Annotated in this window: 48 protein-coding genes and 2 tRNA genes (2 of these 50 cut by a window edge); 30 read left to right on the top strand and 20 right to left on the bottom strand. The window is 36.8% G+C overall.

Translation table 11 applies throughout. The features are described from left to right. The 7 genes from M2265_RS25150 to M2265_RS25120 all read left to right on the top strand — a co-directional run. Window positions 1-165: the 3' end of a DUF983 domain-containing protein gene (locus M2265_RS25150; protein ID WP_132773024.1), read on the top strand. The gene continues 270 nt to the left of window position 1, outside the view; only the last 165 of its 435 coding nucleotides appear in the window; its start codon lies beyond the left edge, outside the window; the stop codon is at window positions 163-165. 25 nt (window positions 166-190) lie between these two features. Further along, complete coding sequence (locus M2265_RS25145) at window positions 191-1,375, top strand: cysteine desulfurase family protein (protein WP_132773026.1); 1,185 nt, start codon at window positions 191-193, stop codon at window positions 1,373-1,375. Window positions 1,376-1,465: 90 nt separating this feature from the next. Further along, on the top strand, window positions 1,466-1,792 hold the full coding sequence (locus tag M2265_RS25140; RefSeq protein WP_021189141.1) for a HesB/IscA family protein: 327 nt from the start codon (window positions 1,466-1,468) through the stop codon (window positions 1,790-1,792). Window positions 1,793-2,076: 284 nt separating this feature from the next. Next, window positions 2,077-3,084 carry an aspartate--ammonia ligase gene (asnA, locus tag M2265_RS25135; RefSeq protein WP_132773028.1) on the top strand — a complete coding sequence of 336 codons (1,008 nt, stop codon included), beginning with the start codon at window positions 2,077-2,079 and terminating at the stop codon, window positions 3,082-3,084. Between the two features lie 76 nt (window positions 3,085-3,160). Further along, window positions 3,161-4,465, top strand: a complete 1,305-nt coding sequence (locus tag M2265_RS25130) for a DEAD/DEAH box helicase (RefSeq protein ID WP_132773029.1) — start codon at window positions 3,161-3,163, stop codon at window positions 4,463-4,465. A gap of 141 nt (window positions 4,466-4,606) precedes the next feature. Next, window positions 4,607-6,466 (top strand): CocE/NonD family hydrolase, encoded by a 1,860-nt coding sequence (locus M2265_RS25125; protein WP_132773031.1) that lies wholly within the window; start codon window positions 4,607-4,609, stop codon window positions 6,464-6,466. A gap of 7 nt (window positions 6,467-6,473) precedes the next feature. Further along, a complete protein-coding gene (locus M2265_RS25120) occupies window positions 6,474-6,941 on the top strand; it encodes a hypothetical protein (RefSeq protein WP_132773033.1) in 468 nt (155 codons plus the stop codon). Window positions 6,942-6,947: 6 nt separating this feature from the next. On the opposite strand, the gene M2265_RS25115 is transcribed toward M2265_RS25120, so the two are convergent. The 3 genes from M2265_RS25115 to M2265_RS25105 are packed head-to-tail and all read right to left on the bottom strand — an operon-like array spanning window position 6,948 to window position 9,729. Continuing rightward, window positions 6,948-7,733 (bottom strand): enoyl-CoA hydratase/isomerase family protein, encoded by a 786-nt coding sequence (locus tag M2265_RS25115; RefSeq protein WP_132773034.1) that lies wholly within the window; start codon window positions 7,731-7,733, stop codon window positions 6,948-6,950. Between the two features lie 12 nt (window positions 7,734-7,745). Further along, window positions 7,746-8,591, bottom strand: a complete 846-nt coding sequence (locus M2265_RS25110; RefSeq protein ID WP_132773035.1) for a hydroxymethylglutaryl-CoA lyase — start codon at window positions 8,589-8,591, stop codon at window positions 7,746-7,748. After that, window positions 8,584-9,729, bottom strand: coding sequence for an acyl-CoA dehydrogenase family protein (locus tag M2265_RS25105; RefSeq protein WP_021189893.1), 1,146 nt, complete (start codon window positions 9,727-9,729; stop codon window positions 8,584-8,586). The genes M2265_RS25110 and M2265_RS25105 overlap by 8 nt, the downstream gene beginning before the upstream one ends. A gap of 151 nt (window positions 9,730-9,880) precedes the next feature. On the opposite strand from M2265_RS25105, the gene M2265_RS25100 reads away from it, so the two are divergent. After that, window positions 9,881-11,488 carry an acyl-CoA carboxylase subunit beta gene (locus tag M2265_RS25100; protein WP_132773037.1) on the top strand — a complete coding sequence of 536 codons (1,608 nt, stop codon included), beginning with the start codon at window positions 9,881-9,883 and terminating at the stop codon, window positions 11,486-11,488. A gap of 103 nt (window positions 11,489-11,591) precedes the next feature. On the opposite strand, the gene M2265_RS25095 is transcribed toward M2265_RS25100, so the two are convergent. From M2265_RS25095 to M2265_RS25065, 7 genes are all read right to left on the bottom strand, one after another. Further along, entirely contained in the window at window positions 11,592-13,511 is a 1,920-nt protein-coding gene (locus M2265_RS25095) for an acetoacetate--CoA ligase (RefSeq protein ID WP_132773039.1), read from the bottom strand. Window positions 13,512-14,048: 537 nt separating this feature from the next. After that, window positions 14,049-15,095 (bottom strand): ferredoxin--NADP reductase, encoded by a 1,047-nt coding sequence (locus tag M2265_RS25090; RefSeq protein WP_132773041.1) that lies wholly within the window; start codon window positions 15,093-15,095, stop codon window positions 14,049-14,051. 95 nt (window positions 15,096-15,190) lie between these two features. After that, window positions 15,191-16,708 carry an NAD(P)/FAD-dependent oxidoreductase gene (locus M2265_RS25085; RefSeq protein WP_165905979.1) on the bottom strand — a complete coding sequence of 506 codons (1,518 nt, stop codon included), beginning with the start codon at window positions 16,706-16,708 and terminating at the stop codon, window positions 15,191-15,193. 79 nt (window positions 16,709-16,787) lie between these two features. Further along, window positions 16,788-18,302: a polyamine aminopropyltransferase gene (locus M2265_RS25080; RefSeq protein WP_132773045.1), complete on the bottom strand. Its 1,515-nt coding sequence runs from the start codon at window positions 18,300-18,302 to the stop codon at window positions 16,788-16,790. Next, the gene (locus M2265_RS25075; RefSeq protein ID WP_108160091.1) at window positions 18,295-18,513 is read right to left on the bottom strand and encodes a DUF350 domain-containing protein; all 219 of its coding nucleotides are present in this window, start codon (window positions 18,511-18,513) and stop codon (window positions 18,295-18,297) included. Before M2265_RS25075 ends, M2265_RS25080 begins: the two co-directional genes overlap by 8 nt. A gap of 14 nt (window positions 18,514-18,527) precedes the next feature. Beyond that, a complete protein-coding gene (locus M2265_RS25070; protein WP_132773047.1) occupies window positions 18,528-19,934 on the bottom strand; it encodes a hypothetical protein in 1,407 nt (468 codons plus the stop codon). A 3-nt stretch (window positions 19,935-19,937) separates the two neighbouring features. Further along, window positions 19,938-20,297 carry an S-adenosylmethionine decarboxylase family protein gene (locus M2265_RS25065; protein ID WP_132773049.1) on the bottom strand — a complete coding sequence of 120 codons (360 nt, stop codon included), beginning with the start codon at window positions 20,295-20,297 and terminating at the stop codon, window positions 19,938-19,940. Window positions 20,298-20,560: 263 nt separating this feature from the next. On the opposite strand from M2265_RS25065, the gene M2265_RS25060 reads away from it, so the two are divergent. Continuing rightward, a complete protein-coding gene (locus M2265_RS25060; RefSeq protein WP_021189896.1) occupies window positions 20,561-21,520 on the top strand; it encodes a helix-turn-helix transcriptional regulator in 960 nt (319 codons plus the stop codon). A 7-nt stretch (window positions 21,521-21,527) separates the two neighbouring features. Here M2265_RS25060 and M2265_RS25055 read toward each other — a convergent pair whose 3' ends face one another. The 3 genes from M2265_RS25055 to M2265_RS25045 are packed head-to-tail and all read right to left on the bottom strand — an operon-like array spanning window position 21,528 to window position 25,255. Then, the gene (locus M2265_RS25055; protein ID WP_132773051.1) at window positions 21,528-23,357 is read right to left on the bottom strand and encodes a heme ABC transporter ATP-binding protein; all 1,830 of its coding nucleotides are present in this window, start codon (window positions 23,355-23,357) and stop codon (window positions 21,528-21,530) included. A gap of 3 nt (window positions 23,358-23,360) precedes the next feature. Continuing rightward, entirely contained in the window at window positions 23,361-24,395 is a 1,035-nt protein-coding gene (locus M2265_RS25050) for a FecCD family ABC transporter permease (RefSeq protein WP_132773052.1), read from the bottom strand. An 8-nt stretch (window positions 24,396-24,403) separates the two neighbouring features. Beyond that, on the bottom strand, window positions 24,404-25,255 hold the full coding sequence (locus M2265_RS25045) for a heme/hemin ABC transporter substrate-binding protein (protein ID WP_132773054.1): 852 nt from the start codon (window positions 25,253-25,255) through the stop codon (window positions 24,404-24,406). A gap of 290 nt (window positions 25,256-25,545) precedes the next feature. On the opposite strand from M2265_RS25045, the gene M2265_RS25040 reads away from it, so the two are divergent. From M2265_RS25040 to M2265_RS25015, 6 genes are all read left to right on the top strand, one after another. Then, a complete protein-coding gene (locus M2265_RS25040) occupies window positions 25,546-27,915 on the top strand; it encodes a TonB-dependent receptor (RefSeq protein WP_243655503.1) in 2,370 nt (789 codons plus the stop codon). Between the two features lie 4 nt (window positions 27,916-27,919). After that, on the top strand, window positions 27,920-28,639 hold the full coding sequence (locus M2265_RS25035) for an HmuY family protein (RefSeq protein WP_132773056.1): 720 nt from the start codon (window positions 27,920-27,922) through the stop codon (window positions 28,637-28,639). An 18-nt stretch (window positions 28,640-28,657) separates the two neighbouring features. Continuing rightward, entirely contained in the window at window positions 28,658-29,218 is a 561-nt protein-coding gene (locus M2265_RS25030; RefSeq protein WP_132773058.1) for a biliverdin-producing heme oxygenase, read from the top strand. A gap of 18 nt (window positions 29,219-29,236) precedes the next feature. Next, window positions 29,237-30,328: a hypothetical protein gene (locus tag M2265_RS25025; protein WP_132773059.1), complete on the top strand. Its 1,092-nt coding sequence runs from the start codon at window positions 29,237-29,239 to the stop codon at window positions 30,326-30,328. A gap of 423 nt (window positions 30,329-30,751) precedes the next feature. Next, window positions 30,752-32,044: a branched-chain amino acid transport system II carrier protein gene (gene brnQ, locus M2265_RS25020; RefSeq protein ID WP_132773061.1), complete on the top strand. Its 1,293-nt coding sequence runs from the start codon at window positions 30,752-30,754 to the stop codon at window positions 32,042-32,044. Between the two features lie 448 nt (window positions 32,045-32,492). Continuing rightward, window positions 32,493-33,209, top strand: a complete 717-nt coding sequence (locus M2265_RS25015) for a superoxide dismutase (RefSeq protein ID WP_132773063.1) — start codon at window positions 32,493-32,495, stop codon at window positions 33,207-33,209. Window positions 33,210-33,288: 79 nt separating this feature from the next. Here the strand turns inward: M2265_RS25015 and M2265_RS25010 are convergent, their stop codons facing one another. Next, window positions 33,289-33,687, bottom strand: a complete 399-nt coding sequence (locus tag M2265_RS25010) for an SRPBCC family protein (protein ID WP_132773065.1) — start codon at window positions 33,685-33,687, stop codon at window positions 33,289-33,291. A gap of 19 nt (window positions 33,688-33,706) precedes the next feature. After that, window positions 33,707-34,354 carry an orotate phosphoribosyltransferase gene (pyrE, locus tag M2265_RS25005; RefSeq protein WP_021190349.1) on the bottom strand — a complete coding sequence of 216 codons (648 nt, stop codon included), beginning with the start codon at window positions 34,352-34,354 and terminating at the stop codon, window positions 33,707-33,709. 22 nt (window positions 34,355-34,376) lie between these two features. Here pyrE and M2265_RS25000 point away from each other — a divergent pair, with 22 nt between their 5' ends. The 7 genes from M2265_RS25000 (at window position 34,377) to gap (ending at window position 40,265) form a co-directional block, all read left to right on the top strand. Further along, the gene (locus M2265_RS25000; RefSeq protein WP_243655504.1) at window positions 34,377-34,964 is read left to right on the top strand and encodes an NUDIX domain-containing protein; all 588 of its coding nucleotides are present in this window, start codon (window positions 34,377-34,379) and stop codon (window positions 34,962-34,964) included. A gap of 51 nt (window positions 34,965-35,015) precedes the next feature. Next, window positions 35,016-35,732, top strand: coding sequence for a 3-ketoacyl-ACP reductase (locus tag M2265_RS24995; protein ID WP_132773069.1), 717 nt, complete (start codon window positions 35,016-35,018; stop codon window positions 35,730-35,732). 53 nt (window positions 35,733-35,785) lie between these two features. Then, window positions 35,786-36,850 carry an NADH:flavin oxidoreductase/NADH oxidase gene (locus M2265_RS24990; protein WP_132773071.1) on the top strand — a complete coding sequence of 355 codons (1,065 nt, stop codon included), beginning with the start codon at window positions 35,786-35,788 and terminating at the stop codon, window positions 36,848-36,850. A gap of 6 nt (window positions 36,851-36,856) precedes the next feature. Then, window positions 36,857-37,249 (top strand): VOC family protein, encoded by a 393-nt coding sequence (locus M2265_RS24985; protein WP_132773073.1) that lies wholly within the window; start codon window positions 36,857-36,859, stop codon window positions 37,247-37,249. A gap of 215 nt (window positions 37,250-37,464) precedes the next feature. Then, window positions 37,465-38,550, top strand: coding sequence for an AI-2E family transporter (locus M2265_RS24980; protein ID WP_132773075.1), 1,086 nt, complete (start codon window positions 37,465-37,467; stop codon window positions 38,548-38,550). Window positions 38,551-38,648: 98 nt separating this feature from the next. Beyond that, complete coding sequence (locus M2265_RS24975; RefSeq protein WP_132773077.1) at window positions 38,649-39,257, top strand: TlpA family protein disulfide reductase; 609 nt, start codon at window positions 38,649-38,651, stop codon at window positions 39,255-39,257. Between the two features lie 9 nt (window positions 39,258-39,266). Beyond that, window positions 39,267-40,265, top strand: a complete 999-nt coding sequence (gene gap, locus M2265_RS24970; RefSeq protein ID WP_021190354.1) for a type I glyceraldehyde-3-phosphate dehydrogenase — start codon at window positions 39,267-39,269, stop codon at window positions 40,263-40,265. Window positions 40,266-40,347: 82 nt separating this feature from the next. On the opposite strand, the gene M2265_RS24965 is transcribed toward gap, so the two are convergent. Next, a complete protein-coding gene (locus tag M2265_RS24965) occupies window positions 40,348-42,876 on the bottom strand; it encodes a TonB-dependent receptor (RefSeq protein ID WP_132773079.1) in 2,529 nt (842 codons plus the stop codon). 328 nt (window positions 42,877-43,204) lie between these two features. Between M2265_RS24965 and M2265_RS24960 the strand changes: the two genes are divergently transcribed. Both M2265_RS24960 and M2265_RS24955 read left to right on the top strand, forming a co-directional pair. Further along, entirely contained in the window at window positions 43,205-44,347 is a 1,143-nt protein-coding gene (locus M2265_RS24960; protein ID WP_132773081.1) for a serine hydrolase domain-containing protein, read from the top strand. A gap of 82 nt (window positions 44,348-44,429) precedes the next feature. Further along, window positions 44,430-45,266, top strand: a complete 837-nt coding sequence (locus M2265_RS24955) for an MBL fold metallo-hydrolase (protein WP_132773083.1) — start codon at window positions 44,430-44,432, stop codon at window positions 45,264-45,266. A gap of 42 nt (window positions 45,267-45,308) precedes the next feature. Here M2265_RS24955 and M2265_RS24950 read toward each other — a convergent pair whose 3' ends face one another. From M2265_RS24950 to rpe, 4 genes are all read right to left on the bottom strand, one after another. Further along, window positions 45,309-46,199: a hypothetical protein gene (locus M2265_RS24950; protein WP_132773085.1), complete on the bottom strand. Its 891-nt coding sequence runs from the start codon at window positions 46,197-46,199 to the stop codon at window positions 45,309-45,311. A 61-nt stretch (window positions 46,200-46,260) separates the two neighbouring features. Then, the gene (locus tag M2265_RS24945) at window positions 46,261-48,528 is read right to left on the bottom strand and encodes an aconitate hydratase (protein WP_132773087.1); all 2,268 of its coding nucleotides are present in this window, start codon (window positions 48,526-48,528) and stop codon (window positions 46,261-46,263) included. Between the two features lie 59 nt (window positions 48,529-48,587). Continuing rightward, on the bottom strand, window positions 48,588-51,350 hold the full coding sequence (locus tag M2265_RS24940; RefSeq protein WP_132773089.1) for a bifunctional aconitate hydratase 2/2-methylisocitrate dehydratase: 2,763 nt from the start codon (window positions 51,348-51,350) through the stop codon (window positions 48,588-48,590). A 454-nt stretch (window positions 51,351-51,804) separates the two neighbouring features. Beyond that, a complete protein-coding gene (gene rpe / locus M2265_RS24935; protein WP_132773091.1) occupies window positions 51,805-52,485 on the bottom strand; it encodes a ribulose-phosphate 3-epimerase in 681 nt (226 codons plus the stop codon). Between the two features lie 170 nt (window positions 52,486-52,655). On the opposite strand from rpe, the gene M2265_RS24930 reads away from it, so the two are divergent. The 6 genes from M2265_RS24930 to M2265_RS24905 all read left to right on the top strand — a co-directional run. Further along, the gene (locus M2265_RS24930) at window positions 52,656-54,770 is read left to right on the top strand and encodes an HD family phosphohydrolase (RefSeq protein WP_132773093.1); all 2,115 of its coding nucleotides are present in this window, start codon (window positions 52,656-52,658) and stop codon (window positions 54,768-54,770) included. A gap of 132 nt (window positions 54,771-54,902) precedes the next feature. Continuing rightward, window positions 54,903-54,989 (top strand) — tRNA-Ser (locus M2265_RS24925). Between the two features lie 484 nt (window positions 54,990-55,473). Then, a tRNA-Ser gene (locus tag M2265_RS24920) sits at window positions 55,474-55,563 on the top strand. A 643-nt stretch (window positions 55,564-56,206) separates the two neighbouring features. Continuing rightward, the gene (locus M2265_RS24915) at window positions 56,207-56,737 is read left to right on the top strand and encodes a hypothetical protein (protein ID WP_132773095.1); all 531 of its coding nucleotides are present in this window, start codon (window positions 56,207-56,209) and stop codon (window positions 56,735-56,737) included. Then, a complete protein-coding gene (locus M2265_RS24910; RefSeq protein ID WP_132773097.1) occupies window positions 56,727-57,179 on the top strand; it encodes an SMI1/KNR4 family protein in 453 nt (150 codons plus the stop codon). Before M2265_RS24915 ends, M2265_RS24910 begins: the two co-directional genes overlap by 11 nt. A 184-nt stretch (window positions 57,180-57,363) precedes the next feature. Further along, on the top strand, window positions 57,364-57,671 hold the start of the coding sequence (locus M2265_RS24905; RefSeq protein WP_132773099.1) for a hypothetical protein. It continues 514 nt past the right edge of the window; the window shows 308 of its 822 coding nt (coding positions 1-308); the start codon lies at window positions 57,364-57,366; its stop codon lies beyond the right edge, outside the window.

Raw genomic sequence — 57,671 nt, 5'->3', positions numbered from 1 at the left:
TCGTTTTGGCTTTACTCAATTGTAGCATTAGTGACAGTTTTTATATTAAGTCCTTTCAATTACCGTTACTCCAGAGTTGTATTGATGTATTGGTTGAGTCCTGGACTAAATTACAATCCTAATATCAAACAAAAAGAAATCAACCCTACATCAAGAACTTTATAAACAAGATAATATCTACCTTTATAAAATGAAGGAGTTAATTTATCTCGACAATAATGCAACAACTAAAATCATGGATGAAGTATGGGATACTATGCTACCCTATTTCATCCATAATTATGCAAATGCCTCCAGTGTGTATCACAGTATGGGGCGTGAGGCTAATGGAGCAATAGAAAAAGCCCGTCTACAGGTTTCCCGATCTCTTAACTGTCAACCTAAAGAGATCTTTTTCAATTCAGGCGCAACCGAATCCATTAACACAGTACTAAAAGGAATTTATAAAAATTATAAATCCAAAGGCAATCACATCATTACAGTCAAAACAGAGCACAAAGCGGTTTTAGAAACCCTGCTACAATTAGAAAAAGAGGGGGCTTTAGTTACCTACCTTGATGTTGATGACACTGGAAAAATAGATTTAAGTGCCCTTGAAGAACATATTACGGCACAGACCATATTAGTCTGTATTATGGCCGCAAATAATGAAACCGGATATATCCACCCCATTCAGGAAATTGCAACCTTATGCAAAGATAAAGACTGTTTATATTTTTGTGATGCCACGCAGTTCATTGGTAAAATCCCGCTTGATCTTGGGCAGATCCCTATTGACATATTGTGTTTAAGTGCTCACAAAATGCATGGCCCCAAAGGCATTGGCGCATTATTCATCCGTCGCAAGTCCAAACCCATCCAAATCACTGCACTGATTACAGGTGGAGGACAAGAAAATGGTTTTCGGGCAGGTACATACAATGTCCCCAATATTGTTGGCCTAGGATCAGCAATAACCCACATGCAGCTTCATGAAAGAGATTTTGAGCATACGATTCAATTGAGAGAATATTTAGAAAATGCATTAAGTGAAATCCCTGCAACTTATATTCATGCAAAGACAGCTTCACGTTTACCTAATACCACGTCGATCTGTTTCAAGCATTTACTTGCGAGCGAGCTCATGACCCATTGTCCACAATTAGCATTATCATCCGGTTCTGCATGTGTTAGTGGCACCAGAGATCCGTCTCACGTACTACTTGCTATGGGGATTTCAAAAGAAGATGCGTTAGCAACAGTACGATTCAGTATAAGCAGATTGACAACAAAAGAAGAAGTAGACACCACCACTAGGCTGATCAAAGAAGCAGTGACAAAAATTAGACAAAACTCTCCTATCTGGCAACTCTTTCAGGCCGGTCTTATTACTTAATTATTACATTTAGTGTCAGATTTATATTGGAAATAAAAAAGAAGTTAGCGTAATTTGTACTATTCAATATTAATATAATTATTCAGCGATATGGTAACCGTTACAGACAAAGCAAAATCTCGAATTGAAGAGATAATGAGTACTGAAAAATATGACAGCAGTTATTTTGTGCGTGTTGCTGTTGAAAGCGGAGGTTGTTCAGGCCTAAGCTATAAATTGCACTTCGATAACGAAGAAAAAAAAGGTGATCAGTTTTGCGAAGATAAAGGTGTTAAAGTATGTTTAGATATTAAGTCATTCTTATATCTAGCTGGAACAGAGCTTGACTATTCTGATGGATTAGATGGTAAAGGATTTGAATTCCATAATCCGAACGCCACAAGAACTTGTGCTTGCGGTGAAAGTTTCTCCGTTTAAAAAAACAAACATATAAAAATATAGGAGGTCGCCATGTCAACATGGCGGCCTCCTTATTTTTTTAAGATCTCATCAATTCAGGCAATTTCTTGCGATCGCATCAAAAATATATCATTATGGAAATAAATTTACCAACAATACCTTGTTATATCTGAAATATTGTTATTTTTGAGGAAAATTGAGGGAAACAGAATTTGTCTTGAGCATTACTCGATACAGATTCTTAACAGATACAAATAAAAAATAGATAACCAAGAGGCTATTTTTTGATATATATACATTTCATGGATAAAAGAAAGTTATTAAAAACTGAAGTTGCTATTAGTTTTGTAAAGGATACTTTTGCACAACAACTTAGAAATAATTTAGGATTGATTCCTATCTCATCACCTTTGGTTATACTTGATGGTACGGGTATAAATGATGATTTAAATGGCATCGAAAGACCAGTAGCCTTCCCTATCAAAGCGCTACAGGAACGTAAGGCTGTTGTTGTTCACTCACTAGCAAAATGGAAGCGCTTAAGATTAAAAGAGCTTGAACTTGAGGTTGGAGAGGGCATATTGACTGATATGCGTGCACTACGTCCTGATGAGGACTATACGCCGATTCACTCTATCTATGTAGATCAATGGGATTGGGAAAAAACAATCTCCGCAGAACAGAGAACATTTTCTTTTCTACAAGATACCGTTCTAAAAATATATGATGCTTTACGCTTCACTGAAAAGCAAGTAGAACGTCAATACCCAGATATTAAATCTGTTTTACCTGAAGAGATTACCTTTATTTCTTCAGAAGAATTGTTGCAAAAATATCCAACATTCACACCTAAAGAGCGTGAAAATGCCATTGCAAAAGAGCATGGCGCTGTATTTATCTATGGTATAGGTGGAATTTTATCGAATGGCGAAGCTCATGATGGACGAGCAGCAGATTACGATGACTGGAGTACTGAAAATGGAAGTGGAACAAATGGATTAAATGGGGATATCTTAGTTTGGAATCCTATTTTAAACACGGCATTTGAACTATCTTCTATGGGCGTACGTGTAGACAAAACTGCGTTAGAGCGACAGCTTAAAATTAGAAATAATGTTGAACGCGCAGCATTATCATTCCACAAAATGCTGTTAAATGATGAGTTGCCAGAAGCCATCGGTGGTGGAATCGGACAATCACGTGTATGCATGTTTATGCTAAAAAAAGCACATATTGGTGAAGTTCAGGTCAGTATATGGGATGAACAGGAAAAACAATCCCTACAAGATAAAGGAATTCATTTATTGTAATTGAATCCATAAACATAAAAAAAGGTCTGCTTACGGCAGACCTTTTTTTATGTAATACTTTGTGTACTTTTGCAACATGCAAATAGACGCCATATTACAAAAACTCCATATCTCTTCGCTGAATGACATGCAGAATGAGGTCATGGATAAATTCAAAGAAAAAGAAAATCTCATCTTACTTTCACCAACCGGTTCAGGTAAAACATTAGCTTTTGCACTTGCTTTGATGAAAACATTAAACAAAGATGTAGCTGACGTCCAATCTTTGATCCTGGTACCCACCCGCGAATTGGCTTTGCAGATTGAATCCGTATTAAAAAGAGTTGCTACCGGTTTTAAAATCACCTGTTGCTATGGCGGTCATGATACCAAGACTGAAAGAAACAATTTAAAGAATCCTCCTGCTATCCTCATTGGTACACCAGGTCGTATTGTTTATCATCTTGAAGGAAACCACTTTGATCCGACACAAATCAGGACGCTGGTTTTGGATGAATTTGACAAATCATTGGAATTAGGTTTTCAGGATCAGATGTCTTTTATAATTGATTACTTAACTAACTTAGAAACACGCATCTTAACATCGGCTACCGCAATGAAAGAAATACCTGATTTCACAGGCATTTCTGCTGCAACAGAGGTTAATTTTCTAAGTCACATACAAAGTGCACCAGCGTTAACGATAAAAAAGATTGTCGCTCCAATCCATAAAAAATTAGAAGCTCTGTTTCAATTGCTATGCAAAATAGGTAATCAAAAAGTACTTATCTTTTGTAATCACCGCGATGCTGTTGACCACATCAGCGAATTGCTACAAAACCGTGATATCATACATGATGTATTCCACGGCGGACTGGAACAAAGTGATCGCGAGCTGGCACTCTTGAAATTTAGAAACAATAGCAATCATATCTTGATCACGACCGACCTTGCTGCCCGAGGACTTGATATCCCTGAGATCGATGCCATTATCCATTACCAGTTACCTTACCGTGAAGATGATTTCACACATAGAAATGGTAGAACAGCACGTATGCAAGCAAAAGGAAAAGTCTTTATCATCTTAAAACCTGACGAAGATTATCCCTATGTGGCGGATGATATCGCAATCGAAGAAATCGATGGTGAATATAAGCTACCTGAAAACTCTGATTTCGCTACCCTATACTTTTCAGCAGGTAAAAAAGATAAAGTCAACAAAATTGATCTCGTTGGTTTTTTACTTAACCTCGAGGGAATAGAAAAAAGTAATGTCGGTATTATTGAAGTTAAAGACAGAGAATCTTTCGTTGCTGTCAAACGCTCTTTAGTTAGCACTATACTTAAACATTCTAACCTCGGTAAGATTAAAGGCAAAAAGATTAGAATATTGAGAAGCTAGTCTATTCCTATCCTCTCCCAAAAACAGATAACTGTTATTAAAAAAGGCCAAATTAAATCATGATATTTAATCTGGCCTTTTTTTAATCCAGTCTTTATTCATTTTTCTTATCTTGTCCTATCGTAAAATTAATCTAATACCATGAACAAAGTATTTTTAGCTTTTTCAGTGCTTGCAACAACCTTTTCATTTCAAGTAAAGGCTCAGTCAATCCTCGAAACAGACTATGTTAAAAAGAATTATGATAAAAAGGAAATTTCAGTTCCGATGCGTGATGGGGTCAAATTATTTACCACCATCTACACACCAAAAGACAAAAGCCAGCAATATCCTGTTTTATTAAACCGCACCCCTTATACCGTAAGCCCTTATGGTGAAGATAAATACAAAGAAACGTTAGGGAATTTCCCGGCAATGACTTTAGAAGGTTACATCTTTGTTTACCAAGATGTACGGGGCAAATGGATGAGCGAAGGAACCTTTGAAGATATAAGACCGACAAACTTAAAAAAAGGAAAAAAAGATATTGATGAAAGTACGGATACCTATGACTTACTAGAATGGCTTAGCAAAAACCTAAAGAACTACAATGGTAAAGCAGGCATGTACGGCATTTCTTATCCAGGATTTTACTCCACAGTAAGTCTTACGAAAACACATCCATCATTAAAAGCAGTATCACCGCAAGCTCCGGTAACAAACTGGTACCTGGGCGATGACTTTCATCATAATGGCGTACTTTTCACAGGAGATGCATTTAAATTCATGTCCAGCTTCGGTATTCCTAGACCTAAACCCATTACGCCAGATCAGGCACCCAAGACTTTTCAATATCCTTCAAAAGATGTTTATCAGTTCTACATGAATGCCGGGACAGCGAAAGACCTGAAAGACAACTATTTTGCCGATTCTATCAAATTTTGGAATGATGTCTTTGACCACCCACATTATGATCAGTTTTGGAAAGATAGAGAGATATTACCGCACTTAACCGATGTTAAACCAGCCGTTATGGTAGTTGGAGGCTTTTTTGATGCCGAAGATGCCTACGGAACATTTGAAACTTACAAAGCGATCGAAAAACAAAACCCAAAGAATAATTCGATCCTCGTGGCTGGCCCCTGGTTTCACGGAGGCTGGGTACGTGGTGACGGTAGCTCTTTTGGTGATATTCAATTTGACCAGAAAACAAGTGTGACGTATCAGGAAAAATTTGAACTACCCTTTTTCAATTATTATCTGAAAGGGAAGGGTGATTTTAAGGGGGCAGAAGCGAATATCTTTGTAACAGGAAGCAACCAATGGAAATCATTTGATAAATGGCCTCCAAAAGATGTAGAGGACAAAAAACTCTACCTACAACCTCAAGGCAAACTAGGGTTTGAAAAAGTAGGACGTACAGATTCTTGGGATGAATATGTTAGTGATCCTAACAAACCTGTACCTTATCAAGGTGGTGTTATGGAGAGCAGGACACGTGAGTACATGATCGACGACCAGCGTTTCGCCTCATCTAGACCCGATGTTATGGTTTATCAAACAGAACCTTTAAACGAAGATATCACAATAGTTGGCCCCATTAAAAACTTCCTAAAAGTATCAACCTCTGGAACAGACGCAGATTATGTCGTAAAACTTATTGATGTCTACCCTGCAAACAGCCCATCCTCCAACAATAAAGTAATGGATGGCTACCAAATGCTGGTTCGCGGTGAAATTATGGCTGGAAAATATCGGAATGGATTTGAGAAGGCAGAACCTATGCAACCGGATTTTGTTACTGCGGTTAACTACAGCATGCCTGATGTAGCGCATACGTTCAAAAAAGGACACCGCATCATGATTCAGGTACAAAATACGTGGTTTCCAATTGCAGAACGTAATCCACAGCAGTTTTTTGAAGGTTATGAAGCCAAATCGAGTGACTACAGGAAAGCAACACATCGTATTTTTCATGATCACAACAATTCGTCATATATTGAATTTTCGATCTTAAAATAGAAAAAGCATGCTTTACCATTTCTTTCTTGCCCTACATTCGGCTAGCAGATGGATGATCGTCGTTTGTCTTATCGCATTATTAGTACGTGCCTATATGGGCTGGAAAAAAAAGTATCACATGAAACCGTATGATTATATACTACAGATAGTAACGTTAATCTTACTTTACATACAGTTTATAGTAGGATTAACACTCTATTTTGAAAGTCCGATCGTACATTATTTTATCAAAAATTTTAATGAAGCCATCAAACTGCGTCAGGTACGTTTTTTTGGAATGGAACACATCACCATGATGACTATTGGCATTTTAGTGTTTACCATTGGATATATAAAGGCCCGTAAAAAACAAAGCAGTGTAGCTAAATTCAAAACGATATTTATCTACACTGCTTGGGCTATATGCATTATCTTCACCTCTATCCCGTGGGAATTTTCACCTTTAACGAGTAGACCTAGCTTCAGAATGTTTTAATAACAATTACTCGCCTTTCCAATTTGGAGGTCTTTTTTCCATACGCGCGGCCATTCCCTCTTTAAAATCATGACTTGTTCTCAGCCTTTGCAACTGCTCAAGAAGAAAAGCATACTGATCAGCCTTTCTAAGCCCTTCTAATTGTTTCGCTGACTCAAAGCCCATCTTAACCGCTAATGGCGCAATAGACGTCAGCTTATTGATCAAATCTGGCAACATATCGGGTTTCTGATCCATCAGTTCAAAAACTAAACCCATATTTTTCATTTCTTGAGCTGAAATCACCTCTGGACGAATGCATAGATCCATTGCTTTGTTATGGGGCAAATGCTTCAGCAGACCCGCCAAAACCTGAAAAGGAAACAATCCAAGTTGCACCTCTGGTAAAGAGAACTGAACTGTCGACTTCGCAATAACATAGGTGCATTCCAGAATCATTAAAAAACCTCCCGCAATCACATTTCCTTCGAGCACTGCGATCGAAGGTTTATTCAATTGTGACATGACTTCTCCCAAAGACAAATCAACATGTGGAACCGTCTTTGCCAGCTCGGAAACATCTGGATTTTCAAAAGCTTTCAAATCCATACCAGCACAAAATACAGGACCTTCCGCGTCGAGAATAAGCACCCTAACATCCGGATCTGAATCTGCGATTTGTATGGCATGATAGATCTCGTCGATCATCAACGGTGTAAAAGCATTTCGTTTTTCAGGACGCGCCAAGGTCAAATAAAAAACATGATCGGCCTGTTTCACCTTAATAAACTTATAATTCAAATGACCACTCATAAACTTCTGACTTTATGCTATTAAATTAATAAATTCACCACCAAAGGTCAATATTTTATCCTGCCCTTTTCGCTCAAAATAATATATCAAATCTTCCGTTGGAATATTCCCTACCAACTCATCTTCGGCAAACGGACAGCCTCCGTATCCTAAAATAGCACCATCAAATTTTCGACATCCAGCAAGGTAAGCGGCATTGATTTTATCTAGACTACTTGCCTTAGGAGAATGAAAATGTGCACCGATATTTAAGGTTGTAAACCGTTGTAATGCCTGTTCAAAAAGTTGTGTTATCTGTGGCAATGTTGCCTCAGAGGTTGTGTCTGCCAAAGAGAATTCCACCACCCCTAGGGCAGCAATCTTGTCCATCCAATCAAGCACGAGCTCATTACTCCAAAAATCACCAAATGGATTTCCAAAAGCCATGGATATATACACCACCATTTCTTTTTTGTGTTGATGTGCAATTTCCACAATACCTTTCAGACGTTCAAATGAATCAATGATAGAAGCATTTGTATTTCGTTGCTGAAAAACCTCAGAGATGGAAAAAGGATAGCCCAAATAAGTGAGATTATCCGATTTCACAGCACGTAGAGCACCTTGTTCATTAGCAATGATCCCCAGCAGCTTCGTTTTACCGGACGTATTCAGCTGACGAAGCACTTCTTCAGTATCCGCCAATTGCGGAACAGCTTTTGGAGAAACAAACGATCCACAGTCAAGCCAGTCAAACAATTCGCTTTCAAGCAACATGTTCAAATACTTAACTTTTTTTTCCGTTGGAATCACATGCGATATCCCTTGAATGGCATCCCTGGGACATTCTACCAAAATTATATCTTCTTTTTTAGGCATCTTTTTGAATTTCCCGAGAAATAACCATCTTCTGTATACTCGACGTACCTTCCCCGATTGTACATAATTTTGCGTCTCTAAAGAACTTTTCAGCAGGATAATCTTTTGTAAAGCCATATCCTCCAAAAATCTGAACAGATTCATTAGAAACCGAAACTGCCGTTTCTGAAGCGTATAGCTTTGCCATTGCTCCTATTTTAGAAATGCGTTCACCACGATCTTTCATATATCCAGCTTGACGGGTCAGCAGCTCTGCTGCCTGAATTTCTGTAGCCATCTCTGCAAGCTTAAATCCAACCGCCTGAAATTCAAAAATCTTTTGATTGAACTGCTCTCTTTCATTTGCATACTTTAACGCACATTCATAAGCACCACGAGCAATACCCAATGATAAAGCAGCGATAGAAATACGGCCACCATCCAATAGTTTCAATGCCTGAACAAAACCCTGCCCCTCTTCACCGACCATCTGATCCTGATGAATACGACAATTATCGAAAAACAAACATGCGGTCTCTGAAGCACGCATCCCTAATTTATTTTCCTTTTTACCTGCAGAAAAACCTTCTGTCCCCTTCTCGACAATAAAAGCAGTAACACCCTTTTTGTCACCTTTCTCACCGGTACGGGCAAGTACAACAGCTACGTCCGAGCTTATGGCATGTGTGATGAAGTTTTTAGAACCATTCAGCACAAAATAATCACCGTCGCGAACCGCAACAGTCGCTAATCCTCCAGCATCAGACCCCGAACCCGTTTCTGTTAAACCCCAAGCTCCCAGCCATTCTCCTGTTGCCAATTTTGGTAGATATTTCTGCTTCTGACTTTCATTTGCGAAACTCAATATATGATTTGTACACAATGAATTATGTGCCGCTACCGAAAGTCCTATGGAACCACAAACTTTGGAGATCTCGTCCAAAACGGTTATATACTCCTGGTATCCAAAGCCAGATCCACCATAAGCTTCCGGGACAATAATGCCCATAAAGCCATGCTCGCCGAGCTTCTTAAATAAAGGTGCAGGAAATGTTTGTGCTTCATCCCACTCCATGATGTAGGGACGAATATGAGTTTCAGCAAAGTCTCTAGCACTTTGGCGAATCATCATCATTTGTTGTTCATTTTCAATAAACATAAATGTAATCTTTAATTTATAATTGGAATTCTGTTATTTACAATAATAACAAAATTATAACATCTTTTTTTAGAGAAACTCAAAATATAATGTTAAATTTATCTCATATTATCAAATTCTGAATTTGACATGCTTAAAATCCAATTATAACATGAATGAACTAATTGTAGAGTTAGAACTAAAAAGAGCAGCACTTCGCTTGGGAGGTGGCGAAGATAAAATCAAAAAATTAAAAGCCAAAGGAAAGCTCACTGCATGGGAGCGTGTCGAATACCTCCTAGATGATCACAAAGCTTATATTGAAATTGCCCAGTTTGCCGGAGACAATATGTACCCTGAAGAAGGCGGTTGTCCAAATGCAGGTGTTGTCTGTGTTTTAGGGTATGTTAAAGACGAATTATGCGTCATTGTCTCTAATGATGCAACTGTAAAGGCTGGTGCCTGGTTCCCCATTAGCTGCAAAAAAAATCTACGTGCGCAAGAAATTGCTATGGAGAACAAAATTCCCATCATATACCTTGTCGATTCTGCAGGTGTCTTTTTACCGATGCAGGATCAAATATTCCCTGATAAAGAGCATTTTGGACGCATTTTTAGAAATAATGCTAAAATGTCCTCTATGGGTATACCTCAAATAGCCGCTATAATGGGCAGTTGTGTTGCGGGAGGTGCCTATTTACCGATCATGTCCGACTACGCATTTATCGTTGAAGGAACCGGCTCTGTATTTTTAGCTGGCCCCTATCTGGTCAAATCTGCTATCGGTGAGACTGTTGATGCCGAAACATTAGGAGGCGCAAGCACACATTCTGTTATTTCTGGCGTTACAGACAATAAATTTCCAGATGAAGCAAGCTGTCTTGATGCTATAAAAGGTGTTATGGATAAACTTGGTGCGCATCCAAAAGCAGGATTTAATCGTAAAGAAGCCAAGGCGCCTTTACGTCAAAGCTCCGAAATCGCAGAAATATTGCCTTTAGATCGCACAAAACCGTATTCCATGCACAAGCTTTTAGAAGCTTTAGTTGACGAGGGTACTTTTGAAGAATATAAACAGGATTATGGCAAAACGATTGTCTGTGGTCTTGCCCGTATTGACGGATGGGCAGTAGGAATCGTTGCAAACCAACGTGAAATTGTTAAAGCAAAGAAACCAGCTGGTGCTGTTGAAATGCAGATGGGTGGCGTAATATACAGCGATTCTGCAGATAAGGCTGCACGCTTTATCATGAACTGTAATCAACAATTAATTCCACTGGTATTTCTGCAAGATGTAACAGGTTTCATGGTCGGTAGTCGCTCCGAACAGGGCGGCATAATTAAAGATGGAGCAAAGATGGTCAATGCTATGGCAAATTCAGTTGTGCCCAAGTTTACCTTTATCATCGGTAACAGTTACGGAGCTGGTAATTATGCAATGTGCGGTAAGGCATACGATCCTAGACTCATATATGCTTGGCCTACGGCGCAGATGGCTGTTATGAGCGGCGCTGCTGCCGGTAATACCCTCTTACAGATTCAAGAATCTGCCTTAAAATCAAAAGGCATAGAAATATCTGAAGAAGAGAAGAACACACTGCTAGATGATATTAAGAAGCGTTATTTGGAACAGCTCAGCCCCTATTACGCGGCTGCCCGTATTTGGGTCGATGGAGTAATCAGACCTGATGAAACGAGAAGTGTTATTAGTCTCGGTATAGAAGCTGCAAATCATAATCCAATTACTGAACGCTACAATGTTGGTGTAATCCAAACCTGATTTCCTAGCACAACACTTATAAAAGTAATATTTGATAATAATGCCCCTTTTTTTAATTCGGGGCATTATTTATTATATACAGTAACTATTTACATAAAGACCATTACTCACTATCCAATAATAATTTGACCCAAAAATCAAGAGACTTCGAATCTCTTAATACAGCGACGCTCACCGCTTTCTCCAGCGGAGTTCCCATCATTATTTTTTTTACAGGAATCTCCAATTTCTTACCACTAAGGGTGTAAGGTATCGTTGGTACCGCAATGATATCATCAGGCACATGACGCGGACTATAGCTCTTTCTTAACTTTAATTTGATGGCAGTTTTCAGATCATCAGTTAAAGAGATCCCATGTTTCATTTGCACATACAGTGGCATGGTAGACGTTCCGTCTTCCTGATCTAGACAAATTATTAAACTATCCTCAACCTCAGAAAAGCTGTTCAATATATTATAGATTTCAGCAGTACCAATTCGTACGCCACCTCGATTCAAAGTAGCATCAGAACGGCCATAAACGATAACACCCTGATGTTCCGTAAATTTGATCCAGTCGCCATGACACCACACTCCTGGGTATTTTTCAAAATAGCTCTCCTGATACTTTTCATTATCAAGATCATTCCAAAAATATATGGGCATTGATGGCATAGGGAGCGTTATAACCAGTTCACCTACTTCATTTTTCACTGATTCTCCATTTTCATTATAGGCTTCAATCTTTGACCCTAAGGTTAAACACTGTATTTCACCGGCATAGACAGGTAATAAAGGATTTCCAGATAAAAATGCACTACAGACATCTGTACCGCCACTCAGTGAAACAATCTGCGCTTGGGGAAATTGCTTTTGTAACCAGGAAAAGGTCTGCGGAGGCAATGGAGAGCCTGTTGAACCAATCGTTTTGGGTTGAAAACGAGGTTGCGTCAATTCAATATGCTGATTGGCGATATAATAGGCGGCGCCAGCCCCCACATGGTCAATCTCGTGCTGTCCAATAAAATTCCAAAAAGATAACTTTTCAGGATAGGCCAATGAACCCTCATAAATACAAAGGGTAGCCCCCAGTAATAAGGAAGAAAGCGCATAGTTCCACATCATCCACCCGGTGGTTGCATACCAGATAAATCGCTCCCCCTCTTGCACATTCTGGTGTAAAGCCAATGCTTTTAAATGCTCCAATAAAATACCACCACAGCTGTGCGTAATTGCCTTAGGCTTACCTGTCGTACCAGAAGAGTATAAAATCCAAATTGGATGGTCAAAAGGTACCGCTGTAAAACGCAACGGCACTCCTGTCTCTTGTGATACCGCATCTTTCCAGACCTGTTCATCCACAAAAACGACATCGTGTACCAGACTTTCCAGATTTGAAGATAGATCAATCATCGCATCTTTAAGATCAAACAATTTGTTATTATAGCTATACTCTGCATCTGCGAACAAAAGCTTAGGTGTCACCTGAGAAAATCGTTCCAATATACTTGACGATCCAAAATCTGGAGAACAGCATGACCAGATAGCGCCAATACTGTTAGCCGCTAAAAAAAGAGCGATAGAAGCGGGACTGTTTCTCAACACACCCACAACACGATCTCCCTTCTCTATACCCTGCCCTATCAAGAACCGCTGCAATGAACTAACCATTCCTTCCAGTTCGTCCCAAGAAATGCTCTGAAGGGGCTTATTCTCTTCCTGGAACAAAAGAGCCGGCCGTTCTGCAGTAGATTTTCGGAAAATATGTTCCGCATAATTTAAAGTGGCACCTTCAAACCATTTAGAACCAATAAATCCTTGTGGAGAAGCTTGAAAAATTTCTTGGTGAGGAGTATGAAAAATTACGTCAAAAAACGCGGCGATATCTTCCCAGAATTCCTCCAGATTTGAAACTGACCAGTCCCAAAGTATAGGATAAGAATCCATCTTAAATTGTCGTTTCTGTTCTACAAATTGCTTAAACTGGTATAAAGAAGATTCCTGTTGATAAGCAACAGAAGGCTTCCAAAGTAAATTACTCATTATTCTGATTCATTTGGTTTGAATCAAATCTAACGAAAATAATGTAAAATAAATCAGCTCAAGAAATTGATTTGTAAACAACAGATGTATTGCTATAATCAGGTCTTAAATCTAATAAAAATGCTAATCAGGGTTGTAGCCATTACGAGAAACATCAATAAATCTAAAAGATTCAAACATAGACATCAGCTTTTATACCCCCGTTAAATCGTGAAGAGAACTCCTTGAAAGTCCGTACAAGTCCATGAAAGTCCGTGAAAGTCCACACTCTACTCGACAACGGCTCTGCATTGATAGGTATTTACTAGGATACACCTCCGCCTTTCGTTCGACTCCTGTTCGACTGTACTTCGACTCCTTTTCGATAAAAAGACAAACAAATGCCAAATAATCATCGAACGAATCCCGAACCAGTTCCCTAGCATCCCCGAACCAACACGAATCAATATCCGAACCATTACCAACGGATATCAAAAGAAAATGGCCTAAGCGTATTTAATATTAACATGAACCCCTAAATAATGGCTAATGTTTGTACTAAAGCACATCGATAATCGTATCTGTTTCAATTGGATGTCCCGTACAAAGTAAAATACGTCCATTTTCAACTTCACGATCTGTCAGTACCTCATTATACGACATACGCACTTTTCCTTGGGAGCAATTTGATATACATGTACTGCACATACCCGACTTGCAGGAATATGGAAGCTTAATCTTGTTTTCCAAACCCACATCTAAAATAGATTTATTATAAGGAATATCTAAATGATAGCTTTGGCCTTGAAAGTTTAATTTGATGGAGTAAGTCGTCTTATCCACCTCTTTTTCTGTTTCATCATCATCGTCTTCTTCATTTTCAGGAAGCAAAAAGGTCTCCCGTTTGATTTGAGATTCATCAAACCCCATCCCCAACAAAGTGAAACGACACAAGTCCATATAGATCACTGGACCACAGGTGTAAAACAGAACGTCCTGATGTGCAGTTGGCAAATGATTTTTCAAAATGGAAAGGATATAATCTCTATTCAATCGTGCTGTCATCAGATTTTTACTATTTGAATAAATCCAAATGATCTGAAGACGATCCGGATATTTTTTTGCCCATTGCTGTAGTTCTTCTTTAAAAGGAGTTACCTCTGGAGAGCTATTGCTATAAGCCAGCACTATCTTTGATTTACTTTCACGAACCAACGCAGTCTTCAAGATGGAGAATAAAGGAGTGATACCAATACCTGCGGCGAATAAAAATACGGTACGTGCGCTATCTTCAATAGGTTCATAAATAAACAGACCTTGTGGATCTAATGCATTCACAATATCTCCCTCCTGAATTTTATGATGTAAAAAACGGGAAATCTCACCGTTTTCAACCCGCTTAACCGTAATACTTAAGGGTTCATCGACATCTGGTGAACTACTAAAAGAATACGATCTCCTCAACTCCCGATTAGCAAATTCAAAAGATAAAGTCAAAAATTGACCAGCTTTATAAGTTGGAAACTCCCCTGATACTGGTTCGAAATTAATGGTTACATTGTGATTTTCACGCGGAATGATGTTCGTAATTCTGAGCTTGTGCATAACCAAAGATAGTATTCACATCGAGTTTTATCAAATCATTAATTGCAATAGGCTATAGATAGCTGTAATAGACAATTCTTCAAAAAAGTGGAACATTATGCTTCCCAACTATCAAGCATATCATCTACAGCACCCCTTCCTTGATAAAAAGCTTCTTCAAAAATAGAAACTCCACTTAAATCAGAATGAGCAAAGAAAATCTTGTTAGCAATTGGTAGAGTCAGCTGTTTTCTATATTCAGAAGACAAATAACCCGGAATTGGGGAAACCATGCCATGGCCATGCCTAAAAATCTCTATAGAAATGATTTCATCTTCAATACCAAAATGCGCTATTGAAAGATCCTTAATAATAAACTCCTTCCATTGCTCATCAGTTTGATTATACAGTTTACGCCTTTGTTCATTTAAATCCGTACCATCCAAACTATGATAATAAGAAATCACAAATGGACTTGTGAATTGGCCTAAACTCTGGTGCTGTGCATATACATACCCTAATCCCTTTGCTCCAAAAATAATGTTTTCCCAGGCAAGATTGGCGCCATCAGCAAAAGGAAATTTATGCAACACCACTGTTGCAACAATCCAGGGAGCATACTGTAGCAGTTGAAAATTTTTGCCTCTCTGCGGCAATAGGTACTTGTTGACATATTGCGGACAGCAATTAATCACTTTTTCAGCTATTATTTTTTTTGACACCTTTCTCTGCGCATCGAACAGCAACACTTCAACATTACTTTCATTTACCGTTATTTTGTAAACCATATGTTGTTTCAGAATTTGATTTTCGAAGCTTTCAGCCAATAACTTGGCTAATCGACCATTTCCTTCTTGCCACGTAAGTACAGCATCTTCATCTTTTTTAAAATCGTGCTTTCGAGCGGCAAAATAGTGAATCACCGCAAATGCAGCGGTATATTTTATTCCAGTACCATAGTCATCCCTACAGCAATAATTAAGATACTCATGAAGATAGCTCGAAGTATAACCTTCTTTTCGTAACCACTCTTCCATCGTTATTTGATCAAGGCCTAAATCAAATTTTTCGGGTGAAGAATAGCACATTGGAATATTAAAAATATAATGGCCATTTTGATCTTTCAAGGCTTTAAACTCTTCCATCTTATGCAGAAACCTTGTAAACTCTTGTTGATCAGCATCACTACTTCCATATTGCGGTACAATACCTTCCTGCCAATAATTTTTGATAAATAAACGTTCCTGTGGAGCAAAGGACAATTGCTCTTCGTCAAAAATTGGATTGCCATTGTCATCTCGGCCAATTACAACTCCTACATCAAATAAAAAATCAATCAACTCAACATTAGAAGCATTTGGAAGTGGTAAATAATGAGCTCCAAGTGGATATTTGGAATACTTATTTTCTCCACTCTTTGCATTCCCTCCCGTCTCAGCCTCTAATTCTACAAGAAAAAAATCTTTCCCTCCACGCTTATTTAATGTATATCCGGCTGTAAGCCCTGCAATCCCACCCCCTATAATTAAAACTGGAATTTCCAGTGTCTCACTAATATTTGGAAAATCAGGAAACCGTAGTTTATGTCCTAAAATATGGTTTGTCCCCGTTAATTTTAGAAATATGGTATTCATTCTCCTTTTACAAGAAGATAAAAGATAGCTTCCTAAAGTCAGTAAAATACTATCTTTAACAAATGATCGCCTGGATTCTTTATATTTTACTCCACTCCTCATCAAAATACCGTACTAAAATCTGATTATCTAAACGATTTATTTCCACATCTACAGCTTTCATATCAGCTGGAAAATCGGTCATTTTCTGAAGATTATAATTATAATACTTCAAATTTGGAACACGCTGGTTTACGCGATTAAAATTGACTCTCATATCGGGTGAGAAGAGGTTAAATCCCCATTCGCCAAAAGAAGGAACATAAGTATGATAGGCCAAATTATTCGGAAAAACAGATGCGATAGTCTCATAAATGCACCAATAAGATTTTGGTGCAAAATATGGAGATGTTGTTTGAACAGAAACGATACATTGCGGCTCCATAAGTGGATATAGGCTTTTGTAAAAATTGTTTGTATAGAGTTTTCCCAAACTATAATTAGATGGATCAGGAAAATCGATAATCATCACATCAAATTTATCTTTTGCTTCTTTCACCCAAAGAAACGCATCCCTATTTATAACCTCAACACGAGAATTGTTCAATGCATTAGCATTATGCTTTCTCAACAGTTCATTTGTCTGGAACAATTTTGTCATTCCCTCATCCAGATCAACAAGCACTAATTTTTCTACAGAAGAATATTTTAAAATTTCTCTTACTGCAAGCCCGTCACCCCCTCCTAAAACAAGTACTTTCTTTGGACTTTTAGCAATAGACATCGCTGGATGGACCAACGTTTCATGATATCGATATTCGTCCTTTGTATTGAATTGTAGATTATTATTTAAGAACAGCTGATATTCTCCTTTTGCCTCAGTCAGTACAATACGTTGATATGGTGTAGAGTGTTTATAAATAACATTGGTACTGTATAGCTGATTCTCGGAATATTTTAACAGTTCATTTGAGTAAAAAAACAAACCAATCAAAATAATAAAGCATACAAGTGACTTTATTTTAAGAATAATTGGATTTTTAAGTTGTTTACTCAAATAAAAAGAGAGAAATATGCCAACAGTAACATTGATAATTCCAAAAAATAATGATGTCCCCATTACCCCAAGTTTCGGAATGAGTAATATTGGAAATAATACAGAGGCAATAAGAGCACCGATATAATCAAAAGTGAAGACATTAGAAACCAAGTCTCTAAAGTTGACACGATCTTTTAAAATATTCATTAACAGCGGTATTTCCATTCCGCTAAGACATCCTGTTAAAAAAACAAAAAGATATAAGATCAACTGGAAGTGTTCAACTTGTTGAAATAACAGAAATAAAATAACAGAACTAGTTCCACCAATTATTCCAATCAACAACTCGATATCTATAAATCGGTCTAAAAGATTTTTAACAATATACTTAGCAAAAAATGAACCCACGCCCATCGCAAAAAGATAGGTCCCAATAATAAATGAAAATTGTTTTACAGAATCTCCTAACAAATAACTAGCTAATGCACCTGCAACCAGCTCATAAATAAGGCCACATGTAGCAATTATGAAAACAGATATCAGCAGAAATATGGGCAGATTCTTTTTTTTATCCATGAATAGCTGCCGCAATAATAATCGATATGCCTAGAATGAATGCAGCAAAAACAATCGCTAATGCAATATTTTTGTTTTTAACGATTTCTTGCCATGATTTTTCAGGTGTTAACCTCTCTATAACCCAATAAGCAAATATAAAAACGACAATTCCGATTATAGAATAGACAATAGATGCCGCTATTCCTTTGTAAAAGATTTCATAATTCATATGACTATATATTTTTATTTGTGACTAGAACCATAATCCGAATATGTTGGTCGATAATAATGATACCGAGATCCGGTATATGTATTATCTTCCACTGTATTTACTTGATAAGATGTTGTACAAGTTTTGATATATTTATTATAGTACTGTAAGCCTAAAGATAATCCAAACAAGATCACGAAATAGGATCCAAAGCCTTTATAATTCAATACCGTTAAATAATTAATTTCTTTATTGACAAACATAAGGCTATCTTTTCCAAGTCCTAACAATGAATTTCTTATCCACAAGACCAACAATACGAGCAAAACATAAGTAATAATTAAGCCCCAGTAATCTACACCTCCAAAAGTAATCTTGTAGTCTTCATTTAGATATACTGAAGCAACATTCTTATTAGTTGAGTAGGTTTCAAATACCATGTGATATGTGCCGGGCTCTACTTTGCAAAAACTCACCGAAATACCGCAAGCATGATTAACTTCATTATAATGATGTTGCAAAAGTGCTGTTTCCTGTATTTGGTTGGTAAGTTCATTAACCAACTTGATCCGAAGATGCACATTTGGAACATTAACATCTGAAATTCCTTGAAAAGTTAATTTTTGTGGTTCACTGCCATTTACACTAAAAGACTCCCCAATGTACTCATTATTCAATTTTGAGGAAGTAAATTTTTGATCAAATTGATAGTAATACTCCTGAATATTAGACCTGTTAATTAAAAAGAATCCTAGTCCGATTAAGATAACAAAACCAATGGTCAATATATTGAGGATCGTACTCGTCTTTTTCTTCCGGCTTAGGTATTCATTATAATATTCAAAGGTTTGAAAATAATCTTCTTGATTTTGATATGTTCCACTATAGTACTCGTTCACGTTATCAATTATTTCATGCGATACGAAACGATCTTCATTGATACTATTAATATAAGTATTAGCTTGAGATCTTGCATCAAGATCTTCAAAGACAAACCCTTCCGCGTACACTACCTTTAAAGTATCCTGATATTTTAAAATATAGGTCCTTGTCTGTAATTTAAGCCGATCTTCCTTTACTGATTTTATTTCTGGTAGTCCAACTGAATGTAGAATAGCTGCATAATCAGGTCCATCACTCCAATAAATTTCGTTGTTTTTGGAACTGAGACCTACATATTCATTACTATACTCGCCATCTAGATTAACCCGTTGTATTTTGGTAATAACCACATAATCGTTTTTCTTTTCTCCAATCCGTTCCCCTAAGCTAGTCCATAAAATATATTCAGGCTTCGGAAAGACTTTAACAAAAGTCCAAGTTGTATGATCTTCACCTTTATAATAACTTCCGCAATTAGAACATACGAAACCCTTATAATCAACCACTTCAACATCAAAACTATGTTTAAATTTACATTTCGGGCAAATGATAAGCATAAACTATCGATTAACAATGGTTTCATTCAATACTGATGCATCAAAATAATGCTTAAAAACCTCCCCTAGCTCAAGAACTTTCTTCGTATTATCCTTGAGATAATTACATAAATAAATATCTAGTGTAAGCTGTGAAAACTCAGGCCATGTATGGATACAGATATGTGATTCCATCAAACATATAGCTACTGTGAAACCTTTACTGTCAAATTCATGAGATGAGATTCCGACAATTTTCAGACCATGATCATTTATTTGATGTATTGTAAAATCTAAAAAATTCGACATATCGGTTAATAGATTAATATCATTCACCTGAAGTGTTAATAATTGATGGGTTCCTGGCTTATACTGTTCGTTCATTTCTAAAAATGGTTCTCGGCTATGGCCGCAAATATATACATTTTTTTAATTTAAAAGATATTAAAATAGAGTAGATTAACCAACTTATTGCCCGATATGACACTTAGATTCATTTGCTATACGCTAATTATCTTATTCATAAACATCTGTTTGCATTTCAATCAACCTGTTTTTTAAAATAGAATAATTGCTCGTCATTTAAAGGTCTCATTTCAATAAATTAATTTAGATCTATTACAAATAATGTATATTTGTAATAAGGTATGATTATAAAAGCAAAGATAAAACAACATAATGAATGGCTATTTTGGGAAGAGCTTCCTGAGATCAGCTCGATCAATACCATTTTATCCGAAAAGCATATTGCAATCAATAAAAGCCCGATAAATATCAGTACCTATCAGATCCTGAGCAGAGGCTTGTTTGTGCTCTGCGCGGATATGCGTGTTTCAGCTCCCGTAGATATTATCTCGGAGATAGAAGGTGAAGCTGTCGTGAGCCAATTTATCCTTAGTAAATCAGAATCTGCGCATGGATTTACTTTCAGTAAACATAACATACGTTACATTCCTTCTCTTTACGAAGAGCATCCGATTCAGAGCAATCAGGACTTCCTGTATTTTATGGTCATCATGACACCTGAACTCTATCAGAATATGATCAGCATACATACGCCACTTCATTTGGAATTCAAAGAGAAGATGAAGGAAAAGAAAGTGATCTCCATTGTCGAAGAAGATCTTTTTGTTACCACAGAAATGAAGGGGATTATTGATAGTATTCGTACCACGACAAATAAAAATGAATTGAAACAGATATTTGTCAATGCGCGCATTCTCGAACTCATCATGCTTCAGTTTGAACAGTTCAGTTTCATCAGCGATAAACTTACGGATCTTTTAAAGATCGAAGATGTTCAAAAACTGGAAGAGGCACAGCGGATCCTTCGCAATAATTTTGTCAATCCGCCAACACACAAGCAATTATCAAAATTAGTACTATTGAATGAGTTTAAACTTCGCAATGGCTTTAAACAACATTTTGGTACTACCATTTACAACTACATCACACGTATCCGAATGGAGGAGGCAAAACGTCTGATTTTAAATGAAAACAAAAACATGTATGAGGTGAGTACGATCGTGGGTTTTAAACATCAGGCTAGCTTTACACATGCATTTAAAAAATATTACGGCTTACTCCCTTCAGAAATAAGCCGTTAATTTACTTTTATACCTTTTGACCTTGCAATAGCGAACGCCATGATTCTAGTTCAGGAATACCCGGTTTTCGTTTCCCAAAAAGTTGAACAATTAGATTTCCCTGCTTGTCGTAAACTTCCAATGCGTTTACATCACCATCCGTAGAAGGTTTTCTAACCTGCCATATTTGGTCAATCGCATCCATATTAAGATGCAGATTAAACTGTGGATCTAGTACATTAAACCAATTCTCCATCGTTACAAGTTTCTTGATCAATCCCGAATGTATCTGTATACAGCCTTTATTGCTAACAAAAACCATGACAGGAACGTCCTGTTCTGAAGCCTGGTTTAAGATTTCTGTAAATCGCTCTAATGGCAATTGCTCTGCGAAACCAGAAGGTGCCAGACGTAATGCCTGTGTCCGCTGTAAGCTATATTTACGTAAAATACCAAAGAATTCATGGCTATCCTTCATATTGAGCCAATCTGACTGAAAACTATCGACAGCAATTTCCGTATCTGGAATCGAGATATCGCTTAAAACTGCGGGAACATTGATTGTAAAATACGTCTGGTCTGCAGCACGATAAGAATTTACAAGTTCTTCATAAACAGCAATCGGATTAGAGTCTTTGATCAAATAAACTTTATGAACAGCTAATCCCGCTGTATCAAAGAACTGGATACTCAAAAGATCTTTAACTTTTACAGCAAATGCATAAGCCCAATTCTGAATAAAAACGCGTAGGTCAATATCATCATTATGAAATAATACGACATGCCCCTCATTGGAAGGTGTGGGATACGTTCCTTTTCTTTCATGAACACATGCATCATTACGTGTCAAAGCCATAACATGCCCTAAGCGCGGTAATTCCTGCAAAATAGCCCAAATATCATCCTTAAGTAATACCACATCATCTGACAATTGTGTCAATAGAAGCTGTGCTTCACTTACCTTAAGTGCTTTTGCACAGTCGTAAATCCTTGCCTTAGGATTATCTTTTTTATAATTTTCGTACTTTTCTTTTAATTCCATCGCCAGTTCATGTTTATAATTTGAATTAAATTTTGCTGCTGAATAATGTACTGTACAGGTTTGTACAGACGGTGTCAGCGTAGCCATATCAGTACTCACTTTTGTTTGCACACCAAATATAGCATATATATTTTCAGGCTTGAGCACTTCAATAGGAGCTCCCTCCCACCATTTCCTACCCGATTTGAGCATCAATACACGATCGGCATACTGTGCAACAAGATTCAGTTCATGTAATATGGCGACAACACTAAACCCAACAGCAGTCAAAGCTTTCGCAATGGCTAGTGTTTGATGTTGAAATTGGATATCCATACTCGCTACAGGCTCATCTAATAATAACAAAACGTCTTTCTGGTCCCACACCTGTGCCAATACCCTTGCAAAATGAACACGTTGCTGCTCTCCACCCGACAGTTGCTGTATTTTTCTATCGCCCAGATGTTCGACTTCACAGATGCGCATACACTCTGCTATAGCCACGTTGTGTTGCTCCTGAGATGCTTTCAAATGATAGCGTCCCATACGGACGACCTCCTCGACAGTAAACGCCATAGCCATACTATTGGACTGGTGTAGGAAAGCTCTCGCATAAGCAAGTTCTTTCAATGAGTAAGAACGAAGTGGTTTGCCTTTAAACAATATTTCTCCCTTTGCAGGTTTCAGATCGGAAGCCAACATACGTAACAAAGATGTTTTTCCGGCTCCATTTGCTCCTACAATTGCGTAAAATTCGCCTTTTTGAATAGAGATATCAATATCCCTTAAAATGGGACGCCCTTTGATTTCGTATGATAGTGATTGTACTTGTAGCATAAACTAGATTTTATTCTTGTCTCTGATCAGGATAAATAAGAAAACTGGAGTACCCAATAATGCTGTAATAACCCCAATAGGAAGTTCCAATGGCTGAATAATTAAGCGCGAAAGCAGATCAGCAAGTGTGAGTACCAATGCTCCGGCAATACTTGATGCCACGAGCACGTAACGATTATCAACACCACCAATCAACCGGATTGCATGCGGCACTAATAAACCCACGAAGCTGATAACTCCGGAAAATGCAACAGCTGCTCCTACTGCCAATGTTGAAAACAAAATAACAACAATTTTCAACCGGCTTGTATTGACGCCCATCATTTCAGCTTGAGATTCTCCTAAAGCAAAAACATTCAATTGTTTCGCAAAAAGAGGTAGAATAACTAAAGAAATCAAGACACAGGGATACAATACTTTAATATTTTCCCATGATGCTCCCGCTAAACTGCCCAATGACCAAAAGGTGATGGAACGTAATTGTTGTTCAGTTGCTAAATAACTCAATAATCCCGTTAAGGCTCCTGCAAATGCATTCATAGCAACACCTGCTAAAAGCATGGTTGCAATATGAGATTTCCCATTGTTCATGGATATACGATAAACAATAAGCACTGTCAATGTTGCTCCTAAAAACGCGGCAAATGCCAGAACGTAATAACCCAGGCTTGCAGAAATCATGGGAAGTAACAAGCCTTCGAAAGAGATAACGAGTGCGGCAAAGAAAGAAGCGCCTGAAGAAATTCCCATTAAGCCAGGTTCCGCTAATGGATTTCGAAATATACCTTGGATAGCTGCTCCACTGATTCCTAAAGCTGCACCAACTGCAATTCCCATTAGAATTCTAGGTAATCGTATTTGCTCCAAGACATTCACAGTCAGCTCATCAATACCTGATGAAGCTTTAAGACCTATCTTATATAACAGTATAGAGCAAACATCCCAAAAGGAAACCGAAATCGATCCCATCCCTAATGAAAATATGACTACGATAATAAGTAATATGCTGAGTAGCGTGTAAATTAAGGTATTTTTCATTACAGCAACTATTTTCCAAATAATTTTTCGTGCAACTGCTGTATCGCCTGTGGTAAACGCATACTGAAACCATTTAACAAGGATGCATCCATAGCAATTACTCTTTTATTTTTACCTGCTGTAGTTAAGTTAACACCTGGTAACTTCAAAATAGCTTCTTTTCCTCCTAAACTGGACATTCCAAAATCAAATAACAAAATAACTTCCGGATTGGCCTGAACTAAAGCTTCTGTATTATATGTTTTGTATCCTGTAAAACCTTTCATCACATTTTGAGCACCGGCTAACTTGATTACCGCATCAACGGCAGTTCCTGAACCAGATACACTCATTGCTCCTGCCCCACGTGCATATACAAACATCATTTTAGTTGCTTTACTCGATTTCCCCTTCGCAATTGCCGACTTTAGATCTTTCGATAATTGATCTGCAACCTGATTTCCCTTTGTAGTAACATTTAAAGATTGTCCTACTTTGCGAACCAATCCTGTTAATCCTGCCTCAGAAAATTCCTGTTTAAACAAAACACATGAAATACTCAAGGTCTTAAATTGCGCCAATACAGCCGCACTGACCTCTCCTTCAAAACCTAGTACGATATCTGGACGAAATGAAGCAATTCCTTCAGCCGTAATTGATCTGTTTTTGCTCACTTTAGGAATCTCTTTCACATAACTTGGATAATCGCTTGTCACATCAACAGCCACTAGATTAGCACCTAGCCCTAATGCATCAACAATTTCCGTCAAACTTCCACTTAAGGAAACAATTCTTTTTGGCGTGTTGCCCTGTGCTATAGCTACTGTATAGCTAGACCATAAAATGATGATAAGCGCAAAATTATTTAATATTTTCTTCATATAATTTGTTCATTTATGAAGAACAAAAATGGGCTTATTTAAACTAATTACAAATAAAGAGTTCTGTTTGCAATACGCTTACACTAATACACAAGAATAGACATAAACAACTTAAATACTCTGGTTAACAATAAATTAACTAAACAGCAGGGATCATTATGTCATTTAAATAATATCATATTGCACAAAAATTAATACGCTTTGCACAAATCAAAATACACAATGCATAAATAAACTTTGGCATTTTATGGAGATACTTGCATTATTATTTAGAATTATTACAAATAACTTTGAAGACAACACACTATCTATGCCTGCTATTTAGTTTTCTTTTTCTGATCGGGAAAAGCAATTCAGTGCTTGCACAACAGAATGCGCAATTTCAAGGGCTTATTGTGGATGAATTACAAAGACCGTTGGCAGATGTTAGTATTTTAATCGAACCAGACCGATCTACGACAAAAACAGATAATCGGGGAAATTTCATAGTCAAAAAATTATATGCCGGAACATATACTTATACTTTAAGTGCAATTGGATATGAAACCTTAACTGGCTCCATTGAGTTGATCGCAAAAGACAAGCAGTTACATCGCTTCCAGCTTCATAAATCGAATCAAGTTTTAGATGAAGCATTGGTTACGCAAGAGATTCAAAACCGTCCAACATTAATTGATCCTAAGAACTCCGCTATGCCGGTTACTATTATCGACAGGAAGGCAATTGAACTTATGGGGAGTAGACGTTTGGACGAGGTCTTAAAAGAACAGACAGGTATTGCTATTGTTAACAATACTGCTGGCGGTAACCGTTCTGTAGGTGTGCAGCTTCAGGGATTCTCTAGTGAATACGTCATGATCCTCATTGACGGACAGCCGATGCTCGGCAGAAGTTCCGGTAACTTTGACTTATCACGTATTTCGGTAACAAATATAGAACGTATAGAGATTATCAAAGGGGCTTCTTCTTGTCTTTATGGGAGTGATGCACTGGGAGGAGCGATCAATATCATCACCCGTTTAGGGAAAGTAACTCCTCAAATGCATGCAAATATTAACTATGGAAGCTTCAACGTATTGGATGCAACTTTAGAAGGTGAGACTTCCTTTAATAAAAATAGAGGAACAGCTTTACTATCTACGAATTACTACCGTACGGATGGTTTTAATACAAACAAAAAATTTCAGTCAAGCGGAACCACAGTCCCACCCTACCAAACTTTTTCCATCCAGGGAAAAGTAAGACATCAATTGAAAGATAATCAGCATTTCATTGGCGCTTCAGGGCGTTATAACTATCGCCAATCCGATATGCACCGTGGTTACGGACAAGATTTCAGCACGCTAGATCAACAAAAAGAGACTGACATCAATGCTTCATTGTTCTACGATAGCCGTTGGAATGAACGCTGGAAATCGCTTTCTACCTATTACGTATCGCATTATCAATCCGATAATAAAGTAACAGCACAGCAAAACAATGCCAATTTAGCTTCAGACAATTTCACACAGATGGTCCATCGTCTGGAACAACAATTTGCTTATCAGTCAGAAGGCTTAAATGTGACTATGGGACTAGGTGGCGCTATAGAAGCTATGGATCTTGCTGAAAATTTTGACAACAAAAATCAGAAGAACTTCTTTTTATATACCCAAGCGAATAAAACAATCGGAGAAAAAACCACTGTTGTTGCAGGATTGCGCTATGACCAGACAGACAATTACGGAGGGCGATTAAACCCAAGTTTAGGTGTGACCTATCAATTACTGCCTCAGCTTGCTTTGAAAACAGGTATAGGAACTGGATTTAAAGCACCTGACTTCAAGACCCGTTATCAAGTGTTTTACAACCCTGCTGCCAATTACTACGTTATCGGCAATGAAGTTTTAAACAGTACTCTGGATGAAATGGATGCCGCAGGACAAATTTCTGAACGTCGCAATTACATCATCAATCAACTTGATGGTAACTTAAAAGCCGAGCACAACACCTCAATCAATGCAGGTTTGATCTGGAAGCCGTTAACGAATACAACAGTAGAAGTCAATGTATTTCGTCATCAGCTTAAAAATCAAATCAATAGTATACAGGTTGCTACAGGTATGCAAAACATGGCGATTTATTCGTATCAAAATTTACCAAAGTCAGTCAATAAAGGATTTGACATATCTTTTTCTACTCGGGTGTTAGAAAAAATCACAATCAATGCAGGCTATCAATACCTGATTGCGAAAGATATGAGTGTTGTTGACAGCATAAAACAAGGGAATTGGCCATTTAATACCTTAAGAGATCCAAAGACCGGAGAGACATTTACGCCAACATCAAAAGACTACTGGGGCTTAGAAAACAGATCAAGACATCAATTCAACATAGGTGCAATTTATCAAGCTCCTTGGAATCTGACAATAAATGCACGTGCTAACTACAGAGGGAAGTATGCATTTTCAGATGCAAATGGCAATCATTTTATTGATCGTTTTGACACATTTGTCAATCAGCATATTCTCTATAATGCAACTATTGAAAAAAAGTTTGACAAACTTCCTTTAACTGTCCGGGTGACTGGAGAAAACCTCGGAAACTATATTAATTATTTAATTCCAGGCCAAATTGGTCGAAGTGTATCCTTTGGCCTATCCTACAGATTAATAAAGTAAAAAGATGAAATTATCCATAAAAATACTCTTTTATAGTTGCATAGCAACAGTGTTTACTTCATGTTTTAAACCTAACATTGAGCCAGACATCTTAGCTGACGGAAAAAGTACGATCATAAAAGATCTTGCTGGTGATGTAAATGCTTATGTCGGAGCTGGTGTCGGTGGCGGAAACCCCAAAGAAACAAGAGACTTTTATACTTTCCTATTTCGGTTTTCAGATCAAAACCAGACTTGGTTAAAAAATCATACCGATTCGGTAACGAACTTTTCAAAAACAGATTGGGATCTTGCCTTTACAGGACAATACAATGGAACACTTTTTATAAATGATGGAACGATGGAAAATAATCCCGCTTACGGAAATCCATCAAGACACCGCGTTGTACTGATTAAAAAGCCATATGACCAAGTCGATTCAGCTCCTGCGGATATTGAATTTGAAAACTCAAAAATAAATGCATTCGGTATTATTATGGATGCCGAGTCGTCAGGCTGGTATGATTATAATATACAGCGTCATTTGGTACAGGCCATGCCTGACCGCACCTATGTCATCCGTTTAAGTAATGGAAAATATGTCAAGCTACAAATGATCAGTGTATATCAGGGTATTCACAATTTTACGCCTATTACTGACCTTTACTGGCCTGCCCCCTACTTTACTTTCCGATATTTCATACAAGAAGATGGAACAAAAAATTTAAAAACGAGTAATTTATAAAATTAATAAGCAAATATCATGTTAAACTTAAAAATCAAAGAAGCCACAAAAAATGGCCATCAAGAGTTAGAAAAAAATGTTATTTTTAAATTGAAGGCTATTGAAAATAACTTAGATTATGCAGACGTATTGAAATATTTCTATGCTTATTTCAATGCTGCAGAAGGAAACATTGAAGCGGCATTACCAGCAAGCTTAGCGTCTTACTATGCCACACGCAGAAATGCATCACATGTTGCCAAAGATATCATTGAACTAGGTGGTAGTTTAGAAAACTTACCTGAAGTTGTGTTACCGACGATCAGCACAAAAAACCAAGCTATCGGTGCTCTTTATGTACTAGAGGGATCTATCATGGGCGGGCCACATATTGTCAAAATGCTTCAACATAGAGGTATCAATTCGGGATTTAACTTTTTTAATGGTTATGGTGACCAATTAATGGAAAAATGGGCGGAGTTTACTGCAATAATCAATGCAGAAGTTGCCGAAAATGACGAGCAAGAAGCTATCGATGCTGCATTAGCGACATTTGAAGCATTTACCAATACATTTAATTCAAAAGCAGTTATCTCGTAATTTTAAATCCGTGTAATCATGAAATCATCACACAAATTAAAAAGTATCCTGTGTGTTAGTGCTATTGCACTGACCTCTTTTCAATTTACAGCTTGTAAAAAAGATAAAGTTGAAGATCCAAAAGAAGAAGAAGTTTTCAAAACTGAAGGACTTAATGTTGCTGTACCAAGTGGTAAAACCATATTTTACGACTTAAAGAAACAAGAAGATGCGACAGAAAGCTCTTATACTTTTAAACTTTCAGGCATGTACGGGTCTCGTTTAGATTTGGGAAACCAAGGCTATCAAATGGGATATTTTGACTTGAAAAATACGAGTATCAAAGATATTAAATTGACCAATACAGCAGACTTTAACCAGTTGGATGTTAAAGAAACTAATTTTTTAACTATAGATGCATCCACTGCAGGAGAACCGGCAAACGGTCCAACTTGGATTATTTATGACTATAAAAATAATCATGCTGTATACCCGACTGCAGATCGTTATATTGTATTCTACAAAAAAGCAGACATCACAAGTGGTGCACAAACTGAAGTCATCATTATGCAAGCAGATAAAGTAACAGCTAAAGATGGAAATGCACGATACCAATTAAAATCGGAATCGCATGATATCAATATCCTCAAAGAAAAAGAAGTAAAAACAGGTACTGTTGCTGTTGCTTCTGGGAAAACAGTATTTTATGATTTATTAAATGATAAAATTACTGAAACTGTCGAAACAAGTCTAGTAAATTTCTCAGGAACTTCCGGTACAACTCTTAAACCAAGTACAACAGCTTATAAATTTGGATATTTTGATTTAAAAGGAAAGGCTATTGAAGATATCAAAATCGCGAACTTAAAAGAACTTGATTTTAAAGAAGCAACATCATTAGGATTAGATGCCACAAGCATGAACGTACCAGTAACAGGTCCAACATGGATGGTGTACGCAGGTGCTCCAACACATGCTGTATATCCTACTGCTGATCGGTTTGTAGTATTATACAAAGGAACATCCTTATCTGAAAATCCAAATGAAGTCATCATCTTCAAAGCAAATGAACTCGTTACTGCAGGTAGAGATGTGACCTTTAAATTGAAAATAAAACAGTTCATAAAATAGACCTAAAAGTCAATTTTTATAATAGCATGAAGCATCTTGATTTGTATCAAGATGCTTTCTTATTTTTAGTACGATGTATGATATCTCCATGGTATTCGTTCTCTTTTTTGAAATCAACTGATTTCAGCATAACTTAGGGAAGATAAAAAAATCTTAGATCTTATCATTTTACGCAGCAATACAGACATTCAAACTACTGCAACCATATTGCTTATACTTCATTTTATTTCCGAACCCTAGTCAACAATATAAATAAGCTATTTAAAAACAGCGTTACTTATTTCTTGTTTAATTGGAAAGTCCTATTATATTTGCCGTTCGATAATACTATTTACATCTCAAAGATCTACAACGTGCAGCCTATGAACACTCTTGTGTTGATAAAAAGCTCAGACCTGTTTGAAAGAACATAATTAACTATTGATGAAAAAAATCAAAGATATTACGACACTAGGATTCGCCTTATTTGCTATGTTTTTTGGAGCTGGGAACTTACTGCTTCCTCCTTTTATTGGATTAAATGCGGCAGATCAATGGGACTGGGCAATAATAGGTTTTGGGCTTACAGGTATTTTACTTCCTCTGTTAGGCGTTTTATCGATCATCAATTCAGGTGAATCATTCAAAGATTTAGGCAATCGAACTCATCCTTATATAGCCACCATCCTGGGTATCATCATCATGCTGGGTATAGGCCCCCTAATTGCCATTCCGAGAACAGCCGCGACTACTTTTGAAGTAGGTTTATTGCCTGCATTTCCGAACTTATCGCCCATCTGGGCTTCAATACTATTTTTTGCGGTTACTTTTATCCTTTCTATCCGCCCTTCCAAAGTCGTGAATGTAATTGGAAATTTTCTGACACCGTTACTTTTGATTTTATTGATCGGTATGATCATCATGGGAATTTTGTTTCCTTTATCACCGAGTATCGCACATCAGATGGAATCCATGCAAGCCTTTAAGCTTGGTTTCATAGAAGGATACCAAACATTGGATGTGTTGGCTTCTGTCATTTTTAGCAGTATTATTATCGCTGCAGCAAAAGCCAAAGGATATGAAAAACTTAAAGATAAAAATAGAATCGTCACAAGTGCAGGTTGCCTAGCAACATTTTGTTTATTATTGATCTACGGTGGTTTAGTTTTTTTAGGGGCAAAATCTGGATATCCTTTATCTCCAGATGTAAAACGGGCAGAGTTACTCCTGTTTATTTCGCATAAAATCTTTGGAAGCTATGGGGTGCTTGCCATTTCAGTGAGTATTGCTTTAGCGTGCCTAACTACTGCAATCGCCTTAACTTGTGCTGTAGGTACATTTTTTAGTCAGCTGTTTAATAATCGAATTACCTACGAGTGGATTGTCATTATTTGCTGTCTCTTTTCGGCAGTACTTGCCATAACCGGCGTAGAGTATATTATTCAAATTGCTTATCCATTTTTAGCATTCATTTATCCAATTGTAATTACCCTGGTACTCTATGTACTTATCTTTGGTCGTTTGATTAAATCTAGACTACCCTACATTGGAGCTTTAGCAGGAACAACACTTGTTTCTACAATTTATCTCTTAGCAGGATTTGATATACATATAAAAGGAGCTGAAAATATATTAGCATCAATTCCTTTGGCGACATATGAACTGTGGTGGGTTATTCCCTCAATTGTTGGATTTTTATTGTTTTTGCTCTTGGATAAGTTAAAAGTTAGCCGCTAGATATAATATCCTAAAATGGGTTGTTGTCAAAGAGTATGATAACAACCTTTTCATAACCGCTATATACAAAACCAAATTTCCCGTCAGACCTCTTGCTGGTGCAAGATAAATGTGGCTATCCTCATGCATTTACAGCATCAGCAAGCAATTATAATTTCAAAAGAAAAGCTTGTATCATACCACGGTATTTCGACTAGAAGTTTAAATCGTGTCTTAAAAAGGTTGAGCCACGAAGTCAACATTAAGAGTTAATACTTCGCCACTTTTTATACTTAATTTTAACTTTATTAATTTTAAAAGAAAATTACAGCTACAATAGCATCTTAAAAAAATAGCAAAAGTCATGGTTTAGTAACATTCTCGTTCTATTCTAAAATTTCCCGTGTTAAAGAATAATAAAACAAAAAAAACGCGTTATATTACTACCATTAACTTAATAAATAAAAGAATGCAAACACGTAGAAACTTCCTTCACAACACCGCTAAAGCAACCTTGGCTGTCGCAGTATCGGGCAGTGTTTTAACTAATTTAGCCCAAGCTGAACCTGCACGTAATCAAGCCGCTCCTCTTTCTTTTAGTCAAATCAAACTTCCTTATACTTATTCCGACCTCGAACCCAATATTGATGCCTTAACAATGGAAATCCATTACACGAAGCATCATACTGCATATATTAAAGCTATCAATGAGGCAATAGTGGCAGAAAATATTACTGAAACTTCTGGAGAGCAGTTGTTGGCAAATATTTCTAAATATTCTGCTAAAGCACGCAATAACGCTGGTGGGGCTTGGAATCATAATTTTTTCTGGGAAAACCTATCTGGAAAACAAACGGGTCCTTCTGAAAAAGTGATGCAATTGATCATCTCATCTTTTGGATCAATGGACAAATTTAAAGAACAGTTTGCGGCTGCGGCGACTTCAAGATTTGGTTCAGGCTGGGCCTGGTTAATCTTGGACGATTCAGGTAAGCTAAAAATAACATCAACCGCTAATCAAGACAATCCATTAATGGATGTGGTCGATCAAAGAGGTATTCCAGTTTTAGCATTAGATGTATGGGAACATGCCTACTATTTACATTATCAAAATAAGAGAGCAGATTACATCAAAAACTGGTGGAATGTAGTGAATTGGAATAAAGTACACGAAAGACTTGCATAATATATAAAATGAAAATGTCTTCCAAATTGGAAGACATTTCTTTATAGACTGAAAATTTATAGGATAAAATAGGGATAGATTATCCTAAAATCTCTTTCAATTTATTCACTTGAAAATCAGCTAATTTTTGAAGAGGTCCTGAAGCGATCATTTTCATCATCATATTCAAGTCAGCTTCAATCGTAAATGTTGCCACTGTTACGTTAGCCGAAACTGTTGACAAAGTCCATTTTAATGTAACATCAAAAGGAGCCTTTTCAGATGGAACTAGTTTTATTTCTTGATCTTCTATCCTTTCGTCTACTTTCAGGGCCAACTTAGCCATATTCTGAATTGTAAAACGTGCCTCATCGGCAGTTGACGACCAATTATAAATATTCTCAGGCATCAATTGCTCATGATTATTTAAGTCTTTCAAAAAAGCATAAACCTCCTGAACCGACTTTTCAATTGTTACATTGTTCTGAATAGTTGTCATAAAAATTCCTTTTTATAAATTAGACAATTGGTGACCAGGTTGAAGGATTTTTTCTCCAATCTTTTAATAACTCAACATCTTCTTCAAAAATAAAACCATTTTCTGCAGCCACTTGAATGAGTGAATTGTAATCACAAAGACTATGTAAAGTACATTTTGCATCAGCAAAATTCTTTGTTGCTTCATCCAGACCATATGTGAAAATAGACACTAGACCTACCACATTACATCCTGCCTCACGTAAAGCTTTTACCGCAATTAAACTACTTTTACCCGTTGAAACTAAATCTTCAACAACAACAACACGTTGACCGCTAACAATCTCACCTTCAATCATATTTTGACGACCGTGATCTTTAGCACTGCTTCTCACATAAGAAAATGGTAAGCCCAAATCTTGAGCAACTAGTACACCTTGTGGAATACCTGCAGTAGCTACACCAGAAATCATATCCACTGATCCAAATTCTTCTTGAATCAACTTTGAAAGCTTCTGACGAATGTACGTACGGATTGCTGGATACGATAAAGTAATACGATTATCACAATAAATTGGAGACTTCCAACCCGATGCCCAAGTAAAAGGGTTTTTAGGTTGCAATTTTATTGCTTTAATTTGCAATAAGGATTCGGCAACTTTTTGTTCAACCTCATTTAAATTATTCATGTCGCAAATTTATAAAATTTATATGAACCAATCTGTGCTAATTTTGGCAGATTTTGTTCCCACGGGCATTAAAAACCCTCAAACTATTGATGTTCAAGATATTGAACTTGAAAAACTTTTTAAATTATCTGAACAAAATGACATTCCTAAATCATTTTTATATATTCACAAAGACTGTGAATTGATTTTCCAGAAGTTAAAGGAAAAAAATAAAATCATAAAAGCAGCCGGAGGCTTAGTGAAAAATGGCGATGGCGACTATTTATTCATCTTTAGATTAGGCAAATGGGACCTTCCGAAAGGGAAAGTAGAAAGTCATGAAAAGATGAAAGAGGCTGCTGTAAGGGAAGTGGAAGAGGAATGTGGCATAAAAATAGATTACCTCGGAAAGAAAATACAGACATCATACCATACTTATTATTTGAGAAATGGTGATTTTATCCTGAAACAAACCAATTGGTATGAAATGGGCGTTAATAAAATCCCTAAACTCATACCTCAAACTGAAGAGGATATCACCAAAGCGGAATGGTTAGATAAACATAGTCTGAAGCAGGTAAAACAAAATACCTATCCGATCATCGCAAATATTTTAGAGGAAAACTTGTAATTATTAAATTTGATTGACATTAAACTGGACTTGAATCAGTAATTTTAAAACATGGAAAATATAGCTGGGAAAAAAGCACTCGTCACTGGTGGTGCTCGTGGATTAGGAAAAGCAACTGCTATCGCACTAGCGAAAGAAGGTGTTCATGTGGCTATCACAGGTCGTAACGAAGAACTTCTAAAAACTACGGTAAAGGAATTGCAGGATATAGGCGTACAAGCTACTTATGAAGTTTTTGATGTTTCAGATTTAGCAGCTGTGCAGGAAGCAATAGCAAAATTGAATGCTTCATTTGGTCAGTTTGACATTATCATCAACAATGCCGGAATTGCAGCCTTTGGATCTTTAGTGGATATGGATGCCGAAACTTGGACAAATATTATTAACACAAACGTATTGGGTAGTTACCACGTAACAAAAGCAGTACTTCCACAGTTGATTGAAAAAAATGAAGGTGACATTATTTTTGTTTCTTCTACCGCAGGGCTGAATGGAGCCGCAACGACTTCTGCTTATAGTGCATCAAAATTTGCCGTAATCGGTATGGCAGATTCGTTAATGCGCGAGGTTCGTAAACATAATATTCGCGTTTGCACGTTAATGCCAAGCACAATTGCATCGGATATGTCCAAAGATCTCGGATTAACAGATGGAAATCCAGAATCAGTATTACAACCTGAGGATTTTGCAGAATTGATTATTGCAAACTTAAAATTACCAAGAAGAGCGATGTTAAAATCTGCTTCGCTTTGGTCAACAAATCCATAATATAATTTAAAGGAGCATCATGCTCCTTTTTTATTTCATTTAAATCATTTTATATGAGCATTCTATTTTCAAGCCTTAGCCTAAAAAACATAAATTTAAAAAACAGATTAGTCGTTTCTCCGATGTGTCAATATTCGGCTGTAGATGGTTTTGCAAACAACTGGCACCTTGTTCATTTAGGACAGTTTGCAATGGGAGGCGCCGCTGCCATTATTCAGGAAGCGACGGCTGTTTCGCCCGAAGGAAGAATCAGTGCCGGAGATCTAGGAATTTGGAAAGATGAACAAATCGAAAAATTAAAAGAAATAACGACATTCATAAAAGAACAAAATTCAATACCTGGCATACAGTTAGCACATGCTGGACGCAAAGCAAGTTCAGGCAAACCTTGGGAAAATCATTATCAAATTGCACCGGATGCTGAAAACGGATGGCAAACAGTAGCACCTTCTGCTCTGGCATTCAGACCCGACAAGGACATAGCCCCACGTGCCATGACCTTAGATGATATCAAAAAAACAATTACTGATTTTCAGCTAGCTACGAAAAGAGCTGTCACCGCTGGTTATGATATTATCGAAATTCATGCCGCTCACGGATATCTAATCCATCAGTTTCTATCTCCCCTATCGAATGACAGAACTGATCAATATGGTGGTTCTCTAGACAACAGAATGCGATTTTTAAAAGAAATCATTGAGGCCGTTCAGCATGAACTTACAACACAATCGTTATGGGTTCGTATTTCTGCGACAGACTGGGCTACTGATGGTTGGGATCTGGAACAGTCTATTACTCTTGCCCAAGAATTGAAACAATTAGGTGTTGAAGTAATTGATGTTTCTACTGGTGGAGCAGTTGCACATCAAAAAATTAGTCCTGCAAAAGATTACCAACTACCTTTTGCTGCGGCAATAAAGAAAGAAACAGATCTTATCACAGCAACTGTTGGGCTTATCAAAGAAGCGTCGCACGCTGAACAAATCTTACAAGATAAAAAAGCAGACATCATCATGATAGCGCGTGCTTTTCTAAAAAATCCACATCTTCCACTCTATTTTGCAGAAACTTTAGGTGATCACATCGAATGGACCAATCAATACGCCCGTGCTAAATAATCTGGTATGAAATTAAATTTACAACAAGTACATCATATTGCTATTATTTGTAGCGATTATGAAAAATCCAAAAAGTTTTACACCGAGTTACTCGGATTTACCATTATACAGGAAGTGTATCGTGAAAACAGAAACTCTTACAAGTTAGACTTAGCCTTAAATGGCAATTATATCATTGAGCTATTTTCATTTCCAAATCCTCCCAAACGACCTTCAAGACCTGAGGCCGTAGGGCTGAGACATCTTGCTTTTGCGGTACAGGACATCTCCAAAGAAGTCCAACTATTACAGCAGTCTGATATTTCAGTAGAGCCCATCCGAATTGATGAACTTACAAATAAAAAATTTACATTTTTTGAAGATCCCGATGGATTACCCATTGAGCTTTATGAAATTTGATTTCAATAGCGCTAGCTGTACTTTAGTCCAACATTTTTTTATTTCATTCCGGAACTTGCTTAGTCCTATTTAATCAATTTCAAGTATAAAATAATTCTTGAAGGTAGCGCAGATATCGATAAATTTGTTTTATATTATGATACAATTAAATAAAACAAATTTATCTTAGTTTAGCTAAAAAATGCTTAGTATTTATTTATTCTGAGGATCCAGCCATGAAGTACAAACAAATAAACAATAACTCCATTAACCAAATCATGTTGATTACGATCATACTTTTGATCTGTATATTAATATTTACAAATTTATCATACTATCTACCGGGCTTTTTAGGAGCAATAACACTTTATATATTATTTAGAAATATTTACCATACCCTCACTGAAAAGAAAAAGTGGGGTAAATCTATTTCAAGTATATTCCTGATCAGTCTTTCTGTGATCTTTATTGTGTTTCCATTATGGGGATTGATTAACTACCTAATTCCCCAGTTAGAACAGCTTATTGTTAATCAAAAAGACCTATTGTCTAAATTTGATTCTGTAAAAGACTATATGCACAATAAGCCTGTATTAAAAAACATAGATTTATCCGATGCCGCAATTCTTAATTCTCTTCAAAAATTAGCAAAATACATACCCAATGTTTTAAATTCTGTTGCGGAAACTGTCGTCAATATCATCGTCGCTTTATTTGTACTTTATTTTATGCAATATTATAGCAAAGAGATGGAATCTACGATTCAGCATGCTATTCCTTTTTCGCAACAAAGTAAAAAGGAACTCTGGAACGAAATAAGCATGATGGTACGTTCAAATGCTATCGGTATTCCAATTCTTGGCATATGTCAGGGCGTTGTTGCCGGTATTGGCTATTGGATTTTTGGAGTTGACAGCCCTATTCTACTGGGAATAATAACGGCCGTTTCCACGATTATACCGGTCTTGGGCACGATGACTGTTTACGTACCTACCGCAATTTATCTGTTAGCTATTGGCTCTACAGGAAATGCCATTGGTCTGGCTTTATATGGATTTATATTAATTGGTGGAATTGACAATGTACTTCGTTTTACGATATTGCGTAAACTTGGCGATGTACCGCCACTGATTACGGTATTTGGCGTATTACTGGGGTTAAATCTTTTTGGTATGCTGGGGCTTATTTTTGGACCATTGATCATCTCATCAGTTCGTGTATTATTAAAAGTATACAACAATGAATATGGAAAGGGAAAACCTGAAATCATAGAATCAACCTCCTTCACAAATTATGACAATGATAATAATATCATTACTTAACATCGTATGATTATACAGTACAGTGTCATTAATCAGCTTTTTTAAGGTTTAAATTCAATATTTTTTATAGTTTTGATAGATAATTGATACCCATTACCATGAATAAAAAATTAATATTAGGCATAACAGGAGTTGTCACAGCGTCCCTGTTATTCTCTTGCAATTCAAATACTAAAACGCAAGAAGCGGCAAAAACAGAAGAACATGATGAGCATGATGGTCACGACCATAGTGGGCATGATCATAGTGCACATACGGAAGCTCCTGCAGCTATGCAAAAAGAAGCTGCAAAAACACTTCCTGACTTCACTTTTTACCAATTAAGATCGGGTATTAAAGTTTCAAAATCAGATGTTTCCAAAGATAAAAACACAGTTTTTATCCTATTCGATCCAGGATGTAGCCACTGTCAACAAGAAGCAACTGCTTTAGAAAAAAACAGAGAGCGCTTGAAAGATGTTAACATCTACTATGTTTCAATGAATGATCCTGCTTTAATATTAGGCTTCTTTGACAACTTCGCTCCAAAATTATCAAAAATGGAGAATGTTGAAGTTTTAGTCGACAAAGGCCAAGAGTTTATTCAAAAAATACATGTTCCTGAGCAATTCCCTGCAAATTATGTTTACGGCGCCGACGGTCAATTAAAAGCACAATGGGAAGGTGATAAAAATATAAATGAAGCTATAGCTGAATTTCATAAATAAAAATCAGTTATGCATATTGCAATCAATGGGTTTGGACGTATTGGCCGTAATACACTGCGCAATATTTTCATTAGGGATGCTGAACATCTAGAAGTCATTGCGATCAATGATCTAACTGATACAAAGACATTAGCACATCTATTCAAGTATGACTCTGTGCACGGTCCATTTTCTGGAACGGTTGACTTTGATGACAATCATCTCATCATCAATAACAAGCGTATTTTAGTCACGAATGAAAAGAATCCCGAAAATCTGCCCTGGAATACGCTTGACATTGATGTCGTTGTCGAGTCAACGGGTCATTTTACCAGTAAAGAGAAAGCAAATTTACATTTGATAGCGGGAGCAAAAAAAGTAATCATTTCTGCCCCCTCTTCAGATAAAGATATACCAACAATCGTATTGGGCATCAACGACAAGGATTTTGACTTAAATGTCCCTATTCTTTCCAATGCTTCTTGTACAACGAATAATGTTGCCCCTTTGGTCAAAATTTTAGATGAAAACTGGGGAATCAAAGACGGCTATATCACGACGGTACATTCCATGACAGGTGATCAGAATCTGCATGATGCTCCACACCGTGATCTTCGCCGCGCACGTGCTGCGTCATCTTCCATTATTCCAACTACAACTGGTGCTGCTAAGGCAATTACCAATGTTTTCACTCATTTAGAGGGTAAACTAGGTGGTGCTGGTATCCGTGTCCCTGTTTTAAACGGTTCGTTAACAGATTTTACCTGTACATTGACACATCAACCAACAGTAGCAGAGATCAATGCAAAATTTAAAGAAGCGGCAGAAGGTGAATTGAAAAATGTACTTTACTATACAGAAGATCCAATTGTATCTGTTGACATCATCAACAATCCATATTCTTGTGTCTTTGATTCAGAACTTACCTCAATTGTAGGAGGTCTGGTAAAAGTTGTGGGCTGGTATGATAATGAGTTTGGATACTCAAATCGACTTGTTGATCTTCTTGATAAAATCAGTAAGCTATAAAAGACGAAATCACATGCTATTCAAGATAAAAAGGGCCTCCATGGAGGCCCTTTTAACATAAACTATAAGCAAACTAAACATTTTAAAATTTATACGTCAATGTTGCCATGAAACTTCTTGGAGGAATTGGATTCACACTGTAGTTTTCATGGATATAATAATTGAAAGCATTATTAACATTAGACATTTTAGCTAAAATGCTCCATTTTTTATATGTATAACCAGCAGAAATATCTACTGTTGTGAATGGGCTAACAGTAATTAAACGGTCAACACCATCTCTCACATTGATTTTTGTGTTATTCCAACCGGCATTTCTTCTTCCAGTGTAAAATGCAGAAACCCCAAATTTCAGACCTTTAGCACCACCATTTTGCAAAGTATAGAAAATAGTTCCATTGGCTGTATGTGCTGTTGTTCCCACCAGACGCACATCTTCCTCATTACCAGAAACCTCCGTAACTTTAGAACTACCGTTGACAACAGTCGTGATCTTTGTGATCGGACTTGTCTCCGTATAGCGCATGTAGTTGTACGAGTATCCGGCCAAGATATCTAGTCCTGGTAAGATAGAACCAGTTACATCTACTTCAACACCATCTGAAGATGTTTTTCCAGAAAACTCTTTCATGTTTGTATCACCATTATCAGTGCCATCAGGTTTCACCAATAATTGCTGAGCAAAGCGATTGTTATTGATTCTGTAAACCGATGCATTCAGGGTTAAACGACCATTAAAGAAATCATTTTTAACACCTGCTTCGTACTGATCAATCGTTGAAGGCCCCATTGGCTTATAATCAACATCATAACCTGCGTTTGATGTGAAGTTATTCGCATAAGTTACATAAACACTAGAGCTCTTAATCGGTTGATAAATCAAACCAAATTTTGGCGACCATGCCTGATCAACTTTAGCACCCAGTTCATTTTTGTTTGCATCTAGGTTCTTTACTTCCTCTGTTTCACCAGTTGCATAGGTGTATTTATCTGCATATGGTGTTCTTTGGTAAGTATAACGTAAGCCCGCTAATACTTTGAATTTTTCCGAAACTTCAATTAAATCTTGAAAAAATACACCATAACGATAAATATTAGTCGTTGTTCTGGTCAAATACTCTGCACCAGGCATATCTGTGCGCAAACCTTTGCCAGAAGGTAAATGAGCCGCCGTTTCACTCGGATTAAAGACATAAATAGAATCATAAACATTGACTTTTAATGCCCCTTGCTTATCATAATAATTAATACCGTCTATAAAGTATGCATATGCTTTTGTATTAGACTGATCAGCATCAGCTCCGATTAAGATCTTATGCTTGATAGCACCTGTTTTAACAGTTCCGGTTAAATTCAACTGCTGATTGAAAGTAAGTTCATCCGATTTTGAACGCGTCAAATTACGTGGCGCGATACCTTGTGCATTTGCTTGAACCCTATCCGATCCGTAGTAATCACGTCCATAACTTTGATAACTCGCAATTGCATTCAACTTCCAGTTATCATTAAACTGATGATTTAAGTTGATCTGCCCATTTGTGGTATTGGTTTTATTATATGCCCACAAGGTATTCATAAAAGTATTACGACCAACATCCTGATTCAATTTACCGTCTACCGATCCAATACCAAAATCTGGTGTGTAATCGCTTTTTAGGTAATCAAACATAAAGTTGATATCCGTACGGTCATTGATCTTATATAAAATAGAAGGATTGACATACAATCTTTTTGAGTCGACATGATCTCTAAAACTTCCAGATTTTTCATAAGTACTGATTACACGGAAAGCTACCTTATCTGAAATAGGCCCGTACACATCAACCGTTGGTTTGTAAAAATCATAACTTCCCACACGGAATGAAGCTTCACCTCCATATTCAAATTTAGGTTTCTTAGTTACTAAATTAACGACAGCACCCCCAGTTACACCACCATATAATAATGCGGCACTACCTTTCAATATTTCTACCGACTCTAATGTACTCGCTTCAATAGATCCACCGTTATTGGTACGTGCACCATTTTTGAAAATATTATTCGCACCAAGGCTGTATCCACGTGCATAAAAATTTTCATTTACACCACCTCTATTTGCGCCCATAGCAATACCATTGGCATTTTTCAAGGCATCACTCAATCGATTAACCTGTTGATCCCGGATCACCTGCTCATTAATGATCTGAACGCTTTGCGGTAAGTCTTTATCTATAATTCCAGCTTTTCCAACATTGACAGTCTGATTATTATGCGAGTTATATCCTCGGACATCTACCACATCCAATTTCGAATCACGGCTTTCTCCAACCAAATTAATAGGCTGAGAAGAACCGTTCACTACTTTTATCTTCTCTTCGTCTATAACATTACCTAAACTTTTAACAATTATGGTATAAGTTCCATCTGGTAAAGTTGAAAATGAAAACGATCCATTGCGATCTGTTGCAGTAGAAGTCCCCAATTCTTTAACTGTAACTGTAGCTGCTTCGATTGGAGCACCGGATTTGCTTTTTAGTTTCCCATGAATTCCATGATGTTGTGCAACCCCCTCAAGTTGTACCCCTCCAACTAATCCTAAGCTTAAAACTAAGCCGAGAAATGACTTTTTCATATGTATATGAATAATTAGATTAATTTTATTTTGGATGCAAACTTACAATCTTTTTTTGATTCTATTTAGATTTATTTTAAATAAAAGGAGTTGATTTATAAATAGTCATAACAAGCTAAAAAACAGTATTTTAAACTGCATAAAAAAGTAATTTAAATTATATTTTATAGCTACTGCTACTAAAATCGGCTTCAATGATATCGATTCCCATTTATGATCCCAAATCTTTGAAAACCGAATGAATCAGCATAAAAATTGCATAAAAATGCAAGACAATATCATGATCCTTATTAATTATTTATACCTTTCCGATACTAATCCTTAAATCATGAAAAAGTACGTTCCTCTTCTTTTAATTTATTTGTTTCTGATAAGTCCAATAACGTGGGCACAAACGAACAGTTTAGACAAAAAAATTACTGATATCATGGCTCAATATGAAGCTATTGGACTGTCGGTAGCTGTTATTAAAAATAACGAGTTGTTTTTCAATAAATCTTACGGTTTGAAAAACAGAGAACAAGCACAACCTTTGGATCAGGATGACCTATTCAGAATTGCCTCTATATCAAAGTCCTTTTCAGCAACAGCTATTATGCAGTTAATAGAGCAAAAGAAATGTCATCTCGATGATGACTTTGGTGATCTAATAGGTTTTAAAGTTCAAAATCCAAAGTTTCCGAATAAGAAGATTACACTCAGAATGGTTCTCTCCCATACTTCCAGTATTAATGATAAAAATGGATATTTTGATCTTGATGTCATCAATCCATCAAAGTCAGATCAATATGCCTCTTCTTACAGCCCAAACGAACCTGGCACGACCTACGATTATTGCAACCTCAACTTTAATATGGTTGGCGCTGTGATTGAGCGCCTTTCAGGACAACGTTTTGACCAATATATTAAAGAACATATTTTAGATCCGCTGCAGTTATATGCAGGATATTGCGTGGACTCTCTAGATCAAAACAAATTTGTAACCTTATATGAATACGATTCTGCTAAGCATGAGTTTTTTCCACAGCCCAGCGCTTATAATCCAAGATCGCTGGAAATAAAAAATTATACACTAGGGCATTCCACTCCTATTTTCTCACCTACGGGCGGGATGAAGATCTCAGCAGTCGATCTCGCTAAATACATGGGGATGCATATGAACTATGGTACAGGATTAAATGGAAAACAGATCATTAAGAAACGGAATTCTAAAATTATGCAGACGCCCATTACTGCTGAAGAAGGATATGGGCTAGCTTTAAGATCCATCAACACATTGATCCCTAATAAAGTTTTAATTGGACATACAGGCTCCGCATATGGTCTCTACAGTGCTATGTTTTTCGATCCTAAAGAAAAATTCGGAATTGTTGTGATAACAAATGGTTGCCGTACACCTGAAAACGTAGACTTTAACCCATTATTAAAAGATTGCATACAGCTCATTTATAAAGAAATGATACAGCAATAACCACTATATTATCATATTATTAAGGTTTATTTTTTCCAAAACAAAACTAGTATATTCGTGTAAATAGTAAAAAGAGAATATCATGCAACTTTATACAATTGAAACGCAGAACTTCAAATTAGATGGAGGTGCCATGTTCGGTGTGGTTCCAAAATCCATATGGCACAAAACAAATCCTGCCGATGCAAATAATATGTGCACCTGGACCAATCGCCTATTACTTATAGAAGATGGCGCAAAATTAATTCTTATCGATACTGGACTCGGAGACAAACAGTCTGAGAAATTTTTTGGGCATTATTATATACACGGAGACAACTCCATTGACAAGTCTTTAGCAAAATATGGATTTAATAGAGAAGACATCACCGATGTTATTTTAACACACTTGCATTTTGACCACTGTGGGGGTGCTATAGTCCGCGAAGGTGAAAAACTGAGGCCTTCTTTTACAAAGGCGAATTACTGGAGTAATGCCGAACATTGGAACTGGGCCACAAATCCAAATCCAAGAGAAAAAGCTTCTTTTTTAGAGGAAAATATAAAACCGATACAAGAAAGCGGACAACTCAAGTTTGTCGAAAAAGAAAAAAATCCGTTTGGACCAGATATCCAAATCAGATATGCCCATGGACATACAGAGTCAATGATGTTGCCCCAGATCAAATATAAAGACAAAACAATTCTTTATATGGCAGATTTACTTCCTTCTGTGGGACATATACCCCTTCCGTATGTGATGGGTTACGATGTAAGACCATTGACAACCATGGAAGAAAGGAAAAATTATTGGGAAGAGATTGTCGATCAAGAATATATACTTTTCTTAGAGCATGACGCCGTGAATGCTTGCTGTACCTTACAACATACAGAAAAAGGAATACGGCTCAAAGACAGTTTTCAACTTTCTGATATTTAAACAAAAATGGGATGATTTTTAGATCATCCCATTTTTACTTTATTAGAATTTAAATCCAAGGACCCAATAGTTCTCGAAAAACCATATGGATTGACTTGCTTTATCTATATTATTTCTACCCGTTGTACGAATATTATTCAGGTCTGTCCAACCTGTTTTAAAACTCGTTTGAAGATATAATCCTCTAAAAAAATGATACTGCAAACCTACTTTTGCAGCAGCACCGTAGCCGGCAATGTTCCAATAGTTATTCTCTCCAACTCCAAACAGACGAACATCAGTTCTAGGAACCAATAAACCTACTTCGGCACCTGTTTCCATCGACAAGTAAGACTTTCCGGTTCTGGAAACCCAGATATCATCATGTCTTTCTAAAGCGACAGAGGCAAAATTATAACCATCGGTATGCTCAAATTGCAATACCGAATCAACCAAAGTAACCTGTTCTCCATTATAGGTTCCAGCCATGCCATATGTTGGGATACCTGGTTCAGAGATCTCAGGACTAATATGTCCTTTAATTCTTACCGTCTGCGGAATATCAACAACATATTTCATGTGATCCCAACCTAGCGAAATCGAATAATTATCTTTTATAAAATAACCGAAGTGGAAATTAAACTGCGGAATCGAGATCGTTGCCGGGTTAATATAGGTCATAGACAGTTTAGTCGGTCTATCTGCCGCTTTTACATCCATTAATGTAAAATCATATCCAGTTCCTTTAAAACGGATATCACTCTTACCATAAGATGAAAAATTATAACCCCAGTGAAAATAAAATTTTCCCTTATTACTTTCTGTACGGGAATATTTCGGATTGAAAATACTCTTAGCAATTGGTTTTGCAGGAGATTCATTACTATTATCTTGCGCAAATAAAGAAGAAGCAGATAAAGTTAGCGCACTTAAGGCTAATAAAAATTTATTCATATTGTTGTCAAAAAAAACCCGGCACAAAAGTACCGGGTTGTGCGTTGATAAGCAAATAAAATTATTTTGCTTGGTTTTTACGTATAATGTTCAAAGCACCACCTTCTTTAAACCACTCAATTTGTTGAGCGTTGTAAGTATGGTTAGCTAAGATCTGATCTTCCGTTCCATCTGCATGGTGAAGTACTAACGTTAGCGGTTGCCCTGGAGTAAATGTTGTCAATCCTAAGATGTCGATTGTATCGTCTTCTTGGATTTTATCGTAATCTTCTTTATTAGCAAAAGTTAAACCTAACATACCTTGTTTTTTCAAGTTTGTCTCGTGGATACGAGCAAAAGATTTAACCAACACTGCACGAACACCTAAATGACGAGGCTCCATGGCAGCATGCTCACGTGAAGAACCTTCACCATAGTTTTCATCACCAACAACGATAGATCCGATACCGGCAGCCTTATAAACACGTTGCGTTGCAGGAACTGGTCCGTACTCACCTGTCAATTGATTTTTAACGGAATCTGTTTTCTCATTAAAGTAATTAACAGCACCAATCAACATATTGTTCGAGATGTTATCCAAGTGACCTCTGTATTTCAACCAAGGACCAGCCATAGAAATATGGTCAGTTGTACATTTACCTTTAGCTTTGATCAATAATTTCAAACCTTTCAAGTCTGTACCTTCCCAAGCCGCAAAAGGCTCTAATAATTGCAGACGATCAGAATTTGGATCCACATCAATCTTAACCGATGAACCATCCGCCGCAGGAGCTTGATAACCTGCATCCTCTACAGCAAAACCTTTTGAAGGTAATTCATCACCTGTAGGCGGGTCTAATTTAACCTGCTCACCCTTAGCATTTGTCAAGGTGTCTGTCAATGGATTGAAACCTAAATCACCCGAAATGGCAATTGCAGCAACGATTTCCGGTGAAGCTACAAAAGCAAATGTATTTGGGTTACCATCGGCACGTTTAGCAAAGTTACGGTTGAACGAGTGAACAATCGTATTTTTCTCTTGTTTTTCAGCACCAACACGGTCCCACATACCAATACATGGACCACAAGCATTTGTAAAGATCGTCGCATTCAGATCTTCGAAAGTTTTCAATAAACCATCACGAGCAGCAGTATAACGAACTTGCTCAGAACCCGGATTGATACCAAATTCAGCCTTCGTTACTAAACCTTTATCAACCGCTTGTTTAGCGATAGAAGCAGCACGTGACAAATCCTCGTAAGAAGAGTTTGTACATGAACCGATCAATCCCCATTCTACTGTTGTAGGCCAGCCATTTTTAGCCGCTTCTTCACGCATGCGTGAAACTGGAGTATATAAATCTGGTGTAAAAGGACCGTTTAAAGAAGGTTCTAATTCAGATAAATTAATTTCAATAACTTGATCAAAATATAGCTCAGGATTTGCGTAAACCTCAGGGTCTGCAGTTAAATGTTCTTTAACAGCATTTGCCGCATCCGCAACATCCGCACGGTCAGTTGCACGTAAATAACGTTCCATTGACTCATCATAACCGAAAGTAGATGTCGTAGCACCAATTTCAGCCCCCATGTTACAGATGGTACCTTTACCCGTACAAGACATAGATTGAGCCCCTTCACCGAAGTATTCAACAACAGCACCAGTACCGCCTTTAACGGTTAAGATACCTGCAACCTTCAAGATAACATCTTTAGGAGACGTCCATCCGCTTAGCTTACCTGTTAATTTAACACCGATCAATTTCGGGAATTTCAGTTCCCAAGGTAAACCAGCCATCACGTCGCATGCATCAGCACCACCGACACCGATAGCCAACATACCCAAACCACCAGCATTAACAGTATGTGAATCTGTACCGATCATCATACCACCAGGGAAAGCATAGTTCTCCAAGACAACTTGGTGAATAATACCTGCTCCAGGCTTCCAGAATCCGATACCATACTTATTTGCAACAGAACCCAAGAAATTAAAAACCTCTTTTGATTCTGTATTTGCTCTTTGTAAATCCACTTGAGCTCCTTCTTTTGCCTGAATCAAGTGATCACAGTGCACAGTCGAAGGAACAGCCGCTTGAGGACGACCTGCTTGCATAAATTGCAATAAAGCCATTTGTGCAGTCGCATCTTGCATCGCTACACGGTCTGGAGCGAAGTCTACATAAGATACACCTCTATCGTATGTTTCAGTTGCATTACCATCCCATAAGTGAGTATATAAAATTTTCTCAGATAGGGTTAAAGGTTTATTAACCAGATTACGAGCAGCGTTTACACGCTCCTCATAACGGCTATAGACCTTTTTAATCATTTCTATATCAAAAGCCATATATTTCTAATTTATGATATTAATTTAGTTAATTACCAAAACTTCAATATTAGTTTTTTCTACTTTGTCGAGATAGGCGCAAACTTAGTTAAGTTGATACCTTCGACAGCAGCTTTGTACTCTTCAACGTTTGGAATTCTACCTAAGATAGCAGAAAGCACAACCACTGGAGTAGATGCTAATAAAGATTCTCCTTTTTTACCGTCTCTATCTTCAACAACACGACCTTGGAAAAGACGGGTTGAAGTAGCCATTACCGTATCACCTTTTGCCGCCTTTTCTTGGTTACCCATACAAAGGTTACAACCTGGACGCTCTAAATACATGATATTTTCGTACTCTGTACGTGCAGTACTTTTTGGCAAAGCATCACTGAATTCAAAACCCGAATATTTCTGTAAGTATTCCCAATCTCCTTCTGCTTTCAATTCATCAATGATGTTGTAAGTAGGCGCAGCGACAACTAAAGGTGCATTAAATTTAACAACACCAAGTTGTTTCTCCACATTCTTAAGCATTTGAGAAACGATTTTTAAATCGTCTTTATGTACCATACAAGAACCTACGAAACCTAAGTCTACTTTTTTGTCACCGCCGTAATAAGAAAGTTCTCTAATTGCGTCATGCGTATAACGTTTTGAAACGTCAACATTGTTAACATCAGGATCGGCAATCATCGGCTCATCAATAATATCAAGATCGATCACGACTTCAGCATAATATTTAGCATTTGCATCTGGAGATAAAGCTGGTTTTTCACCTGTTCTAATTTCCTCGATACGTTTATTAGCTTTATCGATCAATCCCTGTAATACTTGATTTTTATTCTCCATACCCTTATTGATCATGATCTGGATACGGCTCTTAGCGATTTCTAAAGACTGAATTAACGTTTCATCTTGGGAGATACAGATCGAAGCTTTTGCTTTCATCTCTGCAGTCCAGTCTGTAAAAGTAAAGGCCTGATCGGCAAGAAGTGTACCGATATGTACCTCGATAATTCTACCTTGGAACACATTCTCTCCACCAAATTGCTGTAACATTTGAGATTGTGTCGCATGAACCACATCACGGAAATCCATGTGCTGTTTCATACTGCCTTTGAAAGTTACTTTAACGGATTCTGGAATCGGCATAGACGCCTCACCCGTAGCTAATGCTAAGGCAACAGTTCCAGAGTCAGCTCCAAAAGCAACACCTTTAGACATACGTGTATGAGAATCGCCACCAATAATAATCGCCCACTCATCAATCGTAATATCGTTTAATACCTTGTGAATAACGTCAGTCATGGCATGGTATTCTCCTTTAGGATCACGTGCAGTGATTAATCCGAAGTCGTTCATAAACTTCATCAACTTAGGAATGTTAGCTTGCGCTTTCTTATCCCATACAGATGCTGTGTGACATCCTGATTGATACGCACCGTCAACTGTAGGAGAAATAACTTTAGCAGCCATTGCCTCTAACTCTTGAGCGGTCATTAAACCTGTTGTATCTTGAGATCCTACGATATTCACTTTAACACGAACATCAGAACCAGCATGTAACACTTTTCCTGGAGTTGAACCAACAGCATTTTTATTGAAGATTTTTTCAACAGCCGTTAAGCCCTGATTTTCAATAGAAATTTCTTTTGCAGGAGCAAAAACAGTCGGAATTGAAATCCCTAAAACTCCAGATGCAAACGTTTGGATCTTTTTACCAAATACAATTGCATATGAGCCACCTGCTCTTATAAACTCTCTTTTTTGAGGAGTAAGCGCTTTAGAGATGTCGATCAATTCCTGATCTCCATTATATAATTTTTCAGTCTTCGTGTTGATTGTAAGAACTGTTCCTGTAGCAACAGAATAAACTTCTTCTAAAACAGGTTCATTATTTTCATTACGGACAACTTGACCATTTTCGTCTACTTTTTTCTTCCAGTTCTGAAGATCAATTCCAATACCACCGGTAACATCTACCGTTGTCAGAAAGATTGGAGAAATACCATTCGTACCACCAACAATTGGAGCAATATTTACAAATGGGATATAAGGACTTGCTTGTTTACCTGTCCATAACGCCACATTGTTTACACCTGACATCCTTGAAGATCCCACTCCCATTGTACCTTTTTCAGCAATCAGCATAACGCTTGCGTCTGGATATTGTACCTGTAAAGCTTTGATTTCTTGCTGCGCTTCTGGAGTGATCATACATTTTCCATGTAGCTCACGATCAGAACGCGAGTGCGCCTGGTTACCTGGAGACAGTAAATCCGTAGAGATATCACCTTCACCTGCAATATAAGTTACAACTTTTATTTCTTCTGGTAACTCTGGAAGTTTCGTGAAAAATTCAGCTTGGGCATAGCTTTCAAGAATCTCTTTCGCAATTGCATTACCGCTGTTAAATGCTTCTCTTAGACGCTCTGTATCGGCATCATAAAGGAAAACCTGTGTTTTAAGAACTTCAGCAGCTTGCTTAGCAATAGCTGCATAATTACCTAACGCCAAATCCAGAAGTACTTCAATAGAAGGACCGCCTTTCATATGAGATAACAACTCAAATGCGTAAGTAGGTGTAATTTCTGCAACAGTCTCTTGACCAAGAATAATTTCTTTTAAGAACTTTGCTTTTACACCAGCCGCACTAGTCGTACCAGATAAAGTGTTGTAAATAAATAACTTCAGAGACTCGACTCTATTTTCGTTATTCAAATCTTTAATTTGAGCAATAACTTCACTTAGTAATTCTGCTCCGTCAATTGGTTTAGGATTTAAACCTTCACCTTTTCGTTCTACAACCTCTTGTACGTAATCGTTGTAAATACTCATAGTATATAAATCTTTTATATGTTTAAAGGCAATACAAGAAATATCAAATATTATCTCCTGATACTACCACACGTTTAATAATTAAGCTAAAAAAACATCAGTAATGCACTGCAAGCCGGTGCTTAAATTTAACTCTACAATTCTTTCATTTTGACGATCTGTTTTCATTTAAAAAAACATCTCATCTCGTACTACAAAAATACTAAAAATCAACGGTTAATACGTACCAATAAGACTTATTGCTTTAATTTGGAAATATTCTAAACAACATTTATTTCAAAATAAAATATCGAAACAACATGCTAAAATACAGACACTTGACTATTTAAATTTAAAATATTTAGGGTAAGAAATTAGTAAATTTTGACGCTAAGATTAAATATAATGTGGAAATAACCCACAAAAAAAGGGAAATCATATCCGATCTCCCTTTATAGCCAATATATTAGTTTAACTAAATATTTTTCAATTGAATATCAACAGCTTTCAAATCAGCGATCGACTGTGTTGGATTTGCCGCTGCAAACACAGAACTTCCCGCTACCAACACATCTGTGCCAGCTTGTAAAAGTGCGCCTGCATTACCTACTCCGACACCTCCATCGATTTCAATCAATAATCCATCATTCACACCTGCTGCCATAGCGCGCAATTGTTTTACTTTACTGTAGGTGTTTTGAATAAATTTCTGCCCGCCAAAACCTGGATTTACAGACATTAAACACACTAAATCTAAATCTGCAATCACATCTTCCAATAAAGAAACTGGTGTATGCGGATTCAAAGCGACCCCAGCTTTACAACCTAATTCCTTAATCGCTGCTAACGTACGATGTAAATGTGTACAAGCCTCATAATGCACGGTAATAACAGCAGCTCCAGAATCTTTACATAACTGTAAATAACGATCAGGATCTACAATCATTAAATGTACATCTAAAGGTTTTGTAGCATGTTTAGCGATTGCCTGCATTACTGGAAAACCAAAAGAAATATTTGGCACAAACACGCCATCCATAATATCAATATGAAACCAATCGGCTTCACTATTGTTTACCATTATAATATCATCGTACAATTTAGCGAAATCCGCTGCCAAAACTGAAGGTGCAATAAGATGCTTTTTACTTGACATGAGTCTTTGATTTGTTTTTGCAAAGATAATTAAGTCTTGCGGATAGCCCGAATTTAAATCAAAAAAATTAAACATAACCTGACCTCGTAATGACAATGAGCTTTATAATAGCGCATTTTTAAGTACATTTGTTTGAGTAATTTTTTATTATCCAACTACAATTCAACCGCGTGAGTAGATTAAAAATTAAATATAATCGTGAGTCCGACACTAATCTTAACCTTATTCGTAAGATAAGCTTAATATTGGCAACCATCATTCTTATTTGTATCTTCCTTCCAAAGCAGGCTCGCTTTCGCTATGAATTTCAGAAAGGAAAAGTCTGGGATCACGAAAACTTAATTTCTCCCTATAATTTTGCGATACTCAAAACACAGGAGGAACTAAATGAAGACAAGAAAAACATTCTTAAAACCATTCAACCTATCTATGACGTTAATTCGACCATCAGTAGGGAACAGATCGATCAATTTGAAACTGATCTAGCTGAAAAATGGCAAACCAATAAATTAGACACTACTCCTCAAAAAATACAGGATTACCGTGCCGTCGGAAATGCCATATTAACGCATCTCTACGACCGAGGCATCCTGTCTTTAAATAATCGTTTTCAAAACCGAAATGACGACAAGAGTCCTGCTGCAAAGCAATATAATTTTACCTTGATACAAGATAAAGTCGCCACTCAAAAAAATACGGCAGATTGTTATACAATCGAATCTTCTTATGAATACGCCAATTCAGTCTTAAGCAATTCGTCAAAGATCGTGTACAAGAAATGGCTCTTAGAGACATTAAAAAACTATATTACCCTAAATTATGTTTACAATGATCAACAGACAGAGCGACTGGAACAAAATGCTTTAGCAAATATCTCCTCTACCCGAGGAGTTGTACAAAAGGGAGAATTAATTGCTGAAAAGGATAAAATTATCAGTAATGAAACCTATCAGAAACTAGAATCATTACGCAAGATTTATGAGGACGAAGGAAAAATCTCTGGCAATCAGATTTACGTTACACTGGGGCAATTTTTGATTATCTCTCTTGCTTTATGTATTCTTATGGTATTTCTATATCTTTTCAGAAAAGACATCTATTACAACAATCGCCTGCTATCAATCATTATGATTGTGATCATCGGCATGCTCGCCGTCTTGTCATGGGCCATTAAGATTAAAATTCCTAATTTATACTACATTCCATTCTGTTCAGTTCCGATCATTATCCGCATCTTATTTGATTCCCGGGTAGCTTTGAATATTCACCTACTCATGGTCCTACTGGCAGCGTTATTTGTTCCGAACTCATATGAATTTGTATTTCTGCAATTCATGGCTGGAATCGTGGCGATTTACAGTATCAAAACATTAGTAAAGAGAGAACAATTCTTCATCTCGTCAGCCATTATACTCGCGACTTACTTGATTGCTTATTTTGGACTTTTACTCACACGTAACGGATCCTTAAGTACCATTAACGTCATGGACGTCATCCCTTTTGTGGTTAGTGTCATGATCACATTAATGGCGTACCCATTAGTATACGCATTTGAAAAACTATTTGGAATCGTATCTGATCTGACATTAATGGAATTGACCAACAGTAATTCAAAGCTTCTGCGTGAACTTTCATTTAAAGCCCCTGGTACTTTCCAGCACTCCTTACAAGTAGCCAATTTAGCTGAAGCGGCTATCTACCGAATTGGCGGCAATCCTCTCTTAGTACGGGCAGGTGCACTTTACCACGATATTGGTAAAATGACAAACCCGCAGTTCTTTATTGAAAATCAAAAAACAGAAAAGAATCCGCACGATGAATTATCACCTGAACAGAGTGCACAAATTATTATTTCACACGTTATAAAGGGCGTTGAGATTGCAAAAAGAAATCAGCTTCCAGATGTTATAATCGATTTCATCAAAACGCATCACGGTACGACAAAAGTCGATTACTTCTATAATTTATTTATAAAGAATAATCCCGACAAACTAGTTGATGAATCTTTGTACCAATATCCTGGGCCTATTCCCTATTCGAAAGAAACAGCTGTACTAATGATGGCAGATTCTGTAGAAGCAGCATCTAGAGCTCTTAAAGAACATACGGAAGATTCTATTAATACGCTTGTCGATAAAATTATTGAGCATAAGCTGAAGCTGAATCAATTTGCAAATAGTAATATTACATTAAAGGAAATCACAGAATCTGCAACCATTTTCAAGGCAATGTTGAAGAGCATTTACCATGTTCGGGTCGATTACGATCTCAGCAAGAAAAAATAAGTGAAAATTATTCTGTAAGCAATAAATTGACATACAATCGCTTACTACAACCTTACATATTTTTTGTATTTTTTTTATAAAATTGACTTTGCAGAATAGAATAATTGCCTTATGTTTGCAATGTCAAAACGAGGAAGGGTGCCTGAGTGGCCGAAAGGAACAGTTTGCTAAACTGTCGTACTGGAAACGGTACCGAGGGTTCGAATCCCTCCCCTTCCGCAAAGACAAAACAAAGCCCGACAATAGTCGGGTTTTGTTGTTTATGGACTTTTGTAAACGTTAGTTTTAACAAAAAGGATATAAACAACAAAAGTAATGAACAAAGTGAATGGCTTTGTTTTGTATTGAAGCCCCCCCTTTTTTGGGATCATGAAAATAATCCCTCCCCTTCCGCAAAGACAAAATAAAAGCCGACTTATAGTCGGCTTTTGTTGTTTATATACGTTTGTAAAAATCGATTTGAAGAAACTCGATGTACAGTAAAATAATGGACGAAGAGGATCATTAAATTTTATAAGAATAACGATCTCCATTCATGATGAAGTAAATAATCCCTTCATCAAGACAAAATAAAGCCTGCTGATAAGTGCAGTTTTTGCTATTTATCGACTTTCATAAAAAAAAATCAATAAAAGGATAAAAAAGGCGTTTCTAGACTTTGCAAAAATAAAATAATTGCCTTATGTTTGCATTGTCAAAACGAGGAAGAGTGCCTGAGTGGCCGAAAGGAACAGTTTGCTAAACTGTCGTACTGGAAACGGTACCGAGGGTTCGAATCCCTCCTCTTCCGCCAAGACAAAACAAAGCCCGACTATTGGTCGGGTTTTGTTGTTTATGGACTTTTGTAAACGTAAGTTTTTAAAAAAAGTATATAAACAATAAAAGTAATGAACGGAGTGAATGGCTTTGTTTTGTATTGAAGCCCCCCCTTTTGGGATCATGAAAATAATCCCTCCTCTTCCGCCAAGACAAAATAAAGCCCGACTATTAGTCGGGTTTTGTTGTTTATGGACTTTTGTAAACGTAAGTCTGCATAATTTCCAAGCACAGCCCCTAAAAGTCGCCTGACCTGAAAACTATGGTGGCAAAAAGACAGAACCTCCCGATGGTCGGGACAGTCTTTTTGCATCAAATCGGTGCACCCCCTTTGTCAAAATATCCCTGCACAATTCCTCTCCTTGCATTTTACCAAACAGATTGCGACAATATTTTCGTGGGATATTCATTATCCCATTATTTCTTTAAGGTTGACTTCTTTTCTTTCCCAATCTGCGACCAAAGAAAAGAAGCAAAAGAACGTCGCTATATTGATGTTGGATTTTAGATATTTCATAAATTTACAGTATATTGATAACTAAAATAAGTTTTACAAAACAAAATATGCATTGCGTCAATTTTTGAGTTAATGGCAATTTTAAAACAACGCACCAGCAAAAATGAAAATCATTCCAATAGAAGAAATAAGAATAACACTTTTAGTTGAAAATTCTAGTAAACAGAATTTTCCTAAAACTGTCAATTACATATTTGACACGCTCTATTCAGAAATTGTAACTCAAATTAAAACTATTGAAATTTCATCTGAATGCATTTTATTCAACAGCGTTGAAGCACATAATATAACTAAAGAATTTTCAGACAAAAGCTATTGGACAGAAAACATAACTTCAACAGAAATAGAAAATTTTTGGTTATTCGGTCAAAACGGACAAGGAGATTTTTGGCTATTTGACAAGAATAACAAGGTCTTATTTTACGACCATAACCACGAAGAATTAAGCCCAATAAATTTTATAAACCTTGGTGTTAATTTTCAGCAATGGTTGCAATTTTCCTTTTTAAACAAACAACTTGATGAAATTTATGATACAATCGGAAAACTAGACAAACAAACAAAAATTGAGTTTAAAAAACAACTTCAATCAATAAACGAACATTTATTAGAAAATTATCCTTTTGAAATATAAACAAATGACAAGTGAGTTTAAAAATACAATAGATAAATATTTTTCATCAGAAGAAACTAAAATTTTTCTAAAAGAGAGAAACGAAGAAAAAGATATTCAACAAACAGAAAAAGAGTTAAACATAACGTTTGACAATACTTATAAATATATACTTTTAAATTATGGAGATGCTTATGTAGGAATTGATTTGCTTCCTTGCACAAAAAGAGGTTCAAAAAAAGCAGAACAAACCATTCTTGAAATTACAAAATCATTTAGAAGTAGTTATTTAGAATTTCAGGTTTGTAATGAAATCCAATCAAGCTATGTAATTTCTATTGACGGTTCAGGAGACCCAATATTTATTACACCAAATGGAAATGTAAAAATATATTACCACGACAATAACGAAATTGAAAAACTTGCTGAAAATTTAGAAGAATTAATATTGAATAACATATAAAAAACTGCCACTAACAAGGGTTTCCGTCAGGCGGGCTGAAGTGCAAAACTCAATAGTAGTTTTTCAATTTAACTTTAGTAATAATATCGGCTTTTGTGCTTCGATTTCCTGCCCGAACGCAAAGCCCCAAACCGTTGTGCGATATGCTAAACCGATAACACGCAGACAACCAAAATTTAAATCAATGGATACAAAACAATTATTTAGATTTTTTCACAGTAAATGTGACTTAACGAATTGGCTAAATGAAAATGGAGAGTTAGCCCAAAGCGAAGGAGATGTAAAATGGTTTTACAGTGGTATAAATGAAGATTTTAAATCCGAATTTGTAAGTCAAAAAATCGAAGAGACTTTTAATGATGGGGATATCTATTTGTGCATTTCTTCAAATAAAAGTTCTTTGGTTTCTAAATCAGAAGCTGTCACAGAAATCGCAAAAATTCTACATAAAAAGGAAATTGGCATTATAGATAAATCATTTACGAAAATGAT

This window comes from Sphingobacterium kitahiroshimense, from assembly GCF_025961315.1.
Classification (GTDB): domain Bacteria; phylum Bacteroidota; class Bacteroidia; order Sphingobacteriales; family Sphingobacteriaceae; genus Sphingobacterium; species Sphingobacterium anhuiense.
The sequence above is the reverse complement of the archived record's forward strand: the minus strand, read 5'-3'. Positions and strand labels throughout refer to the sequence as shown.

Coding starts and splice junctions, on each gene's coding strand:
- M2265_RS25145 (WP_132773026.1), top strand. CDS start 191: ATGAAGGAGTTAATTTATCTCGACAATAATGCAACAACTAAAATCATG.
- M2265_RS25140 (WP_021189141.1), top strand. CDS start 1,466: ATGGTAACCGTTACAGACAAAGCAAAATCTCGAATTGAAGAGATAATG.
- asnA (WP_132773028.1), top strand. CDS start 2,077: ATGGATAAAAGAAAGTTATTAAAAACTGAAGTTGCTATTAGTTTTGTA.
- M2265_RS25130 (WP_132773029.1), top strand. CDS start 3,161: ATGCAAATAGACGCCATATTACAAAAACTCCATATCTCTTCGCTGAAT.
- M2265_RS25125 (WP_132773031.1), top strand. CDS start 4,607: ATGAACAAAGTATTTTTAGCTTTTTCAGTGCTTGCAACAACCTTTTCA.
- M2265_RS25120 (WP_132773033.1), top strand. CDS start 6,474: ATGCTTTACCATTTCTTTCTTGCCCTACATTCGGCTAGCAGATGGATG.
- M2265_RS25115 (WP_132773034.1), bottom strand. CDS start 7,733: ATGAGTGGTCATTTGAATTATAAGTTTATTAAGGTGAAACAGGCCGAT.
- M2265_RS25110 (WP_132773035.1), bottom strand. CDS start 8,591: ATGCCTAAAAAAGAAGATATAATTTTGGTAGAATGTCCCAGGGATGCC.
- M2265_RS25105 (WP_021189893.1), bottom strand. CDS start 9,729: ATGTTTATTGAAAATGAACAACAAATGATGATGATTCGCCAAAGTGCT.
- M2265_RS25100 (WP_132773037.1), top strand. CDS start 9,881: ATGAATGAACTAATTGTAGAGTTAGAACTAAAAAGAGCAGCACTTCGC.
- M2265_RS25095 (WP_132773039.1), bottom strand. CDS start 13,511: ATGAGTAATTTACTTTGGAAGCCTTCTGTTGCTTATCAACAGGAATCT.
- M2265_RS25090 (WP_132773041.1), bottom strand. CDS start 15,095: ATGCACAAGCTCAGAATTACGAACATCATTCCGCGTGAAAATCACAAT.
- M2265_RS25085 (WP_165905979.1), bottom strand. CDS start 16,708: ATGAATACCATATTTCTAAAATTAACGGGGACAAACCATATTTTAGGA.
- M2265_RS25080 (WP_132773045.1), bottom strand. CDS start 18,302: ATGGATAAAAAAAAGAATCTGCCCATATTTCTGCTGATATCTGTTTTC.
- M2265_RS25075 (WP_108160091.1), bottom strand. CDS start 18,513: ATGAATTATGAAATCTTTTACAAAGGAATAGCGGCATCTATTGTCTAT.
- M2265_RS25070 (WP_132773047.1), bottom strand. CDS start 19,934: ATGCTTATCATTTGCCCGAAATGTAAATTTAAACATAGTTTTGATGTT.
- M2265_RS25065 (WP_132773049.1), bottom strand. CDS start 20,297: ATGAACGAACAGTATAAGCCAGGAACCCATCAATTATTAACACTTCAG.
- M2265_RS25060 (WP_021189896.1), top strand. CDS start 20,561: ATGATTATAAAAGCAAAGATAAAACAACATAATGAATGGCTATTTTGG.
- M2265_RS25055 (WP_132773051.1), bottom strand. CDS start 23,357: ATGCTACAAGTACAATCACTATCATACGAAATCAAAGGGCGTCCCATT.
- M2265_RS25050 (WP_132773052.1), bottom strand. CDS start 24,395: ATGAAAAATACCTTAATTTACACGCTACTCAGCATATTACTTATTATC.
- M2265_RS25045 (WP_132773054.1), bottom strand. CDS start 25,255: ATGAAGAAAATATTAAATAATTTTGCGCTTATCATCATTTTATGGTCT.
- M2265_RS25035 (WP_132773056.1), top strand. CDS start 27,920: ATGAAATTATCCATAAAAATACTCTTTTATAGTTGCATAGCAACAGTG.
- M2265_RS25030 (WP_132773058.1), top strand. CDS start 28,658: ATGTTAAACTTAAAAATCAAAGAAGCCACAAAAAATGGCCATCAAGAG.
- M2265_RS25025 (WP_132773059.1), top strand. CDS start 29,237: ATGAAATCATCACACAAATTAAAAAGTATCCTGTGTGTTAGTGCTATT.
- brnQ (WP_132773061.1), top strand. CDS start 30,752: ATGAAAAAAATCAAAGATATTACGACACTAGGATTCGCCTTATTTGCT.
- M2265_RS25015 (WP_132773063.1), top strand. CDS start 32,493: ATGCAAACACGTAGAAACTTCCTTCACAACACCGCTAAAGCAACCTTG.
- M2265_RS25010 (WP_132773065.1), bottom strand. CDS start 33,687: ATGACAACTATTCAGAACAATGTAACAATTGAAAAGTCGGTTCAGGAG.
- pyrE (WP_021190349.1), bottom strand. CDS start 34,354: ATGAATAATTTAAATGAGGTTGAACAAAAAGTTGCCGAATCCTTATTG.
- M2265_RS25000 (WP_243655504.1), top strand. CDS start 34,377: ATGAACCAATCTGTGCTAATTTTGGCAGATTTTGTTCCCACGGGCATT.
- M2265_RS24995 (WP_132773069.1), top strand. CDS start 35,016: ATGGAAAATATAGCTGGGAAAAAAGCACTCGTCACTGGTGGTGCTCGT.
- M2265_RS24990 (WP_132773071.1), top strand. CDS start 35,786: ATGAGCATTCTATTTTCAAGCCTTAGCCTAAAAAACATAAATTTAAAA.
- M2265_RS24985 (WP_132773073.1), top strand. CDS start 36,857: ATGAAATTAAATTTACAACAAGTACATCATATTGCTATTATTTGTAGC.
- M2265_RS24980 (WP_132773075.1), top strand. CDS start 37,465: ATGAAGTACAAACAAATAAACAATAACTCCATTAACCAAATCATGTTG.
- M2265_RS24975 (WP_132773077.1), top strand. CDS start 38,649: ATGAATAAAAAATTAATATTAGGCATAACAGGAGTTGTCACAGCGTCC.
- gap (WP_021190354.1), top strand. CDS start 39,267: ATGCATATTGCAATCAATGGGTTTGGACGTATTGGCCGTAATACACTG.
- M2265_RS24965 (WP_132773079.1), bottom strand. CDS start 42,876: ATGAAAAAGTCATTTCTCGGCTTAGTTTTAAGCTTAGGATTAGTTGGA.
- M2265_RS24960 (WP_132773081.1), top strand. CDS start 43,205: ATGAAAAAGTACGTTCCTCTTCTTTTAATTTATTTGTTTCTGATAAGT.
- M2265_RS24955 (WP_132773083.1), top strand. CDS start 44,430: ATGCAACTTTATACAATTGAAACGCAGAACTTCAAATTAGATGGAGGT.
- M2265_RS24950 (WP_132773085.1), bottom strand. CDS start 46,199: ATGAATAAATTTTTATTAGCCTTAAGTGCGCTAACTTTATCTGCTTCT.
- M2265_RS24945 (WP_132773087.1), bottom strand. CDS start 48,528: ATGGCTTTTGATATAGAAATGATTAAAAAGGTCTATAGCCGTTATGAG.
- M2265_RS24940 (WP_132773089.1), bottom strand. CDS start 51,350: ATGAGTATTTACAACGATTACGTACAAGAGGTTGTAGAACGAAAAGGT.
- rpe (WP_132773091.1), bottom strand. CDS start 52,485: ATGTCAAGTAAAAAGCATCTTATTGCACCTTCAGTTTTGGCAGCGGAT.
- M2265_RS24915 (WP_132773095.1), top strand. CDS start 56,207: ATGAAAATCATTCCAATAGAAGAAATAAGAATAACACTTTTAGTTGAA.